Genomic DNA, 40,530 nt, shown 5'->3' with positions numbered 1-40,530 from the left:
CGCTCGGCTGGGAAACCCCAGCCGAGCGCCTGTCTAAACTGCTCGCGGCCTGATCAACCGACCACGGTGTTGCAACGACCCCTCGAATTCGCCTGAGTCCTGGCGGGGCTTCTGGGTGCGGTGACGGCAGTAGTTGACGGCAACGTCAGCGGACGGCGGCTCCGGCGAGGGGTGGTTCGTCGCCGCCGTGGGGCCGGATTCCGGTGTCGGCGGGAGTGCGGAGGGCGTGGCCGAGGAGGTCGATGGCGTCGCGCTGGAGGCGGAGCCGCACGTGGGCGTAGACGGTGGCGGTGACGCCGATGTGGGCGTGTCCCAGCAGCTCTTTGATCACGACGAGTTCCACTCCCTGCTCCAGGAGGAGGGTGGCCGCCGAGTGTCGGAGGTCGTGGAAGCGGATGCGGCGGAGCTTTGCCCGGTGGAGCAGGGTGTTGAAGTGCCGGGTGAGGGTGGATCCTTCGATCGGGGCGCCGTCGGGACGGGTGAAGACGTAGCCGCTGTCCTTCCAGCCCGTCCTCGCTGCCTCGCGTTCCTGGAGTTGCCGGTCGCGGTGCTGTTCGAGGGAGTGCAGGCATGGCGTGGGCAGGGCGATGCGTCGTTCGGAGCTCTTGGTCTTGGTCGGGAGAGGGATCAGGCCGCCGGAATCGGTGCGCTGGAGGGTGCGTCTGATACTGGTGGTTCCGCTAGTCAGGTCGAGGTCTTCCCAGCGCAGGCCGAGGAGTTCGCCCTTGCGGAGCCCGGTATGCAGGGCGAGCTCGAACAGCGGCTGCAACCGGTGACCGCTTGTCGCGGCCAAGAACGTGCGGGCTTCGTCGGCGGTGAGGGGTTCGAAGCGGCGGGGGCGGGGTGTGCCGGTGCGGACGTTGCGGGCGACGTTGCGTGGGATCTCCTCCTCGCGTACGGCGTGCTCCAGGGCGGACTTGAGGACGGAGTGCACGTAGGCCAGGGTCAGCGCTGAGAGCCGCCTTGCGCAGCACTTTCCGGCAGCGCAGCAGAGGGGCTCATCGCGGGAGGTGTCGAGGCCGTGCGCGCAACATTGGCAGGTGGTGCGGAGCTGGTTGAGCCAGGTGCGGACGTCCTTGGCAGTGAGCTTGGCGAGCTTCTTCCGTCCGAGGCCGGGGATGAGGTATAGCCGGGTGACGGCGGCGTAGCGGATGTAGGTGTTCTCGCGGAGCCGGTGGATGGCGACGCTGCCCAGCCAGTAGGTCGGGTAGTCGCCGAGCGGGCTGTCGGCGGTGGCAACAGCGAGGCCGCGGTTGCTGTCGGCGATCTTCTCGGCGAGTTTATCGGCGGCCTCTTTGCGGGTGGTGCCGTAGACGCGGACGCGTTTGCGGGTGCCGTTGGCGGCGAGGACGTAGCCGGCGGCCTCCCAGCGACCGTGCCTACTGCCAAGCGGCGGCACCCGGCTCCTTCACCTCATCCGGACGACCGTCTCGATCACCAGCTGTCCACCGGTTTCACCGGTTCCCATGTTGCAGGTGCCCCGCCGGGCACAGCAGCAGACTGGCCCGATACCGGCTCCCCGGACGTGCGCGTCCAGCCCACCGGGAACCACATCACGCTGGCCGGGCCCGACGGGCACGCCCCCAGCATGCGCTGGCACCGCACGCCCAGCACGGCGCCGCTCACCTCCGCCCACGTCCTGCGCACCGCCATCGAACGCATCGCCGGCCCGCTCAAAACAGCCGGAGAGCTGGGGCCGGTGCGGCCGTGCCGGTATTGCGGCACCTTGTTCCAGGGCGGAATCCGGCTCGGCCGGATGGAGTTCGCGTCGGGGGCCGACCGGGCCTGGTACACGTGCGCCCAGTGCTGGTTCGACACCGGCGGCGCCTGCCCCGGCCACCACCCCCACGCCCTACAGGGGGAACCACGATGAGCCAGCGCACCCAACAGCTGCTGTACGTCGCCGCGCTCGCCGTGCTCGCGTTCGCCATCGTCTCCGGGGGCCGACCGTGAGACTCCGGCTGTGGGCCGACGACGGCCCCTCCATCCCCAATGATGGGCCTCTGTTTCATGTGCCGCCGCGCCGTCCTCGCCGTCGTGACCGTCGGCGAACTCACGACCAACTCGGGCGGCCCCGGCCACCAGGTTCTGTTTCTCGGATCATGTGCGGAGCCAGATGACGAGGGACGCGACGGTGACGGTCCCGAGGTAGACGTAGGCGCGTTTGTCGTAACGGGTGGCCACGGCCCGGTGGTTCTTGAGGTGGTTGATCGCCCGCTCAACGACGTTGCGCTTCTCGTACCGCTGTCTGTCGAATCCGGCCGGCCGCCCGCCGGCCGGGCCGCGCCTGCGGCGGTTGGCCCGCTGGTCCCGGGGTTCGGGGATGGTGTGCCGGATCCTGCGCCGCCGCAGGTAGCGGCGGTTCTTCCGGGAGCTGTAAGCCTTGTCGGCGCTGAGACTGTCGGGCCGGGTGCGGGGCCGGCCCGGCCCGACGCGAGGCACGCGTATCTTCTCCAGTACCGCTTCGAACTGCGGACTGTCGCCGTACTGGCCAGGCGTCAGCAGCATCGACAGCGGGCGGCAGCGGCCCTCGGCCGACAGGTGGATCTTGGTGCTGAAGCCGCCACGAGAGCGGCCTGAGCACTCGCCTGCCTGACCACCTCCGCCAGCCGGGCGGACAGACTCCGCCACACCGGATCGCCCCGTTTCGTCCCGCCGTGGGCCCCCTTTGACGCAGGAAACTCCGGCGGCGCGGCCTTCGGCGCCCCGGCCGCCTGCTGATGGGCACGCGCGGTGGTGGAGTCCACCGACACGTCCCAGTCGATCCCGCCGACAACGTCCTGCTCCGCCTGAACCCGCACCAACAGGCGCTCCCAGGTCCCATCGGGCGACCAGCGCCGATGCCGCTTGTACACCGTCTCCCACGGCCCGAACCGTTCCGGCAGGTCACGCCACTGAACCCCCGTCCGGACCCGGAACAGGACACCGTCGATCACCTTGCGGTGATCACTCCAGCGACCTCCACGAGTCCCGCCACGAGGAAGAAGCGGCTCAAGCCGCTCCCATTCCGCGTTCGTCAAAGCTCCTCGTCCAGCCACACAACAGAGCCTGGACCAACGCACGCGACACTGTCAGGAACTCCGAGAAACAGACCCTAGGCCCTCACGCTCCCTGTGTACGCCTGCCTGGCGTGCGAGGACTGGCTCCTGCTGCTGGGCGCCGACGCCCTATTCCAGGGACGCCAGTTCGGCCGAAGGCGCCAAGAACCCCTGGAACCGGGACGACCTGAAAGACCTGAGTCCCGAAGAGTTGAGAGTCGCACTGGAGACTCCCCGTGGGCTCCTGGACAAGCTGACACGTTCCATCGAGCAATCTCTCGAAGAACTCATGGTTCCCACTGGAAAGGCCCGAGATTTCACAGCAAAAGAAGTTTCCGCTAAAGTTGACGAACTCCTAGTAGTGCTTGGTCATATCGGTATCGGTTCTGGCGTGGTGCGGTGACAGGTGGGGCAGGCGCCGGTCCAGACCGCGAGGAGTAACTGCAGTTCGCGGGTGACCTGGTAGAGGCTCAGGCCGGCGCCGTCTCTTTTGGGGACCGGGTGATGCGCTGGAGGGTGCAGAAGGCGTGCGCGACGGAGACGAGGGTGACGTGGTGGTGCCAGCCTCGCCAGGTGCGGCCCTCGAAGTGGGCCAGGCCCAGGGCCTGCTTCATCTCGCGGTAGTCGTGCTCGATGCGCCAGCGCAGCCTCGCGGTGCGCACGAGGGTGGTCAGCACGAGCGCGTCTCGTCGATCATGTCCAGAGCCAGCTGCCACTTCTCGACATGGCCCACCTCGGCCGGGATGCCGCATGGCGTGCGGCGGGCGACCTTGGCCGGATCGGCCTTAGGGGAGGCGGGATCCCAGCTCTCCGGCAGGAACAGGCGCCAGTCGACGGCCGCCGAGGCGCCGTCCGAAGCCAGGTGCGGCGAGACCCCGGCCCGGCAGTTGGTGACCTTGCCCGCGGTGCCGGTGTACTGCCGGGCCACGCACGCCGACGAGTCCCCGTCCTTGAGGAACCCGGTGTCATCGACGATCAGCGCGGTCGGTTTGATCACCTGCTGCATCCGCCACGCGAGGCGGGCCCGCACATGCGCCGCGTCCCACGGGCTGGAGGTGACGAAGTGTGCCAGGGCCTGCCGGTTGCCGTCCTCACCCAGCCGTGCGGCCATCGGCTCCACCGACTTGCGCCGCCCGTCCAGCAACAGGCCCCGCAGATACACCTCACCCCACCGGCGCTGATCCGCCCGCGCGAACGGCTCGAACACCTCCGCCGCGAAGTCCTCCAGATCACACCGGACCGCGGCCAACTCCCCACCCAGCACGCCCGCTCAACGACACACCCGATCAAACGGACACGCCACCCACGAGTGAACCTGACCAAGCCCTACTAGTGAGGTGGGGATGGTTTAACGAGACCGATCTTTAGAGCTACGAGGAAACAAGAGAAGGAACCAAGAATGCTCAGAAGTAGCAGGATGATTTTAAAAGAGGGCGGCAGTACCACTTTCTCGCTACTAGTAACCCGAATGGGATTCAAGAAGATCGAGGATGTCCGGACTTCCGCTTCGACTGGAGACCGGGTAACCACCACCTGGGAAATCGATAACGGACTCAAGATTGTTTTCACCTCGGACAAGTTGAGTAAATCTGAATACGTCCAGGTATTCGGTGACGAATCGGAGAGCGTCTCAGGTGTGGCCGAGACACTCGGCGAACTCGGCACATACGGCTACGAGGATCTCCTCCACGCCTACCGAGCCGCCTCCTCCATCGAAGAGAAATCTCTCAGTCTAATTCGAATTGGAGTCGGAGCCCCGCCAACCGCAGACGACGAATTCTGCGATTGCATCATCGATGCTCTCAAGTCCCAGGAGTCAGATCTAAGAAAGGCGGGCCTGTGGGGTGCTTCGTTCTACGCAATGCGGAAATTCATTCCATTTATTCAGGAAATTGTCCACGCTGAAACAGATGAGGATTTGAAGGAAACGGCGGGAGCTGATGCTTGAAATTTACCACCAAAGAGGGCTTGGGTGACTCGATATGCAGATATTCCCAAACCCATCCGGTCCGGGATCGTCATCGCCGATCCCGAGCGCGGCACGCCCCAGCGCATCATCATGCTGCAGTTCAATCCCGACACCCTGGAACGCTCCGTCGCCAGAAGTACTAACCACGATTCAAACTGATCAAGATGCAGCGCCGTCTCATCGAATTGAGCGGCGAAGGACGTCTACAGTTCTAGAACTGCACGCCCATCCCTGTCCTCACCCATGCTCCGCGCCGAAGGTGAACCATGACGAATCCTCTGACACAGAGCGAGACCTCGCAGACCGAATCGATCAGGGAACTCGCTCGAAGCCCTCTGTTCAATGCGACATATAAGCAGGAAGACATCACATTCCCACTGGCGACCTTCGATCCTCTGTCGGATGAGAGCCCGGAGTGGGCGGATGTGATGCTCAGCGATGAGCTCAAAGAGCGCGCGCTACGGTTCGTACATCTCTCATGCGAGTGGTCCCTCGCGTCACAGGATCGGAACTTCACCGGCGAGTTCAGCCTTCCCCACCTTTACCTGGCCATCACCGGAGACCCGCCACGGCACAACGACCTGGCCACGGAGAGCGAGCGAGCACTGCTCGCCGACCTCCGGATGATCGACTCAGCTCCGCGCCGGGCCACGGGTGAAGCCGCGTTCATCCGACTGGAGCCACACAAAGAAACGCTGGAGATCTGGTACCAGGACCGGTATCTGTTCGACGAGCAGATCAACACCCAGGGTTTCCTCAGGATGGAACTCAACTATTGCCAGTACCTGGACACCCTGCGCCTCACCAAAGGGGCGTTTGGCTGGCAGATGCTGTTCGTGGACGCTTCTCTGCGCGACGGCGGATTCCGCGCGCACGTGGAAAACCTGACGAACATGCTTGAGACGTTCCCCGCCGTGTTTCCGCAATACAACTACACGTCCTTGACAAACCGGCTGGAGGCCCGGCTGTGACCCGCTAAGCGGATATACCCAGGCCCATTCGGTCCGGGATCGTCATCGTTGACCCGAGCGCGGCACGCCCCAGCGCATCATCGTGCCGCAGCTCAATCCCGACACCCTCGAACGCTCCGTCGCACCCCAGGCCGCCGGCGGTAGTGGGGACTCCGGCGGAGGGGGCAGTGGAAGCGGGGATCGGAACGAGGCACGCACGCGCAACGCCTACGCCCGCCGCCGGGATCTGCTCCGGCAGCAGCAGAGAACCCGCCAGGAGCAGCGACAGCGGCAGCGGGATCAAAGGCGGCGAAACGAGAACTCGACGGAGTCCAAGGACGATCAGCTCCGCAAGATCGTGGCGCGCATACGCCCCAAGCTGTACGACCGGATGCGCAACGGCATTCCCCGCTCGCCCTTCCTCGGCCCCCTGAATTCGATGAAGCTCTACTACCGGCTCACCGGACTAGCACCTATCGGGGGAGTGCCGTTCACCGTCGTGCCATCCCTGAACCCGTCACGCCCCGTGCTGGGCGGAGAGGCCGCCGCAGCGGCCGTCACCGCGCTCAGCAACCTCACCCTCGGTGAATACCCGTATGTCCTGGCTCCCGAGGACCATTGGAATGCGCTGAATTGCAACGCCGACCAGCAGACCGTCCGTGATTCACGCACCGAGGGCGCCAAGTTCCGCAACGAGCTCATGCACTTCGACCCCAATCCCACCCAGGACCGCGATCTTTCCCCCATCCAAGGAGCCCTCAAGATGCTGCGTGCTCTGTACCCCATCGCCTGATTCACCAAAGGCGTGGCTGGAACCCGGCCCCTCCTCCTAGTCGTGCTGTCGATACCCCTGCGGAGGAGCGGCGCCGGGCGGGCACCGGATTCAGAGCGAGACGGCCACCATGATCACTAACAACCAGTCAATGACCAAGACGACCCCGCTTTCCAAGTCTTTCGGCTGCCGCCCAGTATTCTTACCTACGGCCAAGCGGCGGCACCCGGCTCCTTTACCTCATCCGGACGACCGTCTCAATCACCAGCTGTCCACCCCCAACCACCGGTTTCACCGGTTCCCTTGTTGTGGGTGCCTCGCCGGGGGCACCGGAAATCAAGGCCCTGACCAGCGGAAACGCCGGTCAGGGCCTTTGTTGTGCAGGCCAACACCGCAACGGCCTACGTTGTGTCACTTCTTCCCGCGCCCCGCGGCCCTGACCACACCGGATCAATCGTCCGGCCCTGGAGTGGACGCTCTCCCGCCTGGTCGTGGAACCGGTCACCGAGTCGATCGCCCAGCACGCCGCCGCGCTCCTCGCCGACGCATCACCGTTATCAAGGTCTGACCTCACCACAGCCGCCGAGGGGGGAGGGGGGCCGCCGTGGAGCTCTTTCGCCGAGCGGTCGTGCTCGGCGGCGCGGGCTCTCACCTCAGGCCGGGAAGGCTCCGCAGCTCGCTGACCCTCATCAGCCGGGCGAAGAGCAGGTATCCCAGCGTCATGGCGACCGTTCCAGCGGCAAGAGTGATCGCGGTGGGCCAGGTGCCGGTGCCGAGCGTGGCAGCACAGGCCCGGGCAGCGGCCCAGCCCAACCCCGCGGCGAGCCCGGCGGCGAACAGCAGCTTCACATAGGTGCGGCGCAGGTCCCCGTCGTCGAGCCGACCGCCGAGCTTCCTGCGCAGCATCCCAGCGGTCAGGACGAGTCCGGCCAGATAGGACAAGGTGTACGCGGCGGCCATGCCGGTCACCGTCCAGCGCGCGGGCAGCAGCACGTGGCAGGCGGTGGCGAGCGCGATGTTCACGGCGGCGATCCAGGCCGCCATGAGGAACGGGGTCCTGGTGTCTTCGAAGGCGTAGAAGCCACGCAGAAGCAGGTACTGAGCGGAGAAGGGAATCAGTCCGAGTCCGAACGCCTGCAACATGTGCCCGAGCGGCTGGGCGGACGCGGTGTCCGCCGCTCCGTGGGCGAACAGCAGGTTGGAGATCTGCGGGCCCAGCGCGAGGAAGAGGAACCCGGCGGGCACGATGACGACGCCGGTGACGCGCAGCGCCTGCGAGAGGTCCGCCCGCAGGTCCGGGATACGCCCTTCGGCAGCGGCCTTGCTCATGCGGGGCAGCATCGCGGTCACCAGAGAGACGGTGATGATCGACTGCGGCAGTATCCAGATGGTCTGCGCGTACATATAGGCCGAATAGCCCGCGCCGGCGTGCGGCAGCTCTTGGTCGGCGGCGTTGGCGAAGTTGGTCACGACGGTCAGCGCGACCTGGTTGACCAGGACGAACAGGAGGGTCCACTTCGCGGCGTGGACGCTCTTGCCCAGGCCAGTGCCCCGCCAGTCGAAGCGCGGCCGGAACCGGAAGCCCGCGGCGCGTACGAAGGGAATCAGCGCCAGGGCCTGTACGACGATGCCGGCCGTCGTGCCGAGCCCCAGCAGCCGGACCTGCGTGGCGGTGATGTCCTCCACCCGGTCCGGGATCGTCATCAGCCCCAGGTACACGCCGAACATGCCGATCAGCACCACGTTGTTCAGCACCGGCGTCCACATCATCGCGCCGAACTTCTCCCGCGCGTTCAGTACTTGACCGAGGATGCCGAACAGGCCGTAGAAGAAGATCTGCGGCAGCAGGAACCGGGCGAACACCACGGTCAGCTCGAACGCCTCGTGGCTTTCCGGGGTGTCGCGCATGTACAGGCCCACGATCTGCGGTGCGGCCCACACCGCCAGTGCTGTTCCCGCCCCCAGGACGCACAGCACGAGCGTCACCAGCCGCTGCTCGTAGGCCCGTCCTCCGTCGGGTTGCGTCGACCGTGCCCGTACGAGCTGAGGTACGAGCACGGCGTTGAGCGCTCCGCCGATCAGGAGGGTGTACAGACTCGTCGGCACGGTGTTCGCCGTGTTGTACGTACTGGCCAGCAGCCCCGTGCCCAAAGCCGCTGCCTGCAGCACCTGACGGATCAGCCCGGTCGCGCGCGACACCACCGTGCCGAGCGCCATCAGTAACGACGAACGCGCCAGTCCGCCCTTGTTCGCCCCACGCCGACGAGCGGCGTGCCGCCCCTCTGCCCGCTCACCCGCGGACGCCAACTCCGCTGCGGTCTTCGGTCCCCCCACCATGCCGTCAACCTACGCCGCCAAGATCCCCGGACTCCAATCGGCCGGCGGCGGTCGCCCACCTCATCGCACGGCCGCGGGCGCGGGGGAGGGCCGACGCCGCGGCCTTGGCCGAGATCTTGTGCGCCGAGGACCTTGTACGTCGAGGACCTTGAACGCCTCCCGCGCGCACCCCTGCCCACCCCCCCCGTGAGGCAGGTGTGCGCGCGGTCGGTGGCACCGCTTCCGCCCCGTTCGGAAGCTTCGGCACCGTGACCAAAGAAACGCTATCGCGGGACACTCTCGACGTGTGACGGTCAATCGACCGACAACCCGATGAGGGACAGCGACAGGTGGGGCACCGAGTGGCACATGAGGCGGACGACTCTCAGGCCCCGCCCGAACGCGGCGAGAGAACGGGCCCCGCCCGGCACACGGGGCCTGCCGAGCGGGAGTTCGTACGGTTCGCGTACCACTACGCGCACCGTATCCGAGCGGTGGTGGTCTGCTCCTGCGCGGTGCTGGCCGTACCGGCGATGCCCGCTGACCGTATGGCCGTCGCCTCGGCCATTTCCTGCGTCGTGCTCGGCTGGAGTGTTCTGTACTACCGGCTGGGGATGGCGAGGGCACGCCCCGGGCTGCTGCTCGCCGCCGACGTGGTGGTCCTGACCGCCCTCTGCCTCACCCAGGATCTGACGATTCCGGACAGCCAGCCCCAGTACGGCAGCACGTGGCTGCTGGTGGTGGTCAGCGTCGTGGCGGTCGGGTACCAGATGATGTACCCGGCGGGGCTCGCGCTGGCGACAGCGCTGCTGCTGTCCGTCGTGGATCTGGCCGGTGTCATGCTCGACCGCCCCGACGGCTGGGACTACGCGGTTCCCAATGTCAGCTGGCTGCTGGTGCAGAGCCTGCTCGCCCAGGGGCTCTACCGCCTGGTACTGCGCGCGAGCAGAGCCGCCGACGCGGTGGGTACGAAGGCCGCCGCCGCCCGGCGCCGGCACGAAGTGGCACAGGCACAGCGGTCGGCGGAGCGCGAGCATCTGGCGACCCTGCACGACACCGCGTGTGCCACCATGCTGATGGTCTCGGCCCACGGCCAGTCCCTCCGGCCGGACATACTGCGCACCCAGGCGGCCAAGGACCTGCGGCGCCTCGCGTCGGAGCGGGCGACGTCCGGGGAGACGGATGTGGCACAGGAACTGTTCGCGGAGACCGGCGACCACCGGCTCGTCGTACGCGCCGAGTTCGACGGCTCCCTCGGCCTGATGTGGCGGCCCGCCGTCGCGGCGCTGCGCGGCAGCCTCGGCGAGGCACTGCGTAACGTCTCGCGCCATGCGGGGGTCAACTCCGCGACGGTGACCGCGAGCCGGGAGGGTGACACCGTCTTGGTCGTCATCAGCGACGACGGCGCGGGATTCGATGTGACGCGGGTGCCGCCGCACTGTCAGGGGCTGGCCCGCTCGGTCGTCGAGCGCATGGCCGCCGTCGGGGGCCGGGCGACGGTCGAATCCCGGCCGGGCCACGGCACCGCCGTACGCCTGGAGTGGCCCCATGTCTGACGATCGTCAGCCTCCAGGCCCGCCGGCACCCGATCCGTCGGCACCCGATCCACTGGCACCCGGTCCGTCCACACCCGGTCCGTCCACACCCGGTCCGCCGGCGCCTGGTCCGTCGGCACCCGGTTCACCACCGCTCGACTCATGGTCGCCCGATCCCCTCGACTGTGAACGACCGGCGTCCGATCCGCTGACGGACCGTATCGCCGCCGGCATGCTCGGCGCGCTGCGGCTGGCAGGGCTCGTCATTCTCTCCGCGGTCCACTTCGGGCTGGCGCTCCCCGCCCTGCTGGCCAACCTCGACGATTACCGGCACGCCTGGGTGCAGCTCACCGCGTTCGGCCTGCTGACGCTCATCATCGTGGTCGACGCGCTCCTCGGCGTGGCCCGTCGGCGCAGACCGCGCCCCTGGGTCGCGACGGGGCTGGTGTGCTCGCTCGCGGCGGCCCTCGTCGCCACCAGCCAACTGCCGGGCGACCGCTTCCTCGCCACGCCGCACTGGACGTTTCTGGAGATCGGCTGGTTCGGTGTCCTGCTGCTGTTCGACGCCGGTCTGAACGCGACGCTGCTCTTCCTCGGGCTCCATGTCGTCATGACGCTCGGGCAGTTGGTCCTCGCCGGGATCCCGTCCCGGCAGGCCGCGGCCGGTATGGCCGTCAGCGCCCTGGCCATCTGCGCGTTCCAGATCGCCGCCGCGGTGATGGCCAGGCTGCTGCGGGAGTGCGCGACGGCCGCCGGTGCCACGGCGCGGGAACAGGAGCGGGTACGTACCGAGGCGGCGGTCTCCGCCCAGGTCCACGCCGACCAGCGGTCGCGCTACCGCGAACTCGGCGGCTCGGTACTGCCGTTGCTGACCGGACTGGCCGACGGAACGCTCGACCCCGGGGACGAGCGGGTACGCCGCCGATGCGCCTTCGAGGCCGCCCGGCTGCGACGCCTCTTCGCCGAACGGGACCACGCGTCGGACCCGCTGCTCCACGAACTACGGGCCGGTATCGGGGTGGCGGAACGCCATGGGGTCGATGTGCAGCTCGCCGTACGGGGCGTGTCCGCTCCGGTGCCCCGGCGTCTGCGCCGCGCCCTGACCGAGCCCGTACTCGCCGCGCTCGCGACCGCCGAGCACAGTGCGCGGGCCACCGTCGTCCGCGGCGGCGGGCAGGTACGGGTCAGCGTGGTGACGGACGCGCCCGACACGGACATCCCGGAACCGACCGAGCGCGGTATCCGCGTACGTACGGTGCACAGCGAGGGCCGGCTTCTCGTCGAGGCGTCGTACACGCTGCTCGCGCCGTCTCCCGCTGATGACGTCCGTAAGCCGGCCAAGCCGGTCAAGTCGGCCAAGCAGGCCCCTCCGAACGCCGGGAGCGCTCAGAGCTCGTCCAGCGAGGTCAGCCCGTCCTGAATGGCCCTCGCGACCAGATTCGCCTTGGTCGTCGCGGGCCGCCCCGCGTTGGCGTACTTGATCCGTACCCGTTCCAGATAGGTGTTCACCGTACGTACGGAGATGTTGAGGCTTTCCCCGACCATGGCCTTCGACTCCGACTGGAACCACTCCAGCAGCACCTCCACCTCACGCGGGGTCAGCGCGGGGCGGCCCTTGCTGGCGTCGCTGCCGAAAGCACCGGCGAGAGCGGGCGGCGTGTAGGGCCGGCAGTCGGCGGCGGCCAGGGTGGCCGCCATGAGATGCCGCTCGCCCTCGGCCTTCGTCAGATACGTGAACGCGCCCAGATCCAGACAGCTCAGGGCCGTCTCCTGGCTTTCCTGCATGGTGTAGATGATCACCTGGCGCTCCTGGGCGACCAGTTGCTTCAGCTCGGGGTACGCGGGCACCCCGTGGGAGAGCTGAAGGTCGAGCACCACCACATCCGCCGCCCTGCCGGGGCCGCTCATGGCGACGGCGAGGCCGGGGCCCTTGGCCGTGACGGTGATCGGCCGTTCCGACGCGGCGTACCAGGATTCGATTCCGGCGAGCACCACGGGATGGTCGTCGATCAACGCCACGCTCACGGGCTCGTTTTCCGGCATGCCTCATCCTCCCTCCAATCGTCGGCGTTCCGCCATGCCCCGATGTCGGCCTGGTCAGGGCGGAGCGCGGCGGTCGGTTCGTGCACTACCGTCTGGATCTCTCGGCGGTCGAACGTATCGGCCACGACGTCGTCGGAGCGCTCCAGCACTGAGATCACCGAGACCACCGAGACCACCGAGACCGAGGAAGAGTCCGGATGGCCGCCGCCCGATGGATCTCACGTCCGCCGCTACACCGCGTCGTTGGGACGGGACATCCGCAGCGCCAGCTCCCGCAGCAGATCCTCCGAGGTGATGTCCGTACGGCCGCTGTCATGGACCTCGGCCAGCTGCGCGAAGACGTACGTGAACGCCCCGATCAGCTGCATCATCGGCGGCAGCGCGGCGGCGGTCACCGCGTGCGCCGCTTCGAGCGGCGTGGACTCCGGGGAGACCGTGAACGACGGGAAGACCTCGGCGAGCAGCGATCCGATCTGCCCTTCGCCCGAACCCCGCTCGCCGCCCTCCGCGCCGGTGTTCCCGTCCGTATCCCGGTCCATGTCCCGGTCCATGTCGCGGCCCGTGTCCCGGTTGGCGGTCCGGATCCACTCAGCGGACTGCGTGAGAATGCCGATGGCCCTGAGAACGACTTCGCTCTGCTCCATACCCAGAGCCTATGGCGGTGCGCCACGGTCCGTGTGAGGTCCGTCGCTGTTCATGGCGAGGTCAAGACGTGGCCAAGACGCGGGTGCCCGCTCGGGCGCTGTGCCCGCGTCGCCCGCGCGAGGTGGAAGTGGGCAAAACCCGGACGCGGCGCCGGGTTCGGACCTACTCTCAAGTGGTGTCGGGCGAGTCCGGCCGGGTGCTTGTTGTCGACGACAACAGGGTCATCAGGCAGCTGATCAGGGTCAATCTCGAACTTGAGGGGTTCGAGGTCGTGACCGCGGCCGATGGTGCCGAGTGCCTGGAAGTGGTCCACGACGTCATGCCCGATGTCATCACCCTCGATGTGGTGATGCCGCGCCTCGACGGAGTCCGCACCGCCCAGCGGCTGCGCGCCGACCCCCGTACCAGCGACCTGCCGGTCGCGATCATCAGCGCCTGTACGCAGTACGAGGTGGAGTCCGGCACAGCCGCCGGGGTGGACGCCTTCCTCGCCAAACCCTTCGAGCCGGCCGAGCTGATCCGGCTCGTACGGCGGCTGACGCACCGGGAGGGCCCGCCCTCCCTGGACGGCAGACACGGCGCCGGGCGGGCCGGAAGCGCCCGCGGCTGACCGCATCGCGAAACCGGTTCGCGAAGAGGCCCCCCTCCTCCCATACGCTTGTCCCGTGACCCCCGCCGAGCTCTCCCGAACCGTACGGCGCGCCGTGTGCCGCGCGGTCGAGGACGACGCCCTCCCCGGGCCCGTGCCCGAACGGGTCGCGGTCGAGCGGCCCCGCCCGGGCGGCCGGGGGGACTACGCCAGCAATATCGCCCTTCGGCTGGCGGGCCCGGCCGGACGCCCGCCCCGCGAGGTCGCCGAGATCGTGCGTGCGAGCATCCTCCGCTCCGCGGCCGAAGCGGCTCCCGCGACGGGCTCCGGTACGGCTCCCGCGACGGGCTCCGGCGCAGGTCCCGGCGCGGCTCCCGGTATCGACCGCATCGAGATCACCGGCCCCGGCTTCCTGAACTTCACCCTGGCCCGCGACAGCCGCGCCGAACTGGTCCGTACGGTCCTGTGCGCCGGAGCGCGCTACGGACACGGCGACGCACTCGCCGGTACGAGCGTGACCCTCGCCCCCTCCGACGAGCCCCGGGCCGCCCTCTGGACCCACACGGTCGTGGCACTGCTCCGTACCCAGGGCGCGCGGGCGGAGATCGTGCCCGGAGCCGCGGAGAGGGCGCGCCCGCTTCCCGCCCCCGCCGGCGATGACCTCTTCGCCCGGCTCGGCCCCGACGCGGCCCGCTGGGGGCTGCTGCGGCCCGCCGCCCACGACCGCCCGCACACCGGCGCCGACCTGCTCGTACAGCGCGAGAGCAACCCCCTGTTCCGGGTGCGGTACGCGTACGCCCGTACGCGCGCTCTCGCGCGCAACGCGGCACAACTGGGCATCACCCCCGCCCCCACCCCCGACCAGGCCCCCGACCAGGCCCCCGACCAGGCCCCCGACGGTGCCCCCGAGGCCCCCGGCCACGACAACGCCACCGCGCTTCTCCTCACCGCCCTCGGTGACCACCCCGCCGTCCTCGAAGCCGCCGCCCGGCTGCGCGCGCCCGACCGGCTCGCCCGCCATCTCGAACACACCGCGGACGCGTTCCTGCGCTTCCAGGAGACCTGCCGCCCGCTGCCGCTCGGTGACGAGAAACCCTCGGCCGCCCACCGCTCCCGGCTCGCGCTCGCCGACGCCGCCGGGACCGTGCTGGCCGGCGGCCTGTCCTTGCTCGGCATCGATGCCCCCGCATACCTCTGAAGAGAGCCAAGAGAGCCAAGAACATGAGCCGTTCCGCACACCCCGCAGGACCCCGTCACGCGGATGTCCTCCCCGAGGGCCACTACACCGCGCCCGCCGCCGACCTCAACGCCCTTGACGAGAAGGTCTGGTCGCGTACGGTCCGCCGGAACGAGGACGGGGTGGCGACCGTCGCCGGGATCGAAGTGACCCGGCTCGCCGAGGAGTTCGGCACGCCCGCGTACTTCCTCGACGAGGCGGACTTCCGCGCCCGCTGCCGCGCCTGGGCCGACGCCTTCGGCAAGGACGCCGACGTGTTCTACGCGGGCAAGGCGTTCCTCTCCCGGACCGTCGTCCGCTGGCTGAACGAAGAGGGCCTCAACCTCGACGTCTGCTCCGGCGGTGAACTCGCCACCGCGCTGGCGGCCGGCATGCCCGCCGGGCGGATCGCCTTCCACGGCAACAACAAGTCCGCCCAGGAGATCGAACGGGCCGTCTCCGCCGGCGTCGGCCGTATCGTCCTCGACTCCTTCCAGGAGATCGTCCAGGTCGCGCATATCGCACAGCGCCTCGGCAGGCGCCAGCCGGTCCAGATCCGGGTCACGGTCGGCGTCGAGGCGCATACGCACGAGTTCATCGCCACCGCGCACGAGGACCAGAAGTTCGGGGTCGCCCTCGCCGGCGGGCAGGCCGCGGAGGCCGTCAGGCGGGCCCTCAAGCTCGACGGACTCGAACTGATCGGCATCCACTCCCACATCGGCTCGCAGATCTTCGACATGGCCGGCTTCGAGGTCTCCGCCCGCCGCGTCGTCCAGCTGCTCGCCGAGGTACGCGACGAGCACGGTGTGGAACTGCCCGAGATCGACCTCGGCGGCGGCCTCGGGATCGCGTACACCTCCGAGGACGATCCGCGCGAGCCGTACGACATCGCGAAGGCCCTGTTCGACATCGTCACCCGTGAGTGTGAGTCCGCCGGGCTGCGCACCCCGCGGATCTCCGTCGAGCCGGGGCGCGCGATCGTGGGTCCCACGGCCTTCACGCTGTACGAGGTCGGCACGATCAAGCCGCTCGAAGGGCTGCGTACGTATGTCAGTGTGGACGGTGGCATGTCCGACAACATCCGTACGGCCCTGTACGACGCCGAGTACAGCGTGGCGCTCGTCTCCCGCCGCTCCGACGCCGAGCCGATGCTGACGCGGGTCGTCGGCAAGCACTGCGAGAGCGGCGACATCGTCGTACGTGACGCGTTCCTGCCCGCCGATCTGGCGCCCGGTGATCTGATCGCCGTCCCCGCCACCGGCGCGTACTGCCGTTCGATGGCGAGCAACTACAACCACGCGCTCCGGCCGCCCGTCGTCGCCGTCGGGGACGGTGAGGCACGGGTGATCGTCCGGCGTGAGACGGAGGAAGATCTTCTGCGTCTCGATGTCGGTCACTGAAATACATGTCTCGCAATCTGGACGAGGGGCAGAAACTCCCGTCCAGTGAGTGAGACTGGTTCGGATTCATGCTTCAAACAGCTGTGATGAACGAAAGGCGTAGGTCGGATGATGCGTACGCGTCCGCTGAAGGTGGCGCTGCTGGGCTGTGGTGTGGTCGGCTCAGAGGTGGCGCGCATCATGACGACGCACGCCGACGACCTCGAAGCACGGATCGGGGCCCCGGTCGAGCTGGCCGGGGTGGCCGTCCGGCGCCCCTCCAAGGTGCGTGAGGGCATCGACCCCGCGCTGATCACCACCGACGCCACCGCGCTGGTCAAGCGCGGCGACATCGATGTGGTCGTCGAGGTCATCGGCGGGATCGAGCCCGCCCGTACGCTGATCACCACCGCGTTCGAGCACGGCGCCTCCGTGGTGTCCGCCAACAAGGCCCTGCTCGCCGAGGACGGCGCGACGCTCTACGCGGCGGCCGAGCGGCACGGCCGGGACCTGTACTTCGAGGCGGCCGTCGCCGGCGCCATCCCGCTGATCAGGCCGCTGCGTGAATCCCTCGCCGGTGACAAGGTGAACCGGGTCCTCGGCATCGTCAACGGCACCACCAACTTCATCCTCGACCGGATGGACACCGCGGGCTCCGGCTACTCCGAAGCGCTCGACGAGGCCACCGCCCTCGGCTACGCGGAGGCCGACCCGACCGCCGACGTCGAGGGCTTCGACGCCGCCGCCAAGGCCGCCATCCTCGCGGGAATCGCCTTCCACACCCGGGTACGCCTCGACGACGTGCACCGCGAGGGCATCACGGAGGTCACCTCCGCCGACCTCGCCTCGGCGAAACGGATGGGCTGCACCGTCAAACTCCTCGCCATCTGCGAGCGCGCCGCCGACGGCCTGTCCGTCACCGCCCGGGTCCACCCGGCGATGATCCCGCTCAGCCATCCGCTCGCCTCCGTGCGCGAGGCGTACAACGCCGTCTTCGTCGAGGCGGAGGCGGCCGGACAGCTGATGTTCTACGGCCCCGGCGCGGGCGGCTCCCCGACAGCCTCCGCCGTGCTCGGCGACCTCGTCGCCGTCTGCCGCAACAAGCTCAACGAGGCCACGGGCCCGGGCGAGTCGGCGTACACCCAGCTGCCAGTGAGCGCCATGGGCGAGGTCGTGACGCGCTATCACATCAGCCTCGACGTGGCTGACAAACCGGGCGTACTCGCCCAGGTCGCAACGGTCTTCGCCGAGCATGGTGTATCGATCGATACGGTACGTCAGAAAGGCCGGCAGGACGGCGGCGGCGAGGCCGCCCTCGTCGTCGTCACTCACCGCGCGCCGGACGCCGCCCTCTCCGGGACCGTCGAAGCGCTGCGGAAGCTCGACACCGTGCGCGGTGTCGCCAGCATCATGCGTGTTGAAGGGGAGTAAGGGACCCATGACCAGCATTGGCACCCGCCAGGGCACCCACCAGTGGCGCGGCATCATCGAGGAGTACCGGGACCGCCTTCCGGTGACGGACAGCACGCCGATCGTCACCCTCCGTGAGGGTGGTACGCCGCTCGTCCCCGCGCAGGTGCTGTCCGAGCGCACGGGGTGTGAGGTTCATCTCAAGGTCGAGGGCGCCAACCCCACCGGATCCTTCAAGGACCGTGGCATGACCATGGCCATCACCCGGGCCAAGGAGGAGGGCGCCCAGGCGGTCATCTGCGCCTCCACCGGCAACACCTCGGCCTCGGCCGCCGCCTACGCGGTACGCGCCGGAATGGTCTGCGCCGTGCTCGTGCCCCAGGGGAAGATCGCGCTGGGCAAGATGGGCCAGGCGCTCGTCCACGGCGCGCGCATCCTCCAGGTCGAGGGCAACTTCGACGACTGTCTGACGCTGGCGCGCTCGCTGTCCGACAACTACCCGGTCGCGCTGGTCAATTCGGTCAATCCGGTCCGTATCGAAGGCCAGAAGACCGCCGCCTTCGAAATCGTGGACGCACTGGGCGACGCCCCCGACATTCATGTGCTGCCCGTCGGAAACGCCGGCAACATCACGGCGTACTGGAAGGGCTACACCCAGTACGCCGCCGACGGCCCCGCCGCGAGCACCCCGCGCATGTGGGGCTACCAGGCGTCCGGCTCCGCGCCGATCGTGCGCGGCGAGATCGTCAAGGACCCGCACACCGTCGCCACCGCGATCCGGATCGGCAACCCGGCGTCCTGGCAGTACGCGCTGGCGGCCCGTGACGAGTCCGGCGGCTTCATCGACGAGGTGACGGACCGGCAGATCCTGGCCGCCTACCGGCTGTTGGCCTCCCAGGAGGGCGTCTTCGTCGAGCCCGCCTCGGCCGCGTCCGTCGCCGGTCTGCTCAAGGCCGCGGAGGAGGGCAAGGTCGACCCCGGCCAGCGCATCGTCTGCACCGTCACCGGAAACGGTCTCAAGGACCCGGACTGGGCGGTCGCGGGGGCGCCCCAGCCGGTCACCGTACCGGTGGACGCGGTCGCGGCGGCCCAGCGCCTGGGCCTGGCATAGAAATCGGCCACAGGAACGGTCCGGCACCACCGGCCCCGGCCGTCGGCGCACAGGAGCCATGCGACACGCATCGTGCGCCTCCTGTGCGCCCTATGTCGCCATGGAACCTTCCTTCGATAGGCTGTACCCAACCCAACCCGCCCCGCCGCATATGCCGCGGTGTTGTTGCCCCTGTGGCCCTCGGGTGTTCCGTATGTCCTCGAACATCTCGCAGCCGCCCCTGACTCGCAGCCGAATCCCGCAGCCCCGAAGTCACCACTCCGGTAGTCCCGCAGTCACAAGGAGAGTCGTCAGAGCGATGGCCGGTCCCGCGTTCCGCGCCGCCGCCGTACGGGTGCGCACCCCCGCCACCAGCGCCAATCTCGGTCCGGGCTTCGATGCCTTCGGCCTGTCGCTGGGGCTCTACGACGACGTGGTCGTCCGCGTCGCCGACTCCGGCCTGCATGTCGACATCGCGGGTGAGGGCGCCGAAACGCTTCCCCGCGACGAGAGCCATCTGCTCGTACGGTCCCTGCGCACGGCCTTCGAACTGCTCGGCGGGCAGCCGCGCGGCCTGGAGGTCGTCTGCGCCAACCGCATCCCGCACGGCCGCGGTCTGGGCTCCTCGTCCGCCGCGATCTGCGCCGGGATCGTGGCCGCCCGCGCGGTGACCATAGGCGGCGACGTCCGGCTCGACGACGCGGCCCTGCTCGAACTGGCCACCGAGATCGAGGGTCACCCGGACAATGTCGCCGCCTGTCTGCTCGGCGGATTCACGGTGGCCTGGATGGACGGCGGGGCGGCGCGCGCCATCAGGATGAAGCCGGCCGATTCCATCGTTCCGGTGGTTTTCGTGCCCGGGAGCCCGGTTCTCACCGAGACCGCCCGCGGTCTGCTGCCGCGTACCGTCCCCCATGTGGACGCGGCGGTCAACGCCGGTCGCGCGGCCCTGCTCGTCGAGGCCCTGACCAGGCGCCCCGAGCTGCTGCTGCCGGCCACCGAGGACCGGCTCCACCAGGATTACCGCACCCCGGCGATGCCGCAGAGCGTCGCACTGGTCAACCGACTGCGCGCGGACGGCGTCCCCGCGGTCATCTCCGGCGCGGGCCCCACGGTCCTCGCGCTGGTCGAGGACGGTGCGGCCGACAAGGTCGCACGGCTTGCGGGCGAGGGGTGGGCGGCAAATCGGCTCTCCCTCGACGACGCGGGGACGAGCGTTCTGCCGCTCGGTTCGTAGCCACAGGAGATTGCCGGTGAGTGAGAGGGGGAATGTTTGTTGGAGCCGGTAGTGTTAACCTCAAGTCTGCAACCGACGTCTTTGAGGCGCGGTGCTTCGTGTCCCGCTTCGGGACCACCCTTCTTCCGGGAGCCTCCCCAACTGCCTGAGCAGCCTGCCTGAGCAGTTTTGAGCACGCACCGGAACCGGCACGACACCCCCCGCTTTTCCCAGCGGTGGGCCGAGCAGGGGGACCTCGGGCCGGACCCATTGCACGTATGCACGTTTGCAGATCTCTCCGCCATACCCGGCGGGACCACCGCCCCGGCACGGTCCACAAGACAGGACCGCAGTCGGACAGCACAACCGGTCGCCGAGCCAGAAGGCCGACGTCCGCTCCAGGGAAGGACCCTTCGTGAGCGACACCACCGATCTGATGGGCGTGACTGCCGACAGCACTGTCGACACGACCGCGCCCGCCGAAGGTGCTGCCACTGGCACCACCGCACGGCGCCGCCGCTCCGGCACCGGCCTTGAGGGCATGGTCCTGGCCGAGCTGCAGCAGGTCGCGTCAGGCCTCGGCATCAGGGGCACCGCGCGGATGCGCAAGAGCCAGCTGATCGAGGTCATCAAAGAGGCGCAGGCCGGGGGCTCGTCCGCCGCCAAGAGCGCCGACTCCGGCAGCGCCGACGCCGAGACCAAGCCGAAGCGGCGCGCGACCTCCAAGGCCCGTACGGGCGAGGCCGCGGAAGACAAGTCCGGCAAGGCCGATACGGCCGTGGCCCAGCAGCAGATCGATATCCCCGGCCAGCCCGCCAGTGACGATCAGCCCACGGGCGAGCGCCGCCGTCGCAGGGCCACCGCGCAGGCGGGCAGCCCCGAGACCGCCGCGGACACCAGGGCCGAGGCCCCGGCCGATGTCAAGGTCGAGGCCCAGCCCGACGCCAAGGCCGAGGCGGCCGTCTCCCCGTCCGCCACCAGCTCGGCGCAGGCCGAGGCCGACGGCCGGCGCGGCGAGCGCCAGGACCGCGGTCAGCGCGGCGACCGTGACCGTGGCGAGCGCGGCGACCGCCGTGACCGCCAGCGCGACCGCCGGGGCAAGGGCGACGACCAGCAGGGCGGCCAGGGCGGTCAGCAGCAGGGCGGCGGCAGCCGCCAGCAGCGCGACAACCGCGGCGGCGGCCAGGGCCAGGGCCAGAGCCAGAGCGGCGGCCAGAACACCGGTCCGCAGGACGACTTCGACGACGAGGCGGGCGGCCGGCGCGGCCGGCGCGGGCGCTACCGCGACCGCCGTGGCCGCCGTGGCCGCGACGAGTTCGGGCCCGGCGAGCCGCAGGTCGCCGACGACGATGTGCTGATCCCCGTCGCGGGCATCCTGGACATCCTCGACAACTACGCGTTCATCAGGACCTCCGGCTACCTGCCCGGTCCCAACGACGTGTACGTCTCGCTCGCCCAGGTCCGCAAGAACGGCCTGCGCAAGGGTGACCATGTCACCGGCGCGGTCCGCCAGCCCAAGGAAGGCGAGCGCCGCGAGAAGTTCAACGCGCTGGTCCGCCTCGACTCCGTCAACGGCATGGCGCCCGAAACCGGCCGGGGCCGACCGGAGTTCCAGAAGCTGACGCCGCTCTACCCGCAGGACCGGCTCCGGCTGGAGACCGACCCGGGTGTGCTGACGACGCGGATCATCGACCTGGTCGCCCCCATCGGCAAGGGCCAGCGCGGTCTGATCGTGGCCCCGCCGAAGACCGGTAAGACCATGATCCTCCAGGCCATCGCCAACGCGATCACGGTCAACAGCCCCGAGTGCCATCTGATGGTCGTCCTCGTCGACGAGCGCCCTGAAGAGGTCACCGACATGCAGCGGTCGGTCAAGGGCGAGGTCATCTCCTCGACCTTCGACCGCCCGGCCGAGGACCACACCACCGTGGCCGAGCTGGCCATCGAGCGCGCCAAGCGCCTGGTCGAGCTGGGTCACGACGTGGTCGTCCTGCTCGACTCCATCACCCGTCTGGGCCGTGCGTACAACCTCGCGGCTCCCGCCTCCGGACGCATCCTGTCCGGTGGTGTCGACTCGACCGCGCTCTACCCGCCGAAGCGCTTCTTCGGCGCGGCGCGCAACATCGAGGACGGCGGCTCGCTGACCATCCTGGCCACCGCGCTGGTCGAGACCGGCTCGCGCATGGACGAGGTGATCTTCGAGGAGTTCAAGGGCACCGGCAACATGGAGCTCAAGCTCGACCGGAAGCTCTCCGACAAGCGCATCTTCCCGGCGGTGGACGTGGATGCGTCCAGCACCCGTAAGGAGGAGATCCTGCTCGGCAGCGACGAGCTCGCCGTCGTCTGGAAGCTGCGCCGGGTGCTGCACGCCCTCGACCAGCAGCAGGCGATCGAGCTGCTGCTGGACAAGATGAAGCAGACGAAGTCGAACGCGGAGTTCCTGCTCCAGATCCAGAAGACGACGCCCGGCCCCGGAAACGGCAACGGCACCGACTGACGGGACTGACCAGGTCCGACCGGGTCCGACGGTCACGGAAACCGCCCCCTCGCTCCGGCGACGGGGCGGTTTTCCGTCTCCGGGCTCGCGGCTCTCGCCATGGACGCCGCCCGGAGACCTTCGTCACACCCCCTGGACCGGCCCTGGCCCGCCCGTGGGCGGCTCCGTACGCCGAAGAAGCGGGGGAGGCCGCGGTGACGGCCCCCCGGGCGGCGCAGCGCCCCAGGAGGCTCCGTCACCCCGTCTCCCGGGACGGCCACAGCGTGCTGTGCCACGCTTCTTGGTGCTTCACTGTCTGTACAAGTGATGACGAAACGCCCCACATCGCACGGCGGGAGGTAACCGGAATCGGCGCGACGGACAGAGGGAGACCATGACCGACCGGAGCGACAGCCGAATACCCGGCGGCGCCGAGCGCCGCAAGACCTCGGGCAAGCGCCGGCGCGCGACCACCTTCGTGGCCTGGTCCGCGGCGGCTCTGGTGGTCCTCGGCGGATCCGGGCTCGGTTACGTCTATCTCAAGCTCGACGGCAACCTCTCGGGCATCGACATCAACGCCCTGCTGGGCGGCGACCGCCCGGCCAACACCGACAACGGCTCCGAGGACATCCTCGTCCTCGGCTCGGACTCCCGGTCCGGCGCCAACGCCGAGTACGGCAAGGACGGCGGCGGCGCCCGCTCCGACACCGCGATGATCGTCCACGTCTACAAGGGCCACAGGACGGCCGGCGTGGTCTCGATACCGCGGGACACCCTGATCGACCGCCCCGAGTGCACCGATTCCAAGGGCGCCACCGTGCCCGGCGCGCGGCTCGCCATGTTCAACACGGCGTACGAGGTCGGTGGCCCCGCCTGCGCCGTGAAGACCGTCGAGACGATGTCCGGTATCCGCATGGACCACTACATCGAGGTCGACTTCACCGGCTTCAAGAAGCTCGTCGACCAGCTCGGCGGCGTGAGGATCACCACCACCCGGGCCATCGACGACCCCAAGAGCCATCTGAAGCTCGCGCCCGGCACCCACACCCTCGACGGTGAACAGTCCCTCGGTCTCGTGCGGACCCGCCACAGCGTCGGCGACGGCAGCGACCTGGGCCGGATAGAGCTCCAGCAGGCCTTCATCAAGGCGCTGATCGAGCAGGTCAGGAGCATCGGCGTGTTCAGCAGCCCGAAGAAGCTGTACGACCTCGCCGACACCGCCACCCGTGCGATCACCCCCGACTCCCAGCTCGCCTCGGTCGGCAAGCTGATCGGATTCGCCGACGGACTCAAGAACCTCGGGGCCAAGGACATCAAGATGATCACGCTCCCGGTCCGGTACGACCCCGCCGACCGGAACCGGGTACTGCCCCTGCGGGCCCCCTCCGAGCAGGTCTGGACGGCGCTCAGGCAGGACAAGCCCATCCCCGCCTCCGCGACCAAGGACTCCGCGGGCGACCAGGGCGACGCGAACGGCGTGGTCAGGGGCGACTGACCGGCCCGAGCGCATCGATCCGCCCGTCCGCACCCCGCGATCCGCCCTCCGCCGGGCACCGGCTTTCCATGGGTGTGCGGCGGAATCCGGAATACTTTCCGCCGCACCCCCCGGTTTTGGGAGATACGGCCGGTCCTGGCAGACTGGTACGTCGGTCCCGGTTCACGCACGCGCACTCCGCACGTGCGACCCGGCGCCCTCCCCGCCTCAGCGCGGGGAAGTTCCCTAGGAGAACCCCTTGAAGCGCGACATCCACCCCGCGTACGTCGAGACCCAGGTCAGCTGCACCTGCGGTGCGTCGTTCACCACCCGGAGCACCATCGAGTCCGGCACCATCCGTGCCGACCTCTGCTCCGAGTGCCACCCGTTCTACACGGGCAAGCAGAAGATCCTCGACACCGGTGGCCGCGTGGCCCGCTTCGAGGCCCGCTTCGGCAAGGCCGCCGCCTCCGCCAAGAAGTAGCGAGCAATCCGCGCCGGTTCTCGGTGCCCCGTCGACCGGGGCGCCGAGACCGGCGCTTTGGCGTCCCGAAGCACCTTTCGTACGAAAAACCAGGAGCCCCCGATGTTCGAGGCGGTCGAGGAACTGATCGGCGAGCACGCCGATCTGGAGAAGAAGCTCGCCGACCCGTCGGTCCACGCGGACCAGGCACACGCGCGCAAGCTCAACAAGCGTTACGCCGAGCTCACCCCGATCATCGGCACCTACCGCTCCTGGAAGCAGACCGGCGAGGACATCGTGACCGCCCGCGAGTTCGCGGCCGACGACCCCGATTTCGCCGCCGAGGTCAAGGAACTGGAGAAGCAGCGCGAAGAGCTGACCGAGAAGCTCCGCCTGCTGCTCGTACCGCGCGACCCCAGCGACGACAAGGACGTCATCCTGGAGGTCAAGGCCGGCGCGGGCGGCGACGAGTCCGCACTCTTCGCGGGCGACCTGCTGCGCATGTACCTGCGGTACGCCGAGCGCGTCGGCTGGAAGACCGAGATCATCGACGCCACCGAATCCGAGCTGGGCGGCTACAAGGACGTCCAGGTCGCGGTGAAGACCAAGGGCGGCAACGGCGCCACCGAGCCCGGACAGGGCGTCTGGGCGCGGCTGAAGTACGAGGGCGGCGTGCACCGCGTGCAGCGCGTGCCCTCCACCGAGTCGCAGGGCCGTATCCACACCTCCGCCGCCGGTGTGCTCGTCACGCCCGAGGCGGAGGAGGTCGACGTCGAGATCCACGCGAACGATCTGCGGATCGATGTCTACCGCTCCTCGGGACCCGGCGGCCAGTCCGTCAACACCACGGACTCCGCCGTACGCATCACCCATCTGCCGACCGGCGTCGTCGCCTCCTGCCAGAACGAGAAGAGCCAGCTCCAGAACAAGGAGCAGGCCATGCGTATCCTTCGCTCGCGGCTTCTCGCGGCGGCACAGGAGGAGGCGGAGAAGAACGCCGCGGACGCCCGGCGCAGCCAGGTGCGTACGGTCGACAGGTCCGAGAAGATCCGGACGTACAACTTCCCGGAAAACCGGATCTCCGACCACCGTGTCGGTTTCAAGGCGTACAACTTGGACCAAGTGCTCGACGGAGAGCTGGACGCGGTCATCCAGGCCTGTGTCGACGCCGACTCCGCGGCGAAGCTCGCCGCCGCCCAGTAACCACTCTCGCAGTCCGGAGGAACCAGCGTGCAGCCTCTTCCCGGTGGGCACAGCGACCCTCAGCGGCTCCGTCGCGGGCCCGCCGGCCGCGGCAGCCTGCTGCTCGCCGAGGTGGCCCAGGCCACTCAGCGGCTCGCGGACGCGGGCGTTCCCTCGCCGCGCTTCGACGCGGAGGAGCTGGCCGCGTATGTGCATGGCGTCAAGCGGGGAGAGCTGCACAACGTCAAGGACGCGGACTTCGACGCCCGCTACTGGGAGGCGGTGGCCCGCCGTGAGGCCCGCGAGCCGCTTCAGCACATCACCGGACGTGCCTTCTTCCGCTATCTGGAACTCCAGGTGGGCCCCGGCGTGTTCGTGCCGCGCCCGGAGACCGAGTCGGTCGTCGGCTGGGCGATAGACGCCGTACGCGCCATGGACGTCGTCGAGCCGCTGATCGTCGACCTGTGCGCGGGCTCCGGCGCGATCGCGCTCGCCATGGCACAGGAGGTGCCCCGCTCGCGCGTACACGCCGTGGAGCTGTCCGAGCAGGCCCTCGCCTGGACGCGGAAGAACGCGGAGGGGTCCAGGGTCACCGTCCACCAGGGAGACGCCCTGAGCGCCCTTACCGAGTTCGACGGCCAGGTCGACCTCGTCATCTCCAACCCGCCGTACATCCCGCTCACCGAGTGGGAGTACGTCGCGCCCGAGGCCCGTGACCACGATCCGGAGATGGCCCTCTTCTCCGGCGAGGACGGCCTCGACACGATCCGTGGCATCGAACGCACCGCGCACCGGCTGCTGCGGCCCGGCGGTCTGGTCGTCGTCGAGCACGCGGACACCCAGGGCGGCCAGGTGCCGTGGATCTTCAGCGAGGAATCCGGCTGGGCCGACGCCGCCGACCACCCCGATCTGAACAAGCGACCGCGCTTCGCGACAGCCCGTAAGGCCATGCCGTGATCGCGCCGGCCGTATCGAGCGCCGTACGGACCCCCGTACGGGCAGCCGCACGGGCAGCCGCACGGGCAGCGAACCGGGCATCACACCATCGGGCACCACACCACAGGAGGGCCGGCTAAATGGCACGGCGATACGACTGCAACGACGCGACCGACCGTACGACGGGTCTGCGCGAGGCCGCGTCGGCCGTCCGCCGTGGTGAGCTGGTCGTGCTGCCCACCGACACCGTCTACGGGATCGGCGCGGACGCCTTCAGCTCCGAGGCCGTCTCCGATCTGCTGGAGGCCAAGGGGCGTGGCCGCAATATGCCCACCCCTGTCCTGATCGGCTCCCCGAACACCCTGCACGGCCTCGTCACCGACTTCTCCGAGCAGGCGTGGGAACTGGTCGACGCGTTCTGGCCCGGCGCCCTCACCCTCGTCGCCAAGCACCAGCCGTCCCTCCAGTGGGACCTCGGGGACACCCGCGGCACCGTCGCCATCCGGATGCCGCTGCACCCCGTCGCCATCGAACTGCTCACCGAGGTCGGCCCGATGGCCGTCTCCAGCGCCAACCTCACGGGACACCCGGCCCCCGAGGACTGCGACGCCGCGCAGGAGATGCTCGGGGACGCCGTCTCCGTCTATCTCGACGGCGGCCCGACGCCCGGGATCGTCCCCTCCTCGATCGTCGATGTCACCGGCGGGGTCCCGGTACTGCTGCGGGCCGGCGCCCTGGACGCGGAGGAGCTCCGCAAGGTGGTACCCGACCTTGAGGTGGCCAATTGACCGCCCCTGAGGGGCGTGGCATAGCGGAGACCGTATTCACCGGCAACACCTTCCGCATCCTCCACGTCAGCACCGGCAACGTCTGCCGCTCGCCCATCACCGAGCGGCTGAACCGGCATGCCCTGACCGTCCGCCTCGGCGAGCGGCTGACCGGCGGCCTGATCGTGGAGAGCGCGGGCACCTGGGGGCACGAGGGCGCCGCCATGGAGGCCAACGCCGAAGCCGTCCTGGCCGACTTCGGCGCGGACGCCTCCGGCTTCGTCGGCCGCGAACTGCTCGACGAACACGTCATCCGCGCCGACCTGGTCCTCACCGCGACCCGCGACCACCGCGCCCAGGTGATCTCCATGGGTCACTCCGCGGGGCTGCGCACCTTCACGCTCAAGGAGTTCACCCGGCTGGTGCGCGCCATAGACCCGGCGACGCTGCCCGACCCCCTCGACGAGGGCGTGGTCGAGCGCGCCCGCGCGCTGGTCCGCGCGGCGGCGGCGCTGCGCGGCTGGCTGCTGGCCCCCACGGCGGAGGCGGACGAGGTCTACGACCCGTACGGCGCGCCCATCACGTTCTTCCGCTCCATCGGCGAGGAGATCCACCAGGCGCTGGACCCGGTTGTCACCGCGCTGACGGGAGTCCCGGCGCGGCCTCCCCTTTTTTGAAGGCTCGGTTCGCCTCTTTTTGAAGGCTCGGTTCGCCTCCGGGGCGCTTTGTGCCGACGTCGACGGTCGACCGTGCTCGCCCCCTCGTTCCTCGGGGCCCGCGCGCGCTCTCCCTTTCGGCGTCGGCGCGCCCCTTCGGCTCACTCGCCGGCGGTCGTGGGCACCCGGAACGTATGGGCGCCTGGGAAACCCGTGTCGTCCATCGCGCATCAGCGTTCCCACCGGCCTACATTGGAAGGCACGCACCCCCTCCGAGGTCCGGAGTCCGCCATGTCCGTCGTCACCGCCCCCCATACGACAGCGCCGGACGCCCTGCGGCGGCAGGACCCCGAGATGGCCGAGGTGATCCTCGGGGAGACGCGCAGGCAGGCGGACAGTCTTCAGCTGATCGCCGCCGAGAACTTCACTTCGCCCGCCGTCCTCGCCGCACTCGGCTCCCCGCTCGCCAACAAGTACGCCGAGGGCTATCCCGGCGCCCGCCACCACGGCGGCTGCGAGCTGGTCGACGCCGCCGAGCGGATCGCGATCGCGCGGGCGAAGGCGCTCTTCGGGGCCGAGCACGCCAACGTACAGCCGCACTCCGGCTCCTCCGCCGTCCTGGCCACGTACGCCGCCCTGCTGCGGCCAGGAGACACCGTGCTGGCCATGGGGCTGCCGTACGGCGGGCATCTCACCCATGGCGCGCCCGTCAACTTCTCCGGCCGCTGGTTCGACTTCATCGGGTACGGGGTCGACGCGGAGAGCGGGATCATCGACTACGCGCAGGTGCACCAGCTGGCGCGGACGCACCGGCCCAAGGCCATCGTCTGCGGCTCGATCTCCTATCCCCGGCATATCGACTACGCCTTGTTCCGGGAGATCGCCGACGATGTCGGCGCGTATCTGATCGCGGACGCCGCCCATCCGATCGGGCTGGTCGCCGGGGGAGCGGCGCCCAATCCCGTGCCGTACGCCGATGTCGTGTGCGCGACGACGCACAAGGTGCTGCGCGGACCGCGCGGCGGGATGATCCTGTGCGGCGAGGACTACGCGGAGCGTGTCGACCGGGCGGTGTTCCCGTTCACGCAGGGCGGCGCGCAGATGAACTCGATCGCCGCCAAGGGGGTCGCCTTCGGGGAGGCGTCGACCCCGGCGTTCACGGCGTACGCGCACCGGGTCGTCGCCAACGCCCGTGCGCTGGCCGAGGCGTTGGACGCGGAGGGTTTCCTCATCACTACGGGTGGTACCGATACGCATCTGATCACCGCCGACCCGTCGCCCCTGGGAGTGGAGGGCCGAGCGGCCCGTGGCCGGCTGGCCGCCGCCGGTGTGGTGCTTGACACCTGCGCGCTGCCCTACGCGGACGGGCGCGGCCTCCGGCTGGGTACCGCCGCCGTGACCACCCAGGGCATGGGAGAGGCGGAAATGCGCCGGATCGCGGCCCTCTTCGCCGTGGCGCTGTGTGAGGATATTGCGAAGGCGCGGGGGGTCCGCGGTGAAGTACGGAGCCTGACCGGGCGTTTTCCGCCGTATGGAACCCTTTCCTGAATGAAACATCCCGGGGCGGGAAGCCGTGCAACCATCTCGCTCAGTGCGTAGTCCTCGCTCATAACGCGACTCGGTTTCCATCGGTGGATCCGGAGCGGGCTAGTGTGTGGGGCTGAGATGGCCAGCGATTCCTGTGGGGCAGCCCGTGCGTGATTACCTGCTGACGCTCTGTGTGACAGCTGCGGTGACCTATCTGCTGACCGGCCCGGTGCGGAAGTTCGCCATCGCGACCGGAGCGATGCCGGAGATCCGCGCCCGCGACGTGCACCGCGAACCGACGCCGAGGCTCGGCGGCATCGCCATGTTCTTCGGCCTGTGCGCCGGACTGCTGGTCGCCGACAACCTGCAGAACCTCAACGGGGTCTTCGAGCTCTCCAATGAGCCGCGCGCGCTGCTCTCCGGCGCCGCGCTGATCTGGCTGATCGGTGTCCTCGACGACAAGTTCGAGATCGACGCGCTGATCAAGCTGGGCGCCCAGATGATCGCCGCGGGTGTGATGGTGATGCAGGGTCTGACGATCCTGTGGATCCCGGTGCCCGGTGTCGGCATGGTCTCGCTGACCTCCTGGCAGGGCACGCTGCTCACCGTCGCGCTCGTGGTGATCACCATCAACGCGGTCAACTTCGTGGACGGTCTCGACGGGCTCGCGGCCGGCATGGTCTGCATCGCGGCCACCGCCTTCTTCCTGTACACCTACCGGCTCTGGTACGGGTACGGCATCGAGGCCGCCGCCCCCGCCACGCTCTTCGCCGTCATCCTGATGGGCATGTGCGTGGGCTTCCTGCCCCACAACATGCATCCGGCGCGCATCTTCATGGGCGACTCGGGGTCGATGCTGATCGGCCTGGTGCTCTCGGCGGGCGCGATCTCCGTGACGGGTCAGGTGGACCTGGACGTCCTGAAGGTCTTCGAGGGTTCGGGACGCGCGGCCACGCACGCGGCACTGCCCGTCTTCATCCCGCTGCTGCTGCCGCTGACGATCATCGCGATCCCGTTCGCGGACCTGGTGCTCGCGGTCGTACGCCGTGCCTGGAACGGTCAGTCGCCGTTCGCCGCCGACCGGGGCCATCTCCATCACCGGCTGCTGGAGATCGGTCACTCGCACAGCAGGTCCGTCCTGATCATGTACTTCTGGTCGGCTCTGATCGCGTTCGGTGTGGTCCTGTACTCGGTGCACTCGGCGTCGATGTGGATCCTGCCGGTCGTCGTCGTGCTGAGCGCGGTGGGGCTGGTGCTTCTGCTGCTGCCGCGCTTCACACCGCGGGCCCCGCTCTGGGCGCAGGCCTTCGTACCGCCGCGCTACCGGCGCCGCGAGCGGGCCGCGGCCGCGCCGGACGGATCGCATGAGGAGATCGCTCCCGAGCCGGTCCCCGAGCCGCTGGGGGCGCAGGGGGTGGCGGCGGAGCGTACGCCTGTTCCCGCCGGCGTCAACGGGGCGACCGCCCTCGGCGCTCGTTCGCGTTTTTCCGACAGAAGAAAGGCCGATTCCAGGCGCTGACCCTGGGGCCATTACACTCGTCGGTGCCCAATACCAGACACAACGCACCGCTGTCTTGCGCACACGCGCGGGTTAACTCTCATGTGTGACAGTCAGCACACCACCATGGTAAAGACCTCATCAAATAGTTTGTGATACTGTTCACGAGACCCGGCGACAGAGCCGAAGGACCGTAGTGCGACGGTCCGTTGGCCCGAGAAACCCTCTCTCGGACCGGGCCTACGCTCGTCCATGACGACACCATCTGCCCCACCCATTCAGCGGAGCTGCCGCCATGCCGTCCAACGACGTCCGGAACCTCCTTCACGCCGCCGTGCCCACCGCTGCCGCCGGCGTAGTCGCCGTTGTGGTCAGCGGTGTGGTCGCGGGAGGCAAGGGAGCTCTGGGAGCCGCCGTCGGCGCACTGTTGGTGATCTTCTTCATGGGTATGGGGCTCACGGTTCTCCAGCGCACGGCGAAGTCGCTGCCGCAGTTGTTCCAGGCGATGGGGCTGATGCTCTACACGGCCCAGCTGTTGCTGGTTCTGATCTTCGTGGCCGCCTTCAAGGACACCACGTTGTTCCACCCGAAGGCGTTCGCTCTCACGCTCGTTGTGACGACCCTCGTATGGGTCGCCGCTCAGGCTCGCGCGCACATGAAGGCCAAGATCCTCTACGTCGACCCCGAATCCTCGTCCACAGGAAAGGCCGAGAAGACGGGGTCGTCGGCGTGAGAGGTAGGGCCGGGATAAGTGCCCGATCGGGATCCTGCTATCGTCCGGTGCCAACTGCGGCATTGCGGGCGCGGGCATCCGAGCTGACGCCTGTTCTCACGCGAGGCTCAACGCCCGACCGCCGTCCCCACATCCGTTACACCAGTCCAGTGCCGAACCGCGGCTGCGCGCCGCGCCGACACAACGAGGTTGCCGTACCTATGCGCCATGCTGAAGGAGCCCGCGGTGAGTGCTGACCCGACGCAGGTGCTCGCCTTCGAGACCGACTGCCACATCTTCGCTGACTGTGGCTTCCCGGCACCCGGCCTGCACTCGTTCCTGTTCAAGCCGATCTTCGGCAACGCGGACAGCAACCTGTACTTCAACAAGCCGATGCTGCTGGCGCTGCTCGGCTCCATCATCATCGTGGGCTTCTTCTGGGCCGCTTTCCGTAAGCCGAAAGTTGTCCCGGGCAAGCTTCAGATGGTGGCCGAGGCCGGCTACGACTTCGTTCGCCGCGGGGTCGTCTACGAGATCATCGGCAAGAAGGAGGGTGAGAAGTATGTACCGCTCATCGTCTCGCTCTTCTTCTTCGTCTGGATGATGAACCTCTGGTCGATCGTTCCGGTCGCCCAGTTCCCGGTGACATCGATCATCGCGTACCCGATCGGTCTCGCGCTGATCGTCTACGTTCTCTGGGTGTCACTGACCTTTAAGCGGCACGGATTCGTCGGCGCCTTCAAGAACTTCACGGGCTACGACAAGTCGCTCGGCGCGGTGCTGCCGATGTCCATGACGATCGAGCTCTTCTCGAACCTGCTGGTCCGGCCGTTCACGCACGCGGTGCGACTCTTCGCCAACATGTTCGCGGGCCACACGCTGCTGCTGCTCTTCACCATCGCGAGCTGGTACCTGCTCAACGGCATCGGCATCGCGTATGCCGGAGTCTCGTTCGTGATGGTCATCGTGATGACCGCCTTCGAGCTCTTCATCCAGGCCCTTCAGGCGTATGTCTTCGTGCTCCTGACCTGCAGCTACATTCAGGGCGCGCTCGCCGAGCAACACTGAGCCCGTCCTCACTCCAGACCCCACAGCCGTCCGGTGGCCAACCCCCACCGGTCCGTGAAAGAGAAGGAAGAACTGGCATGTCCTCGACTCTTGCCGCCGTATCCGGTTCGCTCGGCTCCATCGGCTACGGCCTGGCCGCCATCGGCCCCGGCGTCGGCGTCGGCATCATCTTCGGTAACGGCACCCAGGCCCTGGCCCGTCAGCCCGAGGCCGCCGGTCTGATCCGTACCAACCAGATCCTCGGTTTCGCATTCTGTGAGGCGCTCGCCCTCATCGGTCTGGTCATGCCGTTCGTCTACGGCACGTGATCTCACCATCACGACCAGTCCACTAGACGAAAGGCACTGATATGAGCCCGCTGCTCACTATCGCGGCTGCGGAGGGTGAAAACCCCCTCGTTCCGCCGATTCCCGAGCTCGTCATCGGCCTGCTCGCCTTCGTCATCGTCTTCGGCCTCCTCGCCAAGAAGCTCCTTCCGAACATCAACAAGGTTCTGGAAGAGCGTCGCGAGGCCATCGAGGGCGGTATCGAGAAGGCCGACGCCGCCAAGACCGAGGCGGAGAGCGTCCTTGAGCAGTACAAGGCGCAGCTCGCCGAAGCCCGGCACGAGGCCGCCAGGCTCCGCCAGGAGGCGACCGAGCAGGGCACCGCGATCATCCAGGAGATGAGGGCGGAAGGTCAGCGGCAGCGCGAAGAGATCGTCGCCGCCGGTCACGCCCAGATCGAGGCCGACCGCAAGTCCGCGGCCGGCGCGCTGCGTCAGGACGTGGGCAAGCTCGCCACCGAACTGGCCGGCAAGCTCGTCGGGGAGTCCCTTGAGGACCACGCCCGGCAGAGCCGCACCATCGACCGCTTCCTCGACGAGCTTGAGGACGGCGCTTCGAAGGCCGAGGCCACGCGATGAACGGAGCGAGCCGCGAGGCGCTGGCCGCCGCGCGTGAGCGTCTCGACGCGCTGACCGACTCCACGTCGGTCGACGCGGCGAAGCTCGCCGAGGAGCTGGCCGCCGTGACCGCGCTGCTCGACCGTGAGGTCTCGCTGCGTCGGGTCCTGACCGACCCGGCGCAGGCCGGCGAGGCGAAGGCGGAGCTGGCGGGACGGCTGCTGAGCGGCCAGGTGGGCGGTCCGGCCGCCGATCTGGTCTCCGGCATGGTCCGCTCCCGCTGGTCGCAGCCGCGTGACCTGGTCGACTCGGTGGAGGAGCTCTCGGCTACCGCCGAGCTCACCGGCGCGCAGCGGGCCGGTTCGCTGGACGACGTGGAGGACGAGCTGTTCCGGTTCGGCCGGATCGTCGAGTCCAGCCCCGCGCTGCGGGCCGCGCTGACCGACCGGTCGGCCACGACCACCGCCAAGACCGGACTCCTGGACGGTCTGCTGGGCGGCCGGGCCAATCCGGCCACCGAGCGTCTGGTTGTCCGTCTCGTGACCCGGCCCCGGGGACGTAGCCTGGAAGCGGGTCTCCAGACCCTGTCCCGGCTCGCCGCGGCGCGCCGGGACCGGTTGGTCGCCATCGTCACCTCGGCCGTGCCGCTCAGTGACGGACAGAAGCAGCGTCTCGGCGCCGCTCTGGCCAGGCTGTACGGGCACCCGATGCATCTGAACCTCGACGTGGACCCCGAGGTCCTCGGCGGGATCTCGGTGCGGGTCGGCGACGAGGTCATCAACGGCACTGTCGCGGACCGTCTCGAAGAGGCGGAACGGCGACTCGCCGGCTGACGAAGGGCGGCGGAGCCGTCCGCGGACGCAGGCAACACCGACGCAGGCAGACGCAGGTAACAGAACAGAGCAACACCAGCGGCCCGGTTGGGCCGTGCAGAAATTGCAGAAGATTCCTGGGGGTCGCCCCCAGACCCGCAGACCCCCAAAGAAACTTCGGGCCCAACAAGGAGAGCAGGGAACCCAGATGGCGGAGCTCACGATCCGGCCGGAGGAGATCCGGGACGCGCTGGAGAACTTTGTCCAGTCGTACAAGCCGGACGCGGCCTCGCGCGAGGAGGTCGGTACGGTCAGCGTGGCCGGTGACGGCATCGCGAAGGTCGAGGGTCTGCCCTCGGCCATGGCGAACGAGCTGCTGAAGTTCGAGGACGGCACCCTTGGTCTCGCCCTCAACCTTGAGGAGCGCGAGATCGGTTCGATCGTCCTCGGCGAGTTCAGCGGTATCGAGGAGGGACAGTCGGTCACCCGTACCGGCGAGGTCCTTTCCGTCGCTGTCGGCGAGGGCTACCTGGGTCGCGTGGTCGACCCGCTCGGCAACCCGATCGACGGCCTCGGCGAGATCGAGACCGAAGGCCGCCGCGCCCTGGAGCTGCAGGCCCCGGGCGTCATGGTCCGTAAGTCGGTCCACGAGCCGATGCAGACCGGCTACAAGGCTGTCGACGCCATGGTGCCGATCGGCCGTGGCCAGCGTCAGCTGATCATCGGCGACCGGCAGACCGGCAAGACCGCTCTGGCCGTCGACACGATCATCAACCAGCGCGACAACTGGCGCTCGGGCGACACCAACAAGCAGGTCCGCTGCATCTACGTCGCCATCGGCCAGAAGGGCTCCACCATCGCGGGTGTCCGCGGTGCGCTGGAGGAGGCGGGCGCGCTTGAGTACACGACGATCGTCGCCGCCCCCGCGTCCGACCCGGCCGGCTTCAAGTACCTGGCGCCGTACACCGGCTCGGCCATCGGCCAGCACTGGATGTACCAGGGCAAGCACGTCCTGATCATCTTCGACGACCTCTCGAAGCAGGCCGACGCCTACCGCGCCGTGTCCCTGCTGCTGCGCCGTCCGCCGGGCCGTGAGGCCTACCCGGGCGACGTCTTCTACCTGCACTCGCGTCTGCTGGAGCGCTGCGCCAAGCTCTCCGACGACATGGGCGCCGGTTCGATGACGGGTCTCCCGATCGTCGAGACGAAGGCCAACGACGTGTCGGCGTTCATTCCGACCAACGTCATCTCCATCACCGACGGCCAGTGCTTCCTGGAGTCCGACCTGTTCAACGCCGGCCAGCGGCCCGCGTTGAACGTCGGTATCTCGGTCTCCCGAGTCGGTGGCTCCGCCCAGCACAGGGCCATGCGGCAGGTCTCCGGCCGACTGCGTGTGGACCTCGCCCAGTACCGTGAGCTGGAGGCGTTCGCGTCCTTCGGTTCCGACCTGGACGCGGCCTCCAAGGCGTCCCTGGAGCGCGGTAAGCGCATGGTCGAGCTGCTGAAGCAGCCGCAGTACGCGCCGTTCCCGGTGGAGGAGCAGGTCGTCTCCGTCTGGGCCGGCACCAACGGCAAGATGGACGACGTACCGGTCGCCGACATCCGCCGCTTCGAGAGCGAGCTGCTTGAGTACCTGCGCCGTGAGCGCAAGGACCTGCTGACCAGCATCGCCGAGGGCGGCAAGATGTCCGACGACACGATCCAGTCGATCGCGGACGCCATCACCGCCTTCAAGCGGCAGTTCGAGACCTCGGACGGCAAGCTCCTCGGCGACGACGCGCCGGCCGTCAACGTCTCCAAGTGACGACGGAAGGGACCTGACTCATGGGAGCCCAGCTCCGGGTCTACAAGCGTCGCATCAAATCCGTCACCGCGACCAAGAAGATCACCAAGGCGATGGAGATGATCGCCGCCTCGCGCATCGTCAAGGCGCAGCGCCAGGTGGCGGCCTCCACTCCGTACGCGACCGAGCTGACCCGCGCGGTCACCGCGGTCGCGACGGGGTCGACGACCAAGCACCCCCTGACCACCGAGGCACAGACGCCGACCCGCGCCGCGGTCCTGCTCGTCACGAGCGACCGCGGTCTGGCCGGCGGCTACTCCTCGAACGCCATCAAGGCGGCGGAGCGGCTCACCGAGCGGCTCCGCGGTGAGGGCAAGGAGGTCGACACGTACATCGTCGGCCGCAAGGGTGTCGCCTACTACGGCTTCCGTGAGCGCAAGGTCACGGACTCGTGGACCGGCTTCACCGACAGCCCGACGTACGCGGACGCCAAGCAGGTCGCGGCGCCGCTGATCGCGGCCGTCCAGCAGGACACGGCCGAGGGCGGCGTGGACGAGCTCCACATCGTCTTCACCGAGTTCGTGTCGATGCTGACGCAGACGCCGGTCCAGCACCGGCTGCTGCCGCTCAGCCTGGACAAGGCGGCGGAGGAGTCGGGTACGAAGGGCGAGATCCTTCCGCTCTTCGACTTCGAGCCGTCGGCGGAGGACGTCCTCGACGCCCTGCTGCCGCGCTACGTCGAGAGCCGTATCTACAACGCGCTGCTCCAGGCCGCCGCTTCCAAGCACGCTGCCACCCGCCGCGCGATGAAGTCGGCGACCGACAACGCCGGGGACCTCATCAAGAGCCTGTCCCGGCTTGCCAACGCGGCCCGCCAGGCCGAAATCACCCAGGAAATCAGCGAGATCGTCGGTGGCGCGAGCGCCCTGGCCGACGCGACCGCGGGGAGTGAATAATAATGACGACCACTGTTGAGGCGGCCACCCCGGGAAGCACGGCCTCGGGCCGCGTTGCCCGGGTCATCGGCCCGGTCGTCGACGTGGAGTTCCCCGTCGACGCGATGCCGGAAATCTACAACGCGCTGCACGTCGAGGTCGCCGACCCGGCCGAGGAGGGCAAGCTCAAGACGCTGACCCTCGAAGTCGCCCAGCACCTGGGCGACGGTGTGGTCCGCGCGGTCTCGATGCAGCCCACCGACGGTCTGGTGCGCCAGGCCCCGGTGACCGACACGGGCAACGGCATCACCGTCCCGGTCGGCGATGTGACCAAGGGCAAGGTGTTCAACACCCTCGGTGAGATCCTGAACGAGCCCGAGGCCGAGTCCCAGATCACGGAGCGCTGGCCGATCCACCGCAAGGCCCCGGCCTTCGACCAGCTTGAGTCCAAGACCGAGATGTTCGAGACCGGCCTGAAGGTCGTCGACCTGCTGACCCCGTACGTCAAGGGCGGCAAGATCGGTCTGTTCGGTGGTGCGGGCGTCGGCAAGACCGTCCTCATCCAGGAAATGATCATGCGTGTGGCCAAGCTGCACGACGGTGTTTCCGTGTTCGCCGGTGTCGGTGAGCGCACCCGTGAGGGCAACGACCTCATCGACGAGATGACCGACTCGGGCGTGCTGGACAAGACCGCGCTGGTCTTCGGCCAGATGGACGAGCCGCCGGGCACGCGTCTGCGTGTGGCGCTCTCCGCGCTGACCATGGCGGAGTACTTCCGCGATGTGCAGAAGCAGGACGTGCTGCTCTTCATCGACAACATCTTCCGCTTCACCCAGGCCGGTTCCGAGGTCTCCACGCTGCTCGGCCGTATGCCGTCCGCGGTGGGTTACCAGCCGACCCTGGCGGACGAGATGGGTGTGCTCCAGGAGCGCATCACCTCGACCCGCGGTCACTCGATCACCTCGATGCAGGCGATCTACGTCCCCGCTGACGACCTGACCGACCCGGCGCCGGCCACGACCTTCGCGCACCTCGACGCGACGACCGTGCTGTCGCGTCCGATCTCGGAGAAGGGCATCTACCCGGCGGTGGACCCGCTGGACTCGACGTCCCGCATCCTGGACCCGCGCTACATCTCGCAGGCGCACTACGACGCGGCCAGCCGCGTCAAGGGAATCCTGCAGAAGTACAAGGACCTCCAGGACATCATCGCGATCCTCGGTATCGACGAGCTGGGCGAGGAGGACAAGCTCGTTGTCCACCGGGCCCGTCGCGTCGAGCGCTTCCTGTCGCAGAACACCCACGCCGCCAAGCAGTTCACCGGTCTGGACGGTTCCGACGTGCCGCTCGACGAGTCGATCGCCGCGTTCAACGCGATCTGTGACGGGGAGTACGACCACTTCCCCGAGCAGGCGTTCTTCATGTGCGGTGGCATCGAGGACCTGAAGGCCAAGGCCAAGGAACTCGGCGTCTCCTGAGCCGTCGGCGCACGGAGGGGGGCGGGTACGTCCCGCCCCCCTCCGACGCTCTTATCGACACCCCATAGAATTGAAGCCAACACCCGGCGATACGGCCGGGTGGTGACCCGAGGAGCCACCCTTGGCTGCTGAGCTGCATGTCGAGCTGGTCGCCGCTGACCGCAGTATCTGGTCCGGCGAGGCCACCCTGGTCGTCGCGCGCACCACGTCCGGCGACATCGGCGTCATGCCCGGTCACCAGCCGCTGCTCGGTGTGCTGGAGTCGGGCCCGGTGACCATTCGTACGAGTGAGGGCGAAACAGTCGTGGCCGCTGTGCACGGCGGTTTCCTCTCATTCGCCGACAACAAGCTTTCGCTGCTCGCGGAGATCGCCGAGCTGGCGGACGAGATCGACACCCAGCGCGCCGAGCGCGCGCTGGAACGCGCGAAGTCGGGTGACGACGACGCCGCCGAACGGCGCGCCGATGTCCGACTGCGTGCGGTGGCGGTGCGTTAAGCGCTGCTACCACGGATTTATCCTCAGCCGCGGCTCGTTCCGGACTCCTCCGGACCGGGTCGCGGCTGAGGCGATGCGGGTGCGGTTCCTGTTCCGGTACTGAATGAGGCGAGGAGGTCGGTGTTTGATGGTCCTCGCTCTGCTCATTTGCGGACTGGTCGTCGTACTGGTTGCGGTGGGGCTCTTCGTCTTCGGTCTGCGCCGGCGGCTGATCCAGCGCTCCGGCGGGACGTTCGACTGCAGTCTGCGCTGGAACGTGCCGGCGGAGCCCGATCTCTCCGGCAAGGGCTGGGTGTACGGCGTGGCCCGCTACAACGGCGACCGCGTCAACTGGTTCCGGGTCTTCTCCTACGCCCCGCGCCCGCGCCGTACGCTGGAGCGCTCCGCGATCGAGGTGTTGTCGCGCCGCGCGCCCGAGGGCGAGGAGGAGCTGGCGCTGCTCTCCGACGCGGTCATCCTGGGCTGTGCGCACCGCGATGTCCGGCTGGAGCTGGCGATGAGTGATGACGCCCTCACCGGCTTTCTCGCCTGGCTGGAGGCGGCTCCGCCGGGACAGCGGGTGAATGTGGCCTGAGGCCCGGCCTTGTGATGGGCCCTGGCCTCGTGATGGGCCCCGGCTTCGTGATGGCGCCTCGGCGGACATGATGAAGGGGGCGGCGCTCGGGCGCCGCCCCCTCACCTGTGCCGTTCGGGTTATCCGAGACCGCTGTTGATCGCGGTCACCAGCTCGCCGTTGGCGGTGTCACCCGTGAAGTCCCAGAAGAAGGCGCCTCCCAGGCTCTGCTGGTTCGCCCAGGCCATCTTGGACGTGATGGTGGCCGGGGTGTCGTAACTCCACCAGTTGCTGCCGCACTTGGCGTACGAGGTGCCCGCGATGGTGCCGGTGGGCGGGCAGGTGTTCTTCAGGACCTTGTAGTCCTCGATGCCCGCCTCGTACGTACCGGGAGCGGCGCCGGTCGCGGTGCCGCCCGGTGCCTCCTGGGTCACGCCGGTCCAGCCGCGCCCGTAGAAGCCGATACCGAGCAGCAGCTTGTTGGCCGGTACGCCCTGCGCCTTGAACTTGGCTATCGCCTCGGCGGAGTTGAAGCCCGCCTGCGGGATGCCCGGGTACGAGGTGAGCGGGGAGTGCGGAGCCGTCGGGCCCTGCGCGGCGAAGGCGCCGAAGAAGTCGTACGTCATGACGTTGAACCAGTCCATGTACTGGGCCGCGCCCGCG

38 protein-coding genes and 2 pseudogenes (1 of these 40 cut by a window edge) are annotated in these 40,530 nt (G+C 68.8%); 33 read left to right on the top strand and 7 right to left on the bottom strand.

The annotated features are described in order from the left end of the window. Nucleotides 1–145: 145 nt before the first annotated feature. Nucleotides 146–1,399 (bottom strand): tyrosine-type recombinase/integrase, encoded by a 1,254-nt coding sequence (locus ACFRMN_RS30805; RefSeq protein ID WP_383025596.1) that lies wholly within the window; start codon nucleotides 1,397–1,399, stop codon nucleotides 146–148. A 126-nt stretch (nucleotides 1,400–1,525) separates the two neighbouring features. Here ACFRMN_RS30805 and ACFRMN_RS30800 point away from each other — a divergent pair, with 126 nt between their 5' ends. Then, the gene (locus tag ACFRMN_RS30800; protein WP_383025593.1) at nucleotides 1,526–1,873 is read left to right on the top strand and encodes a hypothetical protein; all 348 of its coding nucleotides are present in this window, start codon (nucleotides 1,526–1,528) and stop codon (nucleotides 1,871–1,873) included. Nucleotides 1,874–2,100: 227 nt separating this feature from the next. Here the strand turns inward: ACFRMN_RS30800 and ACFRMN_RS30795 are convergent. Both ACFRMN_RS30795 and ACFRMN_RS30790 read right to left on the bottom strand, forming a co-directional pair. Then, a protein-coding gene (locus ACFRMN_RS30795; RefSeq protein WP_383025590.1) for an IS5 family transposase occupies nucleotides 2,101–3,038 on the bottom strand; the annotation gives its coding sequence in 2 pieces (ribosomal slippage) (nucleotides 2,101–2,685 and nucleotides 2,688–3,038; 936 coding nt in all). Nucleotides 3,039–3,508: 470 nt separating this feature from the next. Then, a pseudogene (locus tag ACFRMN_RS30790) lies at nucleotides 3,509–4,302 on the bottom strand (IS701 family transposase). A 135-nt stretch (nucleotides 4,303–4,437) separates the two neighbouring features. Here ACFRMN_RS30790 and ACFRMN_RS30785 point away from each other — a divergent pair. The 5 genes and pseudogenes from ACFRMN_RS30785 to ACFRMN_RS30765 form a co-directional block, all read left to right on the top strand. Beyond that, the gene (locus tag ACFRMN_RS30785) at nucleotides 4,438–4,986 is read left to right on the top strand and encodes a hypothetical protein (RefSeq protein ID WP_383025587.1); all 549 of its coding nucleotides are present in this window, start codon (nucleotides 4,438–4,440) and stop codon (nucleotides 4,984–4,986) included. 24 nt (nucleotides 4,987–5,010) lie between these two features. After that, the gene (locus ACFRMN_RS30780) at nucleotides 5,011–5,166 is read left to right on the top strand and encodes a hypothetical protein (protein ID WP_383025584.1); all 156 of its coding nucleotides are present in this window, start codon (nucleotides 5,011–5,013) and stop codon (nucleotides 5,164–5,166) included. Nucleotides 5,167–5,273: 107 nt separating this feature from the next. Continuing rightward, entirely contained in the window at nucleotides 5,274–5,978 is a 705-nt protein-coding gene (locus ACFRMN_RS30775) for a hypothetical protein (protein ID WP_383025581.1), read from the top strand. A gap of 82 nt (nucleotides 5,979–6,060) precedes the next feature. Next, nucleotides 6,061–6,750: a hypothetical protein gene (locus ACFRMN_RS30770; protein WP_383025579.1), complete on the top strand. Its 690-nt coding sequence runs from the start codon at nucleotides 6,061–6,063 to the stop codon at nucleotides 6,748–6,750. A gap of 425 nt (nucleotides 6,751–7,175) precedes the next feature. Then, a pseudogene (locus tag ACFRMN_RS30765) lies at nucleotides 7,176–7,277 on the top strand (DNA-binding protein); the annotation flags it as partial. 100 nt (nucleotides 7,278–7,377) lie between these two features. On the opposite strand, the gene murJ reads toward ACFRMN_RS30765, so the two are convergent. Further along, on the bottom strand, nucleotides 7,378–9,066 hold the full coding sequence (gene murJ / locus ACFRMN_RS30760; RefSeq protein WP_383025576.1) for a murein biosynthesis integral membrane protein MurJ: 1,689 nt from the start codon (nucleotides 9,064–9,066) through the stop codon (nucleotides 7,378–7,380). 341 nt (nucleotides 9,067–9,407) lie between these two features. On the opposite strand from murJ, the gene ACFRMN_RS30755 reads away from it, so the two are divergent. Both ACFRMN_RS30755 and ACFRMN_RS30750 read left to right on the top strand, forming a co-directional pair. Further along, on the top strand, nucleotides 9,408–10,601 hold the full coding sequence (locus ACFRMN_RS30755) for a sensor histidine kinase (protein ID WP_383025574.1): 1,194 nt from the start codon (nucleotides 9,408–9,410) through the stop codon (nucleotides 10,599–10,601). A gap of 211 nt (nucleotides 10,602–10,812) precedes the next feature. Then, entirely contained in the window at nucleotides 10,813–12,000 is a 1,188-nt protein-coding gene (locus ACFRMN_RS30750) for a hypothetical protein (RefSeq protein WP_383025571.1), read from the top strand. Here ACFRMN_RS30750 and ACFRMN_RS30745 read toward each other — a convergent pair. Together ACFRMN_RS30745 and ACFRMN_RS30740 are read right to left on the bottom strand one after the other, a co-directional pair. Then, nucleotides 11,967–12,623: a response regulator gene (locus tag ACFRMN_RS30745; protein ID WP_383025568.1), complete on the bottom strand. Its 657-nt coding sequence runs from the start codon at nucleotides 12,621–12,623 to the stop codon at nucleotides 11,967–11,969. The genes ACFRMN_RS30750 and ACFRMN_RS30745 overlap by 34 nt on opposite strands. Nucleotides 12,624–12,853: 230 nt before the next feature. Then, nucleotides 12,854–13,267 carry a hypothetical protein gene (locus ACFRMN_RS30740; protein ID WP_383025566.1) on the bottom strand — a complete coding sequence of 138 codons (414 nt, stop codon included), beginning with the start codon at nucleotides 13,265–13,267 and terminating at the stop codon, nucleotides 12,854–12,856. A gap of 128 nt (nucleotides 13,268–13,395) precedes the next feature. Here ACFRMN_RS30740 and ACFRMN_RS30735 point away from each other — a divergent pair, with 128 nt between their 5' ends. The 25 genes from ACFRMN_RS30735 to ACFRMN_RS30615 all read left to right on the top strand — a co-directional run bounded on the left by ACFRMN_RS30735 (nucleotide 13,396) and on the right by ACFRMN_RS30615 (nucleotide 39,888). Next, on the top strand, nucleotides 13,396–13,878 hold the full coding sequence (locus ACFRMN_RS30735; RefSeq protein ID WP_383025606.1) for a response regulator: 483 nt from the start codon (nucleotides 13,396–13,398) through the stop codon (nucleotides 13,876–13,878). 55 nt (nucleotides 13,879–13,933) lie between these two features. Then, on the top strand, nucleotides 13,934–15,055 hold the full coding sequence (nrtL, locus tag ACFRMN_RS30730) for an ArgS-related anticodon-binding protein NrtL (RefSeq protein WP_383025563.1): 1,122 nt from the start codon (nucleotides 13,934–13,936) through the stop codon (nucleotides 15,053–15,055). Between the two features lie 23 nt (nucleotides 15,056–15,078). Beyond that, on the top strand, nucleotides 15,079–16,473 hold the full coding sequence (gene lysA, locus ACFRMN_RS30725; protein ID WP_383025560.1) for a diaminopimelate decarboxylase: 1,395 nt from the start codon (nucleotides 15,079–15,081) through the stop codon (nucleotides 16,471–16,473). Nucleotides 16,474–16,581: 108 nt separating this feature from the next. Further along, nucleotides 16,582–17,883 carry a homoserine dehydrogenase gene (locus ACFRMN_RS30720; RefSeq protein ID WP_383025557.1) on the top strand — a complete coding sequence of 434 codons (1,302 nt, stop codon included), beginning with the start codon at nucleotides 16,582–16,584 and terminating at the stop codon, nucleotides 17,881–17,883. Between the two features lie 7 nt (nucleotides 17,884–17,890). Continuing rightward, nucleotides 17,891–18,973, top strand: coding sequence for a threonine synthase (thrC, locus tag ACFRMN_RS30715; RefSeq protein WP_383025555.1), 1,083 nt, complete (start codon nucleotides 17,891–17,893; stop codon nucleotides 18,971–18,973). Between the two features lie 298 nt (nucleotides 18,974–19,271). After that, entirely contained in the window at nucleotides 19,272–20,189 is a 918-nt protein-coding gene (gene thrB / locus ACFRMN_RS30710) for a homoserine kinase (RefSeq protein WP_383025552.1), read from the top strand. Between the two features lie 394 nt (nucleotides 20,190–20,583). Next, nucleotides 20,584–22,665 carry a transcription termination factor Rho gene (gene rho / locus ACFRMN_RS30705; protein WP_383025549.1) on the top strand — a complete coding sequence of 694 codons (2,082 nt, stop codon included), beginning with the start codon at nucleotides 20,584–20,586 and terminating at the stop codon, nucleotides 22,663–22,665. Nucleotides 22,666–23,038: 373 nt separating this feature from the next. Further along, nucleotides 23,039–24,139, top strand: coding sequence for an LCP family protein (locus tag ACFRMN_RS30700; protein ID WP_383025547.1), 1,101 nt, complete (start codon nucleotides 23,039–23,041; stop codon nucleotides 24,137–24,139). A gap of 238 nt (nucleotides 24,140–24,377) precedes the next feature. After that, nucleotides 24,378–24,602, top strand: coding sequence for a 50S ribosomal protein L31 (gene rpmE / locus ACFRMN_RS30695; protein ID WP_066950131.1), 225 nt, complete (start codon nucleotides 24,378–24,380; stop codon nucleotides 24,600–24,602). A gap of 102 nt (nucleotides 24,603–24,704) precedes the next feature. Then, on the top strand, nucleotides 24,705–25,784 hold the full coding sequence (gene prfA / locus ACFRMN_RS30690; protein ID WP_383025544.1) for a peptide chain release factor 1: 1,080 nt from the start codon (nucleotides 24,705–24,707) through the stop codon (nucleotides 25,782–25,784). 96 nt (nucleotides 25,785–25,880) lie between these two features. Next, nucleotides 25,881–26,720: a peptide chain release factor N(5)-glutamine methyltransferase gene (gene prmC / locus ACFRMN_RS30685; protein WP_249953548.1), complete on the top strand. Its 840-nt coding sequence runs from the start codon at nucleotides 25,881–25,883 to the stop codon at nucleotides 26,718–26,720. A gap of 119 nt (nucleotides 26,721–26,839) precedes the next feature. Then, nucleotides 26,840–27,487, top strand: a complete 648-nt coding sequence (locus tag ACFRMN_RS30680; RefSeq protein WP_383025542.1) for an L-threonylcarbamoyladenylate synthase — start codon at nucleotides 26,840–26,842, stop codon at nucleotides 27,485–27,487. Then, nucleotides 27,484–28,143 (top strand): protein-tyrosine-phosphatase, encoded by a 660-nt coding sequence (locus ACFRMN_RS30675; protein WP_383025539.1) that lies wholly within the window; start codon nucleotides 27,484–27,486, stop codon nucleotides 28,141–28,143. The genes ACFRMN_RS30680 and ACFRMN_RS30675 overlap by 4 nt, the downstream gene beginning before the upstream one ends. Before the next feature lie 270 nt (nucleotides 28,144–28,413). Next, nucleotides 28,414–29,670 carry a serine hydroxymethyltransferase gene (glyA, locus tag ACFRMN_RS30670; RefSeq protein WP_383025536.1) on the top strand — a complete coding sequence of 419 codons (1,257 nt, stop codon included), beginning with the start codon at nucleotides 28,414–28,416 and terminating at the stop codon, nucleotides 29,668–29,670. Between the two features lie 145 nt (nucleotides 29,671–29,815). Continuing rightward, on the top strand, nucleotides 29,816–31,168 hold the full coding sequence (locus ACFRMN_RS30665; RefSeq protein ID WP_383025534.1) for an MraY family glycosyltransferase: 1,353 nt from the start codon (nucleotides 29,816–29,818) through the stop codon (nucleotides 31,166–31,168). A gap of 274 nt (nucleotides 31,169–31,442) precedes the next feature. Then, entirely contained in the window at nucleotides 31,443–31,880 is a 438-nt protein-coding gene (locus tag ACFRMN_RS30660; RefSeq protein ID WP_383025531.1) for a hypothetical protein, read from the top strand. Nucleotides 31,881–32,090: 210 nt separating this feature from the next. Then, a complete protein-coding gene (gene atpB / locus ACFRMN_RS30655; RefSeq protein WP_030351999.1) occupies nucleotides 32,091–32,927 on the top strand; it encodes a F0F1 ATP synthase subunit A in 837 nt (278 codons plus the stop codon). Nucleotides 32,928–33,004: 77 nt separating this feature from the next. Then, on the top strand, nucleotides 33,005–33,235 hold the full coding sequence (atpE, locus tag ACFRMN_RS30650) for an ATP synthase F0 subunit C (protein WP_030351998.1): 231 nt from the start codon (nucleotides 33,005–33,007) through the stop codon (nucleotides 33,233–33,235). A gap of 41 nt (nucleotides 33,236–33,276) precedes the next feature. After that, nucleotides 33,277–33,831 carry a F0F1 ATP synthase subunit B gene (locus ACFRMN_RS30645; RefSeq protein WP_383025528.1) on the top strand — a complete coding sequence of 185 codons (555 nt, stop codon included), beginning with the start codon at nucleotides 33,277–33,279 and terminating at the stop codon, nucleotides 33,829–33,831. Then, complete coding sequence (locus tag ACFRMN_RS30640) at nucleotides 33,828–34,643, top strand: F0F1 ATP synthase subunit delta (RefSeq protein WP_383025525.1); 816 nt, start codon at nucleotides 33,828–33,830, stop codon at nucleotides 34,641–34,643. The genes ACFRMN_RS30645 and ACFRMN_RS30640 overlap by 4 nt, the downstream gene beginning before the upstream one ends. A 187-nt stretch (nucleotides 34,644–34,830) precedes the next feature. Next, nucleotides 34,831–36,426: a F0F1 ATP synthase subunit alpha gene (gene atpA, locus ACFRMN_RS30635; protein ID WP_383025522.1), complete on the top strand. Its 1,596-nt coding sequence runs from the start codon at nucleotides 34,831–34,833 to the stop codon at nucleotides 36,424–36,426. A gap of 20 nt (nucleotides 36,427–36,446) precedes the next feature. Further along, entirely contained in the window at nucleotides 36,447–37,361 is a 915-nt protein-coding gene (locus ACFRMN_RS30630) for a F0F1 ATP synthase subunit gamma (protein ID WP_383025520.1), read from the top strand. A 2-nt stretch (nucleotides 37,362–37,363) separates the two neighbouring features. After that, complete coding sequence (atpD, locus tag ACFRMN_RS30625; protein WP_383025518.1) at nucleotides 37,364–38,818, top strand: F0F1 ATP synthase subunit beta; 1,455 nt, start codon at nucleotides 37,364–37,366, stop codon at nucleotides 38,816–38,818. A 121-nt stretch (nucleotides 38,819–38,939) separates the two neighbouring features. Continuing rightward, nucleotides 38,940–39,314, top strand: a complete 375-nt coding sequence (locus ACFRMN_RS30620) for a F0F1 ATP synthase subunit epsilon (protein ID WP_249953486.1) — start codon at nucleotides 38,940–38,942, stop codon at nucleotides 39,312–39,314. Between the two features lie 127 nt (nucleotides 39,315–39,441). After that, nucleotides 39,442–39,888, top strand: coding sequence for a DUF2550 domain-containing protein (locus tag ACFRMN_RS30615; protein WP_383025515.1), 447 nt, complete (start codon nucleotides 39,442–39,444; stop codon nucleotides 39,886–39,888). 119 nt (nucleotides 39,889–40,007) lie between these two features. On the opposite strand, the gene ACFRMN_RS30610 is transcribed toward ACFRMN_RS30615, so the two are convergent. Next, nucleotides 40,008–40,530: the end of a glycosyl hydrolase family 18 protein gene (locus ACFRMN_RS30610; RefSeq protein ID WP_383025512.1), read on the bottom strand. It continues 1,340 nt past the right edge of the window; the window shows 523 of its 1,863 coding nt (coding positions 1,341–1,863); its start codon lies off the right edge, out of view; its stop codon occupies nucleotides 40,008–40,010.

Origin of the sequence: Streptomyces sp. NPDC056835, assembly GCF_042789485.1 — a bacterium.
In the GTDB taxonomy this organism is placed as follows: domain Bacteria; phylum Actinomycetota; class Actinomycetes; order Streptomycetales; family Streptomycetaceae; genus Streptomyces.
This window is presented reverse-complemented; position numbering and strand designations above follow the sequence as displayed.

Excerpts from the sequence above, each read along its gene's own strand:
- thrC (WP_383025555.1), top strand. The coding sequence starts at position 17,891 with ATGACCAGCATTGGCACCCGCCAGGGCACCCACCAGTGGCGCGGCATC.
- ACFRMN_RS30700 (WP_383025547.1), top strand. The coding sequence starts at position 23,039 with ATGACCGACCGGAGCGACAGCCGAATACCCGGCGGCGCCGAGCGCCGC.
- ACFRMN_RS30680 (WP_383025542.1), top strand. The coding sequence starts at position 26,840 with ATGGCACGGCGATACGACTGCAACGACGCGACCGACCGTACGACGGGT.
- ACFRMN_RS30750 (WP_383025571.1), top strand. The coding sequence starts at position 10,813 with ATGCTCGGCGCGCTGCGGCTGGCAGGGCTCGTCATTCTCTCCGCGGTC.
- atpA (WP_383025522.1), top strand. The coding sequence starts at position 34,831 with ATGGCGGAGCTCACGATCCGGCCGGAGGAGATCCGGGACGCGCTGGAG.
- lysA (WP_383025560.1), top strand. The coding sequence starts at position 15,079 with ATGAGCCGTTCCGCACACCCCGCAGGACCCCGTCACGCGGATGTCCTC.
- atpE (WP_030351998.1), top strand. The coding sequence starts at position 33,005 with ATGTCCTCGACTCTTGCCGCCGTATCCGGTTCGCTCGGCTCCATCGGC.
- ACFRMN_RS30785 (WP_383025587.1), top strand. The coding sequence starts at position 4,438 with ATGCTCAGAAGTAGCAGGATGATTTTAAAAGAGGGCGGCAGTACCACT.
- ACFRMN_RS30740 (WP_383025566.1), bottom strand. The coding sequence starts at position 13,267 with ATGGAGCAGAGCGAAGTCGTTCTCAGGGCCATCGGCATTCTCACGCAG.
- glyA (WP_383025536.1), top strand. The coding sequence starts at position 28,414 with ATGTCCGTCGTCACCGCCCCCCATACGACAGCGCCGGACGCCCTGCGG.
- atpD (WP_383025518.1), top strand. The coding sequence starts at position 37,364 with ATGACGACCACTGTTGAGGCGGCCACCCCGGGAAGCACGGCCTCGGGC.
- ACFRMN_RS30640 (WP_383025525.1), top strand. The coding sequence starts at position 33,828 with ATGAACGGAGCGAGCCGCGAGGCGCTGGCCGCCGCGCGTGAGCGTCTC.
- ACFRMN_RS30615 (WP_383025515.1), top strand. The coding sequence starts at position 39,442 with ATGGTCCTCGCTCTGCTCATTTGCGGACTGGTCGTCGTACTGGTTGCG.
- ACFRMN_RS30660 (WP_383025531.1), top strand. The coding sequence starts at position 31,443 with ATGCCGTCCAACGACGTCCGGAACCTCCTTCACGCCGCCGTGCCCACC.
- ACFRMN_RS30645 (WP_383025528.1), top strand. The coding sequence starts at position 33,277 with ATGAGCCCGCTGCTCACTATCGCGGCTGCGGAGGGTGAAAACCCCCTC.
- thrB (WP_383025552.1), top strand. The coding sequence starts at position 19,272 with ATGGCCGGTCCCGCGTTCCGCGCCGCCGCCGTACGGGTGCGCACCCCC.
- ACFRMN_RS30775 (WP_383025581.1), top strand. The coding sequence starts at position 5,274 with ATGACGAATCCTCTGACACAGAGCGAGACCTCGCAGACCGAATCGATC.
- prfA (WP_383025544.1), top strand. The coding sequence starts at position 24,705 with ATGTTCGAGGCGGTCGAGGAACTGATCGGCGAGCACGCCGATCTGGAG.
- ACFRMN_RS30745 (WP_383025568.1), bottom strand. The coding sequence starts at position 12,623 with ATGCCGGAAAACGAGCCCGTGAGCGTGGCGTTGATCGACGACCATCCC.
- ACFRMN_RS30630 (WP_383025520.1), top strand. The coding sequence starts at position 36,447 with ATGGGAGCCCAGCTCCGGGTCTACAAGCGTCGCATCAAATCCGTCACC.
- murJ (WP_383025576.1), bottom strand. The coding sequence starts at position 9,066 with ATGGTGGGGGGACCGAAGACCGCAGCGGAGTTGGCGTCCGCGGGTGAG.
- ACFRMN_RS30720 (WP_383025557.1), top strand. The coding sequence starts at position 16,582 with ATGATGCGTACGCGTCCGCTGAAGGTGGCGCTGCTGGGCTGTGGTGTG.